The following is a 57,500-nucleotide window of genomic DNA, read 5'->3' as shown; positions in this document are numbered from 1 at the left end:
CGAGCCGCAGGCGGACGCGGCGGCCGTGGCCGGTACGGAGCCGGTGGCCGGTGCGGAGGTCAAGGCCGGAGCCGATGCCGTGGCCGGTACGGAGCCCGCGGCCGGTGCGCGATCTGAGACGGATACGGAACCGAAGGCCGGTACCGAACCGAAGGACGGAACGGGAGCCGTGGCAGTGACTGGACCGGGTACGGGTACGGAGTCGGTCGGCGGGACCGAAGGGGTCACCGTGACCGCGCTGGCGAGTGACGCGGGACCCGGGAGCGTTTCCGGACCCGCGACCGCACCCGGGCCGGAGAGCGAGATTCCGGACAGCGGAGACTCCGGTGCGGCGAAGCAGCGGTCCTTCTGGAAGGAGCTGCCGCTCCTGATCGGGATCGCGCTGCTGCTCGCTCTGCTGATCAAGACTTTCCTGGTGCAGGCGTTCTCGATCCCGTCCGATTCGATGCAGGACACCCTGCAGCGGGGCGACCGGGTGCTGGTGGACAAGCTCACACCCTGGTTCGGCTCCGAGCCGGAGCGCGGCGAGGTCGTGGTCTTCCACGACCCGGGCGGCTGGCTTGAGGACGCCGAGACACCTGATCCGAATGTGGCGCAGAAGTTCCTCAGCTTTATCGGTCTGATGCCGTCCGCCGAGGAGAAGGACCTGATCAAGCGGGTCATCGCGGTCGGCGGCGACACGGTGGAGTGCAAGAAGGGCGGCAAGGTCCAGGTCAATGGACATCCGCTGAACGAGTCCGGGCACATCTATCCCGGGAACACTCCCTGTGACGACGAGCCGTTCGGGCCGATCCATGTTCCTCAGGGCCGGATCTGGGTGATGGGTGATCACCGGCAGAACTCGCTCGACTCCCGCTACCACCAGGAGCTGCCCGGACGCGGCACGGTCTCCACGGACGAGGTCGTCGGGCGCGCCTTCGTCGTCGCCTGGCCGCTCAACCGCTGGTCCCTGCTTCCGGTGCCGGACACCTTCGACCAGCCCGGGCTGAGCACCGCGGCCTCGGTGGCCTCCGCCGCGGCGCCCGGTGCGATCGGCCTCGCCGGCGCGGTGCCGCTCGTACTGTGGCGCCGGAGGAGGCTGACCGGCGGCTCTACCGCCGGGTAGGGTGCCGTCCCAGATCGTCGACCTCCGGCGGTCATTCTCCGGATCGGGAGAGTGCTGGGATGAGCGGAACCGGACGTACGAACGGCGGCCCCGGCCGGCTCGGCAATGTGCTGTCGGGGCTGGCCGTGGCCGTCGGCTGTGTGCTCTTCCTCGGAGGCTTCGTCTGGGGAGCCGTCGAGTACCGGCCGTACACCGTGCCGACCAACTCCATGGATCCCACCGTGAAGGCCGGGGACCGGATTCTGGCGCAACGGATATCCGGCGGTGCGGCACGGCGCGGGGACGTGGTGGTCTTCACCGACTCGCAGTGGGGCAACATGCCGATGGTGAAGAGAGTGGTCGGGGTCGGCGGCGACAAGATCGCCTGCTGTGACACGGACGGCCGGCTCACCGTGAACGGTGAGGCGGTCGAGGAACCATATGTGCGCGGGGCCATCGGCGGGCGCGCCTCCATGAACGACTTCTCCGCGACGGTGCCTGAGGACCAGCTCTTCCTGCTCGGTGACGAGCGCGGCGCCTCGCTCGACTCCCGCCTGCATCTCCAGGATCCCGGTCAGGGCTCGGTGCCGCGCTCGGCCGTGGACGCGCGCGTCGACGCCGTCGCCTGGCCGCTGGGCGGCCTGGTCGACCGGCCGAAGGGCTTCGCGGCACTGCCGGGCGGAGTGTCCGGACCGGGGCCGCTGAAACTGCTCGCCGGCTCCGTGGTGGCCGGGGCGCTGCTGATTCTGGGCGGTGCGGCCTACGGGCCGGTCGCGGGGCTGGTGTCGAAGCGGCGCCGGGCCGCGCGGCCCGGTGAAAGGGTGTCCGCCGGTGTCCGCTGAGAGCGCGCCGTCCGCGCCTGGTGAGGATGGGCCGCGAGCCGGCGCCGCATCCACCGCGGACGCGCCGCGAAAGGTGGCGCGCGTGGTGCTGCTCGACGCCGACGACCGCATCCTTCTGCTGCACGGACACGAGCCCGGCGCCCCGGAGGACGACTGGTGGTTCACACCGGGTGGCGGCCTGGAGGGCGACGAGAGCAGACAAGAGGCCGCGCTGCGCGAACTGGCGGAGGAGACCGGGATCACACAGGTGGAACTGGGGCCCGTGCTGTGGCGCCGGATCTGCTCCTTTCCGTTCGACGGACGGCGCTGGCACCAGGACGAGTGGTACTTCCTGGCACGTACGACACAGACCGAAGCCTCTCCCGGCGGGCTGACCGAGCTGGAGCTGCGCAGTGTCGCGGGGCTGAGGTGGTGGACCTCCGCCGAACTGTCGGCGGCGCGTGAGACGGTGTATCCGACCAGGCTCGCCGAGCTGCTGCGCACGCTGCTCGACGAGGGTCCTCCGGATGCGCCGGTGGTCCTCGCTCCCGAAATCGTCTAGGGGTGCGAGGGGCCGGAGCACAATAGGGGGACGTACGGCTGAAGGGGAACATGCCATGAGTGCCGAGGACCTCGAGAAGTACGAGACCGAGATGGAGCTGAAGCTCTACCGGGAGTACCGCGATGTCGTCGGTTTGTTCAAATACGTGATCGAGACCGAGCGTCGCTTCTATCTCACCAACGATTACGAGATGCAGGTGCATTCGGTACAGGGCGAGGTCTTTTTCGAGGTCACGATGGCGGACGCGTGGGTCTGGGACATGTACAGGCCGGCCAGGTTCGTCAAGCAAGTGCGGGTGCTCACGTTCAAGGACGTGAATATCGAGGAGCTGAACAAGAGCGATCTCGAACTCCCGGGGGGCTGAAGAGCATGACGGCGCGGGTGGTGCGGCCGGTCCCGGCCGCACCGCGCCGCTGTCCGGGGCCTTACTCGGGAGGGTGACCGAGTTATCCACAACCGCCGAGTTGTCCACCAAGATCCACTAGCTGCGGGCGGTCGCGTCAGAGTCGGTACCGGAGGTGGTGCCGAGATGAACGCGACGGGTGCGCTGGGACGGTACGGCGAGGAGCTGGCGGCGCGGGAGCTGACCGCGGCCGGGATGACGGTGCTGGCCCGGAACTGGCGGTGCGGCAGGACCGGCGAGATCGACATCGTGGCCCGGGACAGTGACGTCCGGGGCGCGGACGTGCTCGTGGTGTGCGAGGTGAAGACCCGCAGGACCGGGGCGTTCGAGCATCCGATGGCGGCGGTCACACCGGCGAAGGCGGACCGGCTGAGGCGGCTCGCCGCCTGCTGGCTGGAGCGGCATGGCGGACCGCCTCCCGGAGGGGTGCGCATCGACCTGGTCGGGGTGGTGCTGCCGGCTCGCGGCGGACCCGTGGTCGAGCACGCGCGAGGAGTGGCCTGATGGGCTTCGCGCGCGCGTGTTCGGTGGCGCTGGTCGGTGTCGAGGGCGTGGTGGTCGAGGTCCAGGCGGACCTGGAACCAGGCGTCGCCGCCTTCACCCTGGTGGGGCTGCCGGACAAGAGTCTGGTGGAGAGCCGGGACCGGGTCAGGGCGGCGGTGGTCAATTCCGGCGCGGAGTGGCCGCAGAAGAAACTCACGGTGGGGCTGAGCCCCGCCTCCGTACCGAAGAGCGGCAGCGGATTCGATCTCGCCGTGGCCAGTGCCGTGCTCGGAGCGGCGGAGCGTATTGACCCGTCGGCGATCGCCGATCTGGTGCTGATCGGTGAGCTGGGTCTGGACGGGCGCGTCCGGCCGGTGCGCGGAGTGCTGCCGGCGGTGCTCGCCGCGGCCGAGGCCGGCTACCGGCAGGTTGTCGTCCCGGAGCAGACGGCCGGCGAGGCGTCCCTGGTGCCCGGAGTGTCGGTCCTCGGCGTGCGGAGCCTGCGGCAGCTCATCGCCGTACTGGCCGGTGAGCCGGTGCCCGAGGAGCCGCGGGAGCTCGGACAGGGACGTCCCGACGCGACGCTGGCCGGTCTGATGGTGCCGGGCGCGGGAGTGAGCACGGGCCTTGCCGGTGGCGGCCGGGACGGCGGCGGACACCGGCCCGACCTGGCCGACGTGGCGGGCCAGGCGGCGGCGCGCACGGCCCTGGAGGTGGCCGCCGCCGGCGGACATCATCTGCTGCTGCAAGGGCCGCCGGGGGCGGGCAAGACGATGCTGGCGGAAAGGCTGCCGGCGGTTCTGCCGCCCCTGACCAGACAGGAATCCCTGGAGGTCACCGCGGTGCACTCGGTGGCGGGCACACTGCCGCCCGGTGAGCCGCTCGTCCGCGCCGCGCCGTACTGCGCACCGCACCACTCGGCGACCATGCAGTCACTGGTCGGCGGCGGGAACGGCCTGCCGAGACCGGGCGCGGTGTCGCTGGCCCACCACGGCGTGCTCTTTCTGGATGAGGCTCCTGAGTTCTCCGGACGGGCCCTGGACGCGCTGCGGCAGCCGCTGGAGTCGGGCCATGTGGTGGTGGCGCGCAGCGCGGGAGTGGTGCGGCTGCCGGCCCGCTTCCTGATGATCCTGGCGGCCAATCCCTGCCCGTGCGGACGGCACACGCTGCAGGGCGCGGGGTGTGAGTGTCCGCCGTCAGTGATCCGCCGCTATCAGTCGCGGCTGTCCGGGCCGCTGCTCGACCGGGTCGATCTACGGGTCGAGGTGCGGCCCGTCCACCGCACCGATCTGATGGGACAGGGCGGCGGAAGCGAGTCCACGGCGACCGTCGCCGCGCGCGTGCGGGAGGCCAGAGCGCGCTCGGCGGCCCGGCTGGAGGGGACACCGTGGTCGGTGAACAGCGAGGTGCCCGGCCATGAGCTGCGTACCCGCTGGCTCGCCGCACCCGGTGCGCTCGCCGCCGCGGAACACGATCTGGAACGAGGCATGCTCACCGCCCGCGGCCTGGACCGGGTGCTGCGAGTGGCCTGGACGGCCGCGGATCTCGCCGGGCGCGACCGGCCGGAGGCACGCGACGTCGATCTGGCGCTGGAGTTGCGGACCGGCATCTCCCGGGGCGCGACGGCCGCCGCCGGAGGCGTGTCATGACGTCCGGCGTCGGCGAGCGGGAGCGACTGGCGCGCGCCGCGCTCACCCGGGTGTTCGAGCCGGGAGACGAGCGCGGCGGGCGGTGGCTGCGGGAGTTCGGCGCGGTCGGACTACTGGCTCGCCTCACCTCGCGGGACGACGAGCGGGATCAGCTCACAGGAGCCGGTGAGCAGCGGCTCGGCGGCTATCGGCTTCGCGCCGCGGCCGCCGTCCCCGAGCGTGATCTCTCGGTGGTGGCCGCGCTCGGCGGCCGGTTCGTCTGCCCCGGAGACGCGGAGTGGCCCAGCCAGCTCGACGACCTGGGGTCGGCCGGACCCGTCGGACTCTGGGTGCGGGGCCGGCCGGACCTGCGGATCTGGTCGCTGCGCTCCGTCGCCGTCGTCGGCGCCCGGGCGTGTACCCCGTACGGGGCACATATGGCGGCGAGTCTCGGCGCGGGCCTCGCCGAACGCGGCTGGGTGGTGACGTCCGGCGCCGCGTTCGGGGTCGACGGCTCGGCGCACCGGGGCGCGCTGGCGGCGGGCGGCGCCACCGTCGCCGTGCTCGCCTGCGGCGTCGACGTCGCCTATCCCCGTGGTCACGCCGAGTTGATCGGACGCATCGCCGAACAGGGACTGGTCATCGGTGAGCTGCCGCCGGGTGATCATCCCACCCGTGGCAGGTTCGTCCTGCGCAACCGAGTGATCGCCGCACTCACCAGAGGCACCGTCGTCGTGGAGGCGCAGTACCGCAGCGGATCACTGGCCACGGCGCGCGGCGCCCAGCGGCTCGGCCGCTTCACCATGGGTGTGCCAGGACCGGCCACCAGCGGGCTCTCGGCAGGCGTGCACGAACTGCTGCGCGGTGAGGGAGTGCTGGTCACGGATGCCGACGAAGTGGTCGAACTGGTCGGCGACATCGGTGACCTCGCTCCTCTCCGCCGCGGACCCGTACTGCCCAGGGATCTGCTCGATCCCGTCAGCGCGCGGGTGCTGGACGCGCTGCCGGCCCGGGGCGCCGCCGACGGGAAGGCGATCGCGCGGGAGGCCGGCCTGACCGCCGACGAGACGCTTGGCAGGCTGTACGAGCTTCACTCGCTGGGGTTTGTCGCACGGCACGGCGACGTGTGGCGGCCGGTCCCTCGGGCGACACCGTAGGCCGCGGCGCGGCGAGGCGGTACTTGACCTGGAGCATTCGGGTGAAAAGGTGTGGGCGATGGTCCACGCATTCCTACCGGCGACACCCGGGGGGCCGACGTCATTGGCGTCGGCCCCGGACCGAAGGTGTGCCCGGCGGTGCCCACTCCGGCAGGCACGGGCGCCTGTTCTGCGGGTACCGCGACTCCGCAGTCACGCTACGCTCACGTGGATTCCGGCCCACACAGACATCCCCCGCACTTCACGGCAGAACGGCTCAAGGCAACGCATGCCCCAGCACACCTCCGGGTCTGACCGCGCGGCTGCGCCCCCCGCTGCCCGGGGCGCCATGCGGCCCCCCGCGCCCTCGACACTCGACGAGTTGTGGCGGTCGTACAAGACCACGGGCGACGAGCGGCTGCGAGAGCAGTTGATCCTGCACTACTCACCACTGGTGAAGTACGTCGCCGGCCGGGTGAGTGTGGGACTGCCGTCCAATGTCGAGCAGGCGGACTTCGTCTCCTCCGGGGTCTTCGGACTGATCGACGCGATCGAGAAGTTCGACATCGAGCGGTCGATCAAGTTCGAGACATACGCGATCACCCGTATCCGCGGCGCGATGATCGACGAACTCAGGGCCCTGGACTGGATCCCGCGCTCCGTACGGCAGAAGGCGCGGGCCGTGGAGCGTGCCTACGCCACGCTGGAGGCGCAGCTCAGGCGCACGCCCTCCGAGACGGAGGTCGCCGCCGAGATGGGGATCGCGCTGGAGGAACTGCACGCGGTTTTCAGCCAGTTGTCCCTGGCGAACGTCGTGGCGCTGGAGGAGCTGCTGCATGTCGGCGGCGAGGGCGGCGACCGGCTCAGCCTGATGGACACGCTGGAGGACACCGCCGCCGACGATCCGGTGGAGGTGGCCGAGGACCGGGAGCTGCGGCGGCTGCTGGCGCGCGCGATCAACACGCTTCCCGACCGCGAGAAGACCGTCGTCACGCTGTACTACTACGAGGGCCTCACCCTCGCGGAGATCGGCCATGTTCTCGGGGTGACCGAAAGCCGGGTCAGCCAGATCCACACGAAGTCCGTCCTGCAACTGCGGGCCAAGCTGGCCGACGTCGGACGGTGACGCCGTGTCGCCTCCACCGCATCCGTAGAGTGGAGCCGTGCCCAGGATTCGAGCGGCCTCCGTGGCCGAGCACCGGACCATGCAGCGCGGCGCCCTGCTGGACGCCGCACGCTCCCTCCTGTCCGAAGGCGGTACGGAAGCGCTGACCTTCCCCGCTCTCGCCGAGCGGACGGGCCTCGCCAGATCCTCGGTCTATGAATACTTCCGCTCGCGCGCCGCGGTCGTCGAGGAACTGTGCGCCGTCGACTTCCCGGTCTGGGCGGCGGAGGTGGAGGCCGCCATGGCCGGTGCCGATACGCCGGAGGCCCGGATCGAGGCGTATGTACGGCAGCAGCTCGCGCTGGTCGGAGACCGGCGGCACCGCGCGGTCGTCGCCATCTCCGCGAGTGAACTGGACGGCGGCGCCCGCGAGAAGATCCGCGCCGCGCACGGCGGACTGATCGCCATGATCGTGGACGCCCTCGCCGAACTGGGCCACCAGCGGCCGAGGCTGGCCGCGATGCTCCTTCAGGGCGTCGTCGACGCGGCGGTCCGCCGTATCGAACTGGGCGCGGCCGAGGATCCGGCGGAGATCGCCGAGGCCGCCGTGTCCATGGCGCTGCGCGGCGTACGGGGCTGAGCCCCGCAAGTCCGCCCAAGCCGCCGGACTCCGACTCCGTACCTCGCCTGACGAGGCGCCGACGCGGGAACCACCGAGGATCGTCGGGGATCCTTCGGCGCCTCGTCCGGCGGGCCCAGACCGCCATCGCCAGCAGGGCCGCCGTGTGCAGGGCGCCTGTCAGCGCGGGCAACGCCGCCGTTGACGCGCCGGCCGGTGGCACCGGCCGGACCACCGGCGCCGGAGCGGCCGTGCCCGGTTCCGGTACACCGAAGACCGGCAGCAGCCGGGACGGGCCCCGGCGGAGCAGCTCCGCGGGCAGCAGCGACAGCGGGTTCAGATAGACGTCGCCGCGCAGCAGCCCCCAGTGCAGACAGCCCACCGGGCAGTGGGACGCGGCAGCGGACGGGCCGGCCGCCAGCGTGGCCACCACTTGCCCGGCGGCCACCTCCGCGCCCGCGTCGACCAGCGGTTCCACCGGTTCGTATGTCGTTCGCAGCGGCGGAGTGTCCGTGCCTGGCAGCGTGATCGACAGCACCCCTTTGCTACCCACCCGGCCCGCGAAGGACACCCGGCCGGCGGCGGCCGCCCGCACCGGCGCGCCCGGCGCAGCGGCGAGGTCCACACCGCGGTGACCGGGGCCGTACGGCGTGGCCGGCGGATCCCAGCCCCGCACCACCGAGGGACGCGAGCCGACCGGCCAGGCCCGGCCGCCCGCGTCGGCCGGCGCTCCGGCGGCCCGGGAGGCGGACACGACGACACACAGCACGGCCACGGCAACGGTCGCGGCCATGGCGGGTACGACGACATACGTTCCGGTGCGCCGGAACAGCGAACGGACAGTGATCATGACGCCACCGTCTCCCAGCGGGACTCAACCGCGCTGATCATGCTCTGGTTCTGTGGAGTACTGACCGGTTGTGGACAGCGCCGTCACCCGGGGGTGCGAAGGTCCCGTACACTTCTTGTGGCGATCCGGGTCACCGGGTCGACTTCGCACGCCCCGTCATCGGCCTCTTCGTGCCGGTGTCAGCGCTTCTCGGTCCTTCGTGGCACAGCGCGGTCGGGGCGTCAGGCGCGACCGCCGTCCGGCGGACGCGACAACCGAGTACACCGAGGAGCACGGCCATGGCCGTCGTCACGATGCGGGAGCTGCTGGAGAGCGGCGTCCACTTCGGTCACCAGACCCGTCGTTGGAACCCGAAGATGAAGCGCTTCATCTTCACGGAGCGCAACGGCATCTACATCATCGACCTGCTCCAGTCGCTGTCGTACATCGACCGCGCCTACGAGTTCGTCAAGGAGACCGTCGCCCACGGCGGCTCCATCATGTTCGTCGGTACGAAGAAGCAGGCCCAGGAGGCCATCGCCGAGCAGGCGACGCGCGTGGGCATGCCCTACGTCAACCAGCGCTGGCTGGGCGGCATGCTCACCAACTTCTCCACCGTCTACAAGCGCCTTCAGCGTCTGAAGGAGCTTGAGCAGATCGACTTCGAGGACGTGGCCGCCTCCGGCCTCACCAAGAAGGAGCTCCTGGTCCTCTCCCGCGAGAAGGCCAAGCTGGAGAAGACCCTCGGTGGTATCCGCGAGATGCAGAAGGTGCCCAGCGCCGTCTGGATCGTCGACACCAAGAAGGAGCACATCGCCGTCGGTGAGGCGCGCAAGCTCCACATCCCGGTCGTCGCGATCCTCGACACCAACTGCGACCCCGACGAGGTCGACTACAAGATTCCGGGCAACGACGACGCGATCCGCTCCGTCACCCTGCTCACCCGTGTGATCGCCGACGCCGTCGCCGAGGGCCTCATCGCCCGTTCCGGTGTCGCCACCGGTGACTCGAAGCCGGGCGAGAAGGCCGCCGGCGAGCCGCTCGCCGAGTGGGAGCGCGACCTGCTCGAAGGCGAGAAGAAGGACGACGCCGAGAAGCCCGCCGAGGCCGTCGCCGCCGAGGCCGACGTGCAGACCTCCGCCGAGACGGAGAAGGTCGCCGACGCGGAGCAGGTCGACGAGGCCGCCGCGCCGGCCGAGACCGCTGCCCCGGCCGCGGACGCCGAGCAGGCCTGACCTCACAGGTTCGGATGATGACGGCGGGGGCTCCGGTCCCCGCCGTCCACCCGTAGATCTTCGACTTCCGAGAGAGACTCACAGACATGGCGAACTACACCGCCGCTGACGTCAAGAAGCTCCGCGAGCTCACCGGCGCCGGCATGATGGACTGCAAGAAGGCCCTGGACGAGGCCGACGGCAATGTCGACAAGGCCGTCGAGCTGCTCCGCGTCAAGGGCCAGAAGGGTGTCGCCAAGCGTGAGGGCCGCAACGCCGAGAACGGCGCCGTGGTCTCCCTCATCGCCGACGACCACACCTCCGGTGTGCTGCTGGAGCTGAAGTGCGAGACGGACTTCGTCGCCAAGGGTGACAAGTTCCAGGCCGTCGCCACCGCGCTCGCCGGCCATGTCGCCGCGACCGCCCCGGCCGACCTGGACGCCCTGCTCGCGTCCGAGATCGAGGCCGGCAAGACCGTCCAGGCGTACGTCGACGAGGCCAACGCCAACCTCGGCGAGAAGATCGTCCTGGACCGCTTCGCGCAGTTCCCCGCGGACGGCGGCTTCGTGGCCGCCTATATGCACCGCACCATGCCCGACCTTCCGCCGCAGGTCGGCGTGCTGGTCGAGCTGGACAAGGAGAACGCCGAGGTCGCCAAGGACATCGCGCAGCACATCGCCGCTTTCGCGCCGGCGTACCTCAGCCGTGAGGACGTCCCGGCCGACATCGTCGAGAACGAGCGCCGTGTCGCCGAGGCCACCTCGCGCGAGGAGGGCAAGCCCGAGGCCGCCCTGCCGAAGATCGTCGAGGGTCGCGTCAACGGCTTCTTCAAGGAGGTCACCCTCCTCGACCAGCCGTTCGCCAAGGACAACAAGAAGACCGTCAAGAAGATTCTGGACGAGGCCGGTGTCACGCTGAAGCGCTTCGCGCGCATCCGCGTCGGCGCCTGACCGTCAGCGCAGTCGTACACGCACGACGGCGGACCCCGCTAGGGTCGGGGACAGTCGCCGGACGAGTACGCGCCGGACGACCGCAGATCTGACGAGGAGGCCATTGCCGCTAGGGATACACACACCCACCGGCAATGGCCTTCTTCGTATGTGCACGAGGAGATCCCCATGAACAAGGGCGCGGACGCCATCCAGTCCCCCGATGACAAGGACGACAAGAGCGACCCCGGCAAAAAGGCCGGACGCTTCATGCTGAAACTGTCCGGTGAGGCGTTCGCCGGCCGGGGAGCGCTCGGCGTCGATCCCGACGTCGTACACGCGGTCGCCCGCGAGATCGCCGCCGTCGTCAGGGACGGTGCCCAGATCGCGGTCGTCATCGGCGGTGGCAACTTCTTCCGCGGCGCCGAACTCCAGCAGCGCGGCATGGACCGGGCCCGCTCCGACTACATGGGCATGCTCGGTACGGTCATGAACTGTCTGGCGCTCCAGGACTTCCTGGAGAAGGAGGGGATCGACTCCCGCGTCCAGACCGCCATCACCATGGGGCAGGTCGCGGAGCCGTATATCCCGCTGCGCGCCGTGCGCCACCTGGAGAAGGGCCGCGTCGTCATCTTCGGCGCCGGTATGGGCATGCCGTACTTCTCCACCGACACCACCGCCGCCCAGCGCGCCCTGGAGATCGACGCCGAGGCCCTGCTGATGGGGAAGAACGGTGTGGACGGGGTGTACGACTCCGATCCCAAGACCAACCCGGCCGCGGTCAAGTTCGACGCACTGGAGTACAGCGAGGTCATCGCCGGCGATCTGCGCGTCGCGGACATGACCGCCATCACGCTGTGCCAGGACAACAAGCTGCCGATCCTCGTCTTCGAATTGCTCACCGAGGGCAATATCGCGCGCGCGGTCAAGGGTGAGAAGATCGGCACGCTCGTGAGCGACCAGGGCACCCGGACCTGATCCGGGTCGGCCCCGCACGGGGATGGACAAAGCCCTGCCGGTCGGACACCGTGCAGGACAAGACGCGACGCAGGTTCCGCCGGACCGGCAGCAGGCCGGGCCCACTCAAGACACGCAGGAGCAAGTGGTGATCGAAGAGACCCTCCTCGAGGCCGAGGAGAAGATGGAGAAGGCCGTCCTGGTCGCCAAAGACGACTTCGCCGCGATCCGCACCGGCCGGGCCCACCCGGCGATGTTCAACAAGATCGCGGCGGACTACTACGGCGCGATGACCCCGATCAACCAGCTGGCGTCGTTCGCCGTGCCCGAGGCGCGGATGGCGGTGGTGACCCCGTTCGACAAGAGCGCGCTGCGCAATATCGAGCAGGCGATCCGTGACTCCGACCTCGGTGTCAACCCGAGCAACGACGGCAATATCATCCGGGTGGTGTTCCCCGAGCTGACGCAGGACCGCCGCAAGGAGTTCATCAAGGTCGCCAAGACCAAGGCGGAGGACTCCAAGATCTCGATCCGCGCCGTCCGCCGCAAGGCCAAGGAGACCATCGACAAGCTGGTCAAGGACGGCGAGGTGGGCGAGGACGAGGGACGCCGCGCCGAGAAGGAGCTCGACGACACCACCGCGAAGTATGTCGCGCAGGTCGACGAGCTGCTCAAGCACAAGGAAGCCGAGCTGCTCGAAGTCTGATGAACGACTCTTCCTGGCGGGCCCCGGCGACAGCCGGTTACTGGCCGCCCGAGCAGGGGGCTGCCCCGGCGGGTCCCGCATACGATGAGCACCCCGCACAGCAGACTCGGCCCATGCCCATCGTGCCCGACGGACCCGCGAACGGCGGGGACCAGGATGACGAACGGGGGGCTGCTCGGCCGGAGGGCCCCCAGTTCCGCGACAAGATTCCGCAGGAGCCCATGGCCGCACCTCCACCGCCGCCGCAGAAGAAGCGGGCCGGCCGTGATCTGCGTGCGGCCATAGGAGTGGGTCTCGGGCTCGGCGCCGTCGTCGTGGCGTCGCTCTTCATCGTCAAGGCCGTGTTCATCGGCGTCATAGCGGTGGCCGTGGTCGTCGGGCTGTGGGAGCTGACGTCCAGGCTCGACGAGAAGAAGGGCATCAAGGCGCCGCTCGTGCCGCTGGCCGTCGGCGGTGCCGCGATGGTCGTCGCCGGCTATGTGCGCGGCGCCGAGGGCGCGTGGGTCGCGATGGCCCTGACCGCGCTCGCGGTGCTGGTCTGGCGGATGACCGAACCTCCCGAGGGCTATCTCAGGGATGTCACCGCGGGCGTCTTCGCCGCGTTCTACGTGCCGTTCCTGGCCACCTTCGTCGCGATGATGCTCACGGCGGACGACGGCCCGCGACGGGTGCTGATGTTCCTGGTGCTGACCGTCGTCAGCGACACGGGCGCGTACGCGGTGGGCTGGCGCTTCGGCACCCACAAGCTCGCGCCGCGCATCAGCCCCGGCAAGACGCGGGAGGGCCTGCTCGGTGCCGTGGTCTTCGCCATGGCGGCCGGCGCGCTGTGTATGCAGTTCATCATCGACGACGGGATCTGGTGGCAGGGCCTGGTGCTCGGTCTGGCCGTCGCGGCCAGCGCCACCCTCGGTGATCTCGGCGAGTCCATGATCAAGCGGGATCTCGGCATCAAGGACATGGGCACGCTGCTGCCGGGCCACGGCGGCATCATGGACCGGCTCGACTCCCTGCTGCCCACCGCACCGGTGGTCTGGCTACTGCTGGTGATCTTCGTCGGTACGGGCTGAACGGCACGGGTACTCTGGAAGGGCTCGCCGCCCACCGGTGGCGAGCCCCTTCACTCCCGCGACTGCGGGGCTGATCCCGTGAGGTCTCCCGGCACCGGCATTGTCGTGTCGTTCTCTCCGCGCCAGCGGGGATGGCCCGGCCTCGCCGTACCGAGGAGATTTCACACATGGCCCCGCCGACTCCGGGAGAACTCACCTTTGCCGCGCCGCGTGGTGCCAAGAAGCCGCCGCGGCACCTCGCCGACATGACGCCGGCCGAGCGCCGCGAAGCGGTCACCGCGATCGGCGAGAAGGGGTTCCGCGCCAAGCAGTTGTCGCAGCACTACTTCGCGCGCTACATACACGACCCCGAGCAGTGGACCGACATCCCGGCCGCCTCCCGCCAGAAGCTCGCGACGGAGCTGCTGCCCGATCTGATGTCGGTGGTCCGGCACATCTCCTGCGACGACGACACCACGCGTAAGACGCTCTGGCGGCTGCACGACGGCACCCTCGTCGAGTCCGTGCTGATGCGCTATCCGGACCGCGTCACCATGTGCGTCTCGTCACAGGCGGGCTGCGGGATGAACTGCCCGTTCTGCGCGACCGGACAGGCCGGCCTGGACCGCAATCTGTCCACCGCCGAGATCGTGCACCAGATCGTCGACGGCATGCGCGCCCTGCGCGACGGCGAGGTCCCCGGCGGTCCTTCGCGGCTCTCCAACATCGTCTTCATGGGCATGGGCGAGCCGCTCGCCAACTACAACCGCGTGGTCGGAGCGATCCGCCGGCTGACCGACCCCGAGCCGGACGGCCTCGGAATCTCGCAGCGCGGCATCACCGTCTCGACGGTCGGCCTGGTGCCGGCGATGCTGCGCTTCGCCGACGAGGGCTTCAAGTGCCGGCTCGCCGTGTCCCTGCACGCACCGGACGACGAGCTGCGCGACACCCTTGTCCCCGTCAACACCCGCTGGAAGGTCCGCGAGGTGCTGGACGCCGCCTGGGAGTACGCGGAGAAGTCCGGCCGCCGTGTCTCCATCGAGTACGCGCTGATCCGGGACATCAACGACCAGGCCTGGCGCGGCGACCGCCTCGGCAGGCTCCTCAAGGGCAAGCGGGTGCACGTCAATCTGATCCCGCTCAACCCGACTCCGGGATCGAAGTGGACGGCGTCGCGCCCCGAGGACGAGAAGGCGTTCGTGGAGGCGATCGCGGCCCACGGAGTGCCGGTGACCGTACGGGACACCCGTGGCCAGGAGATCGACGGAGCGTGCGGACAGCTCGCGGCGTCGGAGCGGTAGCGGCGCGAGCAGCGCGCGGGAAGGCACCCGGGAGGTGAACCGGGTGTCCGAAAAGCCGCCCTGTACGCTGAGCTCGAAAACATCACATATTCCGACAGGGGAGCGCCACAGCGCTGAGAGTGCGGCACATGTCCGGTGTCAACGGGCAGCGGCCGCAGACCCTCTGGACCTTGCCCAGGTCATTCTGGGTAGGAAGTTCGGACATCACTCAAGCTGTTGCGCCCTGCCCGGGGTCCGGCCCGTCCGGACTCCGGGCAGGGCCGCGTCTTCTCCTGGACACCCCAGGAGGAAATCCAGTGACCACCATCAGGAAGACCGCGGTCGCGGCGCTCGCCGCCGCGCTCGGCGTCGCGGCGCTCGGTGCCTGCGGCGGCTCCGAGCCGTCCGACAGCGGCGGCAGCGGCGGCTCGGCGTCCAAGACCGTCACGCTCGTCAGCCATGACTCGTTCACCGCCTCGCCCGACGTGCTGAAGGCGTTCACGCAGGAGACCGGCTACACGGTCAAGGTGCTGAAGAGCGGAGACGCCGGCGAGGCCCTCAACAAGGAGATCCTGACGAAGGGTTCGCCGCAGGGTGATGTCTTCTTCGGCGTGGACAACACCCTGCTCTCGCGCGCTCTCGACAACGGTCTGTTCACGCCGTACGAGGCGAAGGGCCTGGACCGGGTCGACGCGGGCACACGGCTCGACCAGGGAAAGAACCGCGTCACTCCGATCGACACCGGCGACCTCTGCGTCAACTACGACAAGAAGTACTTCGCCGACAAGAAGCTCGCACCGCCGACGTCCTTCGACGATCTGGTCAAGCCCGCGTACAAGGACCTGCTCGTCACCGAGAACGCCGCGACGTCCTCACCCGGTCTCGGCTTCCTCCTCGGCTCCGTCGCTCGGTACGGCGACGACGGCTGGCAGGACTACTGGAAGAAGCTCAAGGCCAACGGCGTCCGGGTCGTCGACAGCTGGGAGCAGGCCTACAACGAGGAGTTCTCCGGCTCCGCCGGCGGCAAGAAGGCCAAGGCGGACCGGCCGCTCGTCGTCTCGTACGCCTCCAGCCCGCCGGCCGAGGTGCTGTACGCCGAGCCGCAGCCCAAGGAGGCACCGACCGGCGTCTCCACCGAAACCTGCTTCCGGCAGATCGAGTTCGCGGGACTGCTCGACGGCGCGAAGAACGAGGCCGGCGGCAAGGCTCTGCTGGACTTCCTGATCAGTGACCGGTTCCAGGCGGACATGCCGCTGAACATGTTCGTGAACCCGGTGGTGAAGAGCGTCGGACTGCCGAAGCTGTTCACCGAGTTCGGCGCGACCGTCGCCAAGCCGGAGACCGTGGCTCCCGACCGGATCGCCGCCAACCGTGAGCAGTGGATCCAGTCGTGGTCCTCACTCGTAGTGAAGTAACGGCGGGACGGCGGACCGCCGGGCGTGGGAACGCGGTGCGGCTCGGCCTGATGGCCGTGCCCGTCGCGTTCTTCGCCGTCTTCTTCGCCTATCCGGTGGCCGCGATCGTCGGTCGCGGTCTGCGGGCGGACGGAGCCTGGCGGTTCGGCCGGATCGGCGAGGTGCTGAGCCGGCCGGACATCCTCGACGTCCTGTGGTTCACCACCTGGCAGGCGTTCGCCTCCACCGCGCTCACCCTGCTGATCGCGCTGCCCGGCGCCTTTGTCTTCGCGCGTTTCGAGTTCCCGGGCAAGCAGGTGCTGCGCGCGGTGGTCACCGTGCCGTTCGTCCTGCCGACCGTGGTCGCCGGCACGGCCTTCCTGGCGCTCCTCGGACGCGGCGGACTGCTCGACCGGCTGTGGAGCGTGCGGCTCGACACCACGGTCTGGGCGATCCTCCTCGCGCATGTCTTCTTCAACTACGCGGTGGTCGTACGGACGGTGGGCGGTCTGTGGGCGCAGCTCGATCCGCGCCAGGAGGAGGCCGCGCGGGTCCTGGGCGCGGGACGGCTCGCGGCCTGGTGGCGGGTGACGCTGCCCGCGCTCGCTCCCGCCGTCGCGGCCGCCGCGCTGATGGTCTTCCTCTTCACCTTCACCTCCTTCGGAGTCGTACAGATCCTGGGCGGCCCCGCCTACTCCACTCTGGAGGTGGAGATCTACCGGCAGACGGCGCAGTTGCTCGACCTGCCGACGGCGGCGGTGCTGACGCTGGTGCAGTTCGCCGCGGTCGGCGCGATCCTGGCGGTGCACGCGTGGACCGTGCGCAGACGCGAGACCGCGCTGAAGCTGGTCGATCCGGCGGGGACCGCGAGCCGGCCGCGCGGCGCCGGACAGTGGACGCTGCTCGGCGGCGTCCTCGCCACCGTGCTGGTGCTGATCCTGCTGCCTCTCGCGGTGCTGGTGGAGCGGTCCCTGGACGGTCCCGGAGGGTACGGCTTCGCCTTCTACCGGGCGCTCGGGTCGGTGGAGGCGAGCGGCGGCACATTTCTCGTACCTCCGCTGGAAGCGGTGTGGAACTCCCTGCGGTACGCGCTGGTCGCGACGGCCGTCGCGCTGCTGGTCGGCGGACTCGCCGCCGGCGCGCTGACCCGCCGGGCCGGGCGGCTGGTGCGCGGTTTCGACGCGCTGCTGATGCTTCCGCTCGGTGTGTCCGCCGTGACCGTCGGCTTCGGCTTCCTGATCACACTCGACAAGCCTCCGCTGGATCTGCGGGCCTCCTGGATCCTGGTGCCGCTCGCCCAGGCGCTGGTCGGGGTCCCTTTTGTCGTACGGACCATGCTGCCGGTGCTGCGCGCGGTGGACGGACGGCTGCGTGAGGCGGCCGCGGTCCTCGGCGCGTCACCGCTGCGCGCCTGGCGGGAGGTCGATCTGCCGCTGGTGCGGCGGGCGTCGCTGGTGGCCGCCGGTTTCGCCTTCGCCGTGTCCCTGGGCGAATTCGGAGCGACGGTCTTCATCGCGCGACCGGACCGGCCGACCCTCCCGGTCGCCGTGGCACGGCTGCTGGGACGGCCCGGTGAGCTCAACTACGGCCAGGCGATGGCACTGAGCACCGTGCTGATGGTGGTGTGCGCGGTGTCGCTGCTGGCGCTCGAACGTATCCGTACCGACCGTTCCGGGGAGTTCTGATGGCCTTGCTGACCTTGGCGGACGTGACCGTACGGTTCGGTGACCGGAGGGCCCTCGACGCGGTGGACCTCACGATCGCCGAGCACGAGATCGTCTGTGTGCTGGGGCCCAGCGGCAGCGGCAAGTCGACGCTGCTGCGAGTGGTCGCCGGGCTGCGGCCGCCGGACGGCGGACGCGTACTGCTCGACGGCGCCGACCAGGCGGGTGTGCCGGCGCACCGGCGCGGGGTCGGGCTGATGTTCCAGGACCATCAGCTCTTCCCGCAGCGTGACGTGGCCGGCAATGTCGCGTTCGGACTGCGGATGCGCGGCGTGTCGCGCGACGAACTGCGCGGCCGTACCGAGGAGTTGCTCGAACTCGTCGGACTGCCCGGCGCCGGACGGCGGGCCGTGGCCGCGCTGTCCGGCGGCGAGCAGCAGCGCGTCGCTCTGGCACGGGCGCTCGCGCCCAGGCCCCGGCTGCTGATGCTGGACGAGCCGCTCGGCCAGCTCGACCGGAGTCTGCGTGAGCGGCTCGTCGTCGAACTGCGGGCACTTTTCGGACGGCTCGGTACGACCGTGCTCGCCGTCACCCATGACCAGGGCGAGGCTTTCGCGCTCGCCGACCGGGTCGTGGTGATGCGGGACGGGCGGATCGAGCAGACAGGCACGCCGCTGGAGGTGTGGCAGCGGCCGGCCTCCGCGTTCGTGGCGAGGTTCCTCGGCTTCGACAACGTGGTGGAGGCCACAGTGAGCGGCGAGAGCGCCGACACGGCGTGGGGCAAGATTCCCGTGCCTCCGGACTCCGCGCAGGGCGGGCACACGGTGCTGGTGCGGCCGGACGGGGTGCGCCTCGTCGACCCGGCGGAAGGGCTGCGCTGCACCGTTGAGGCCCGGACCTTCCGGGGCAGCCGGGTCGCCGTGCTGCTCAGGCCCGACGGCGGACCGGGGCTGGAGGCGGAGTGCGGTCTCCGGGACGCGCCGGAGGTCGGCGCGACGGTCGGGGCCGTCTTCGCCGCGGAGGATGTGGTGGTGCTGCCCGGCCGGGACGCGTGACGCACGCGCCGGACACGGTGCGCGGCTCAGGCCGCCGTCAGCCGGGCGAGCGCCGCCGGCGCCTCGTCCACCGTGTCGACCAGCGCGATCCGGCTCTCCATCGAGCGGCCCCGCGCCAGCGACCGGAGCAGCGGCCAGGTGGGCAGTGTCTCCGTCCAGTGGACGCGGTCGACCAGGACCATCGGGGTCGGCTCGCCGCGTGACTCGTAGTAGTTCGGCGTCGCGTTGTCGAAGATCTCCTGCACCGTGCCCGCCGCGCCCGGCAGGAAGATCACGCCCGCGTCGCAGCGCGCCAGCAGGCCGTCCTCGCGGGTGGCGTTGGCGAAGTACTTGGCGATGTGGGCCGCGAAGGCGTTGGGCGGCTCGTGGCCGTAGAACCAGGTCGGGATGCCGATGGAGTCGCTGCCCTCCGGCCAGCGGGACCGGATCTCGAAGGCGGCCCGCGCCCAGTCGGAGACGGAAGGGACGAACGACGGTGCCTTGGCGAGGAGTTCCAGCGCCTCGTCCAGCATCGCGTCGTGATGGGGCGCGGAGTACGCGCCGAGGTTCGCGGCCTCCATGGCGCCGGGCCCGCCGCCGGTGGCGACGGTCAGTCCGGTACGGGTGAGGGAGCGGCCGAGCCGCGCGGCGCCCGCGTAGGCGTCCGTGCCGCGCGCCATCGCGTGTCCGCCCATGACGCCCACGACACGTGTGCCGGTGAGGAGTTCGTCCAGCGCGTCGGAGATCGCGTCGTCGTGGATCGAGCGCAGCATGGACGCGAATATGTCGCCGTCGGCCTTGGTCCGCTGGAACCACGCGTACGCGCGGGCGTCGGGAGTGGCCTCGTAACCGCCGTCCGCGAGCCCCTCGAAGAGCTGGCCGGGCGTGTAGAGAAGCCCGCGGTACGGGTTGAAGGGAAGGCCCGGCACGGGCGGGAACACCAGGGCGCCGTCGGCACGCACCTTGGCCGTGGCGGCGGGTTCCATGGGACAGCCGAGGAATACGGCGCCGCCGGTGTCGACGCGCAGGAGGACGGACGTACGGGCCGTCAGATCGACGGACTGCAACCGGTAGCCGCCGAGCGTGCCGCCGCGGGCGGTGCGGTCGAACTCGTCGAGGGACTCTATCTCCCGGTCCTGACCGTGCGCGCCGGGCTGCTCGCCATTTACCATGCGGTCACGATAGGCCCTGGTCCGCCGGGTGTTGCCGGCCGGCCCCGCTCCGCGCGGAACCTTGGGACGCGCGGGGCGCGGGGACGGGGCGGCGCTTTGGGTCCCGTCCGCCGGCCCCGGGGCCGGCGGACGGCCGGTGCTGTCTCCGGGTCGGTGTTTCTCAGGTGGCCAGCGGAATCGCGGCCAGGGCCGACACCGCCCAGGTCAGCGGGGCGAAGGCGGCCAGCAGCGCCGCCGCCCGCACCGCCGCCGCCGTGCGCAGGAGGGCCGGCGCGGCGCCGGAGTGCTGCAGGGACACCGTGGTGAGCGCGCGGACCTGCCTCGCTTCCAGGGCCGCGTTCAGGAGTGTGGCCGCGGCGCAGCCGACGATCAGCCCCGCGCCGAGATCGGTGAGCGGGCCGAAGGGACGTTCGTCACCGGGGCCGTAGAGGGACGCCGCGGCGAACGCGCCGGAGACCACGGCGCAGAGCACGCCGAGCGGCCGGCCGATACGGCGGGCCTCGTCCATCAGGGCCCGGCCCGCCAGCAGGCGGATCGCGCCGGGACGCATCATCTGCAGGAGCCGGCCGCACAGATAGGTGATGCCGGGCCCGGCCAGCGCCAGGCCGACCGCGGTCAGCGACCAGCCGGCCAGGACACCGGCCAGGCTTCCGTCGAGCAGTCCCGTCTTGTTGCCGCGCCGGCTTGTCGCGTATGTCTCGATCGCGAGGCCCGCGGCGGTGAGGGCGACGCCCCACGGCAGTCCGGCCGGCGCGGGCGCGGGGACGGGAGTGGCCGAGGAGTCGGCCTCGGCCGGGCTCGTACCGGGACGCGGGCGCAGCGCGATCGCTGTCGCCAGCGCCGCCAGGAACGGCGCCAGCGACAGCAGCGTCAGCGCCGCGCCGAGCGGCAGCGGCCGGCCCGCCGCGAGCAGAGCCGCCGCCTCGCCCTTGAACGGCTTTCCGTTCAGATCGCCCCGGAGATGAAGGAAGAGCAGCAGTGCCATCGCGCTCCCCAGTGCGCAGGTCACCGCGGTGGAGGCGGCGGCCAGCGCCGTCAGCCGCGCCGGGCCGAGACCGATCGCCGACAGTCCGGTACGCGGCCGGGTGCTGCCGTCCGTACGCGCCACCGCGACCGCGAACTGCACCGTGGCGGCCAGCGGGATCAGACACCAGAGCAGCCGCGGCCAGGATCCGGCGGGGTGGCCCATCGCCCAGCCCAGCGTGCACAGCAGCAGAAAACCGACCCCGGCGGAGGCGGCCGCGACCAGCAGCCGGCGCAGCAGGACCAGGGGATGGGCGCCGCGGCCTAGACGGAGAGCGAGCACGCCGCCCGGCCTTCCGCCTCGGTCGGCCCCGACGAGTCGACGCGCCGGCCGTCCACGAGCGAGACCACCCGGTCGGCGAGCGTCGCGATCTCCGTGTCCAGGGTGGCCAGGACGACGGTGATGCTGTGCGACCGGGCCGCGGTGGTCAGCGTGCGCAGCACTTGCGCACCGTCCGTCTGGTGCAGCGGAGCGGTCGGCTCGTCGGCGAAGATCACCGACGGTGTGGTGACCAGAGCCCGCGCGACGGCGACCCGCTGCCGCTGGGCCTGGAGCAGGGCGTGGGGCCGCTTACGGGCGCAGACGCCGATGTCGAGCCGCTCCAGCCACTCCATCGCCGCGGTCTTGGCGGCGCGGTGGGACGAACCGCGCATCAGCAGCGGCAGGGCCGCGTTCTCCCAGGCGCTGAGTTCGGGCACGAGGGACGGCTCGGGAGCGATCCAGCTGAAGCGGTCGCGGCGCAGCCGCTCGCGCTGCAGCGCGTTCATGGTGTGGACCGGCGAGCCGTTGAACCACACCTCGCCCTCCTGTGGGACCAACTGCCCCGACAGGCAGCGCAGCAGAGTCGTCTTGCCGCTGCCGCGCGGTCCGTTCACGGCGAGGATCTCGCCCTCGCGCACGCCGAGCGAGACGCCGTCGAGAGCGGGCGAGCCGTCGTGTGAGTAGTTCAGGGAACGCGCCCAGAGCACGTCGTTGTCCGGCGGGGCCACCATGGCGTACACCTCGGTTCTGGATCAGACTTACCGTTCCCCGTCCGGGGGAACGAAGGCGGCGACGATGGGTCACTGGGCACCGTAGGTATTCGGGACCGGGTGTGCGGACAGCACACGGCCCGGGCGCGCCCCTTCTCACTCGAATGGGGTGCACCCGGGCCGTCATGCGGGTGGTCCGCGTACGGGACCGCGGTCCGCGTACGGGAACCGCTCGGTGGATCAGAGCTTGGTCCAGGCCTCCGTCAGCACCGCCCGCAGGATTCCCTCGATCTCGTCGAACGTCGACTGGTCGGAGATCAGCGGCGGCGCGAGCTGCACCACCGGATCGCCCCGGTCGTCGGCGCGGCAGTACAGTCCGCTGTCGTACAGCGCCTTGGAGAGGAATCCGTACAGGACGCGCTCGGTCTCCTCGTCGGTGAACGTCTCCTTGGTGGCCTTGTCCTTCACCAGCTCGATGCCGTAGAAGAAGCCGTTGCCGCGGACGTCGCCGACGATCGGCAGGTCGTGCAGCTTCTTCAGCGTGTCGAAGAAGGCGCCCTCGTTGTCGAGGACATGCTGGTTGAGGCCCTCGCGCTCAAAGATGTCGAGGTTGGCGAGCCCGACCGCCGCGGAGACCGGGTGGCCGCCGAAGGTGTAGCCGTGCAGGAAGGTGTTGTCGCCCTCGTAGAACGGCTGGGCGAGCCGGTCCGAGACGATGCAGGCGCCGATCGGGGAGTAGCCCGATGTCATGCCCTTGGCGCAGGTGATCATGTCCGGTACGTAGCCGAACTTGTCGCACGCGAACATCGTGCCGAGCCGGCCGAAGGCGCAGATGACCTCGTCGGAGACGAGCAGCACGTCGTACTGGTCGCAGATCTCCCGGACCCGCTGGAAGTATCCGGGCGGCGGCGGGAAGCAGCCGCCGGCGTTCTGCACCGGCTCCAGGAAGACCGCCGCGACCGTCTCGGGGCCCTCGAAGAGGATCTCCTGCTCGATCTGGTCGGCGGCCCAGCGGCCGAACGCCTCGGGGTCGTCGCCGAATATCGGCGCGCGGTAGATGTTGGTGTTCGGGACCTTGTGCGCGCCCGGCACCAGCGGCTCGAACGGCGCCTTCAGCGCCGGCAGACCGGTGATGGACAGCGCTCCCTGCGGCGTGCCGTGGTAGGCGACGGCGCGTGAGATGACCTTGTACTTGGTGGGCTTGCCGGTCAGCTTGAAGTACTGCTTGGCGAGCTTCCAGGCGGTCTCGACCGCCTCGCCGCCGCCGGTGGTGAAGAAGACCTTGTTGAGGTCGCCGGGCGCGTAGTGGGCCAGCCGCTCCGCCAGCTCGACCGCCTTCGGGTGGGCGTACGACCACACCGGGAAGAAGGCCAGCTCCTGGCCCTGCTTGTAGGCGGTCTCGGCCAGCTCGTGGCGGCCGTGGCCGGCGTTGACCACGAACAGACCGGAGAGGCCGTCCAGGTAGCGCTTGCCCTTGTCGTCGTAGATGTAGGTGCCCTCGCCACGCACGATGGTGGGCACGGGTGCGTTCTCGTACGACGACATGCGCGTGAAGTGCATCCACAGATGGTCGTACGCGGTCTTGGAGAGGTCCTTGCTCACGGCTATCGGGTTCCCCACATATAGGTCTGCTTCTTCAGCTTCAGATAGACGAAGCTCTCGGTGGAGCGCACGCCGGGGAGCGCGCGGATCCGTTTGTTGATCACTTCCAGCAGGTGGTCGTCGTCCTCGCAGACGATCTCCACCATCAGGTCGAACGAGCCCGCGGTGATCACCACGTACTCGCACTCGTCCATGGCGGACAGCGCCTCCGCGACCGTGTCCATGTCGCCCTCGACCTTGATGCCGACCATCGCCTGCCGCCGGAATCCGACGGTGAGCGGATCGGTCACGGCGACGATCTGCATAACGCCCTGGTCGAGCAGTTTCTGGACGCGCTGGCGCACGGCCGCCTCGGAAAGGCCGACGGCCTTGCCGATCGCGGCGTACGGGCGCCGTCCGTCCTCCTGGAGCTGCTCGATGATGGCGAGGGATACGGCATCGATCGCCGATGATGATCCGTTCCCGGTCCTGGAGTCCGCGCTACGACTTGCCACGCGGTTCACTGTGCACTGCGACTCTTCCGTCCCGCAACCCTTTAGCGATGAAATTCGTTGTTGAAGGGCCCATATTTCACCGAATCCGAAGATCGGGAGCGTCGGGCCTGTCGAAAGCGTCGAGCGAACGATTAGGGTGGGATGTCTCACCCATCGGACATCTGACAGGAGGGGTGGCTGTGACCACCGAGCTGCGCCGTCTGCGTAACTACATCAACGGGGAGTTCCGGGACGCCGTCGACGGACGGACCATCGAGGTGATCAACCCGGCCACCGGCGAGGTCTACGCGACGTCCCCGCTCTCCGGACCGGCGGACATCGACGCCGCCATGGAGGCAGCCGCGGCCGCCTTTCCGGCCTGGCGCGACGCCACCCCGGCCGAGCGCCAGCGGGTCCTGCTCAAGATCGCGGACGCCGTCGAGGAGCGCGCGGAGGACCTGATCGCCGCCGAGTCGGAGAACACCGGCAAGCCGCTGGAGCTGACCCGCACCGAAGAGATCCCGCCGATCGTGGACCAGATCCGCTTCTTCGCGGGCGCCGCCAGGATGCTGGAAGGCCGTGCGGCCGGCGAGTACATGGACGGCTTCACCTCCATCGTCCGGCGCGAGCCGGTCGGAGTCTGCGCGCAGGTCGCGCCGTGGAACTACCCGATGATGATGGCCGTGTGGAAGTTCGCGCCGGCCCTCGCTGCGGGCAACACCGTGGTGCTGAAGCCGTCGGACACCACTCCGGCCTCGACCGTGCTGCTGGCCGAGATCATCGGCGCGATCGTGCCCAAGGGCGTCTTCAACGTCATCTGCGGCGACCGCGACAGCGGCCGCGCGATGGTGGAGCACCCGACGCCCGCCATGGCCTCCATCACCGGTTCCGTACGGGCCGGCATCCAGGTCGCCGAGTCCGCGGCCAAGGACGTCAAGCGGGTCCATCTCGAACTGGGCGGCAAGGCGCCCGTCGTCGTCTTCGAGGATGTCGACATCCTCAAGGCCGTCGAGGACATCGCGGTGGCGGGCTATTTCAACGCGGGCCAGGACTGTACGGCCGCCGCGCGCGTCCTGGTGCACGAATCGATCCACGACGAGTTCGTGACGGCGCTCGCGAAGGCCGCCGCGGAGACCAGGACCGGCGCCCCGGACGACGAGGACGTGCTGTACGGCCCGCTCAACAACGCCAACCAGCTCAAGCAGGTCTCCGGCTTCATCGAGCGGCTGCCGGCGCACGCCAAGGTGGAGGCGGGCGGCCACCAGGTCGGTGACAAGGGATACTTCTACGCTCCGACCGTCGTCTCCGGCCTCAAGCAGGACGACGAGATCATCCAGAAAGAGGTCTTCGGCCCCGTCATCACCGTCCAGTCCTTCACGGACGAGGACCAGGCCCTGGAGTACGCGAACGGCGTCGAGTTCGCCCTCGCCTCCTCGGTATGGACCAAGGACCACGCCCGCGCGATGCGGATGTCGAAGTCGCTGGACTTCGGCTGCGTGTGGATCAACACGCATATCCCGCTGGTCGCGGAGATGCCGCACGGCGGCTTCAAGAAGTCGGGCTACGGCAAGGACCTCTCGGCGTACGGCTTCGACGACTACACGCGCATCAAGCACGTAATGACCTCGCTCGACGGCTGACGGTACACCTCAGGTACGCACCGGAGCGGGCGCGGGACCTCGCGCCGGGCGCCCGCTCCGGTGCGTGGTCCCGTGTCCTGGGGAGGACGTCGGCTCGTCACGCCGCGCGGGGCGGCCTCATCGGTGGTGACGAACGGGGCCCGGTGCCGGTGTCGGCTGCCGTCGCACTCTCCCGGCCGCCCGTGAGACCGTTCAAGTGCGTCTGGTGGCAGCGGACTTCCTGGCCAGAACCGCCAGCACGTCGATCCGGTTGGTGGTGATCGAGTCGACGCCCCGCGCGATCAGCCGGCGCATGGCGAGGCCGGTGTCCGCGGTCCAGGCGGAGACCAGCAGTCCGGCGCGGTGGTCCCGGTCGGCCAGCTCCCGGGTGACCAGTGCGAAGCGGTAGTTGAGCCAGCGCGGTCGTACCGCCGCGAGCAGGGCCGGCCGTGGCGCCGCGACCGTGGTCCAGGTCATCGCGATCTCGGCGGACGCGTCGGCGGCGCGCACGGCGAGCATCGTGCCCGGAGCGCCGCAGTAGTACACCCGCTCGCCGGCCCCGCACGCCCGCACCGTCCCGACGACCGTACGCACCGACTCCGCCGTGGCGCCCGGGAGATCGATCATGAGCCGGGCCGGACCGGCCGCGCGCAGCGCCTCGCGCAGCGTCGGGACTCCGCCGCCGGTCAGGTGGCGCAGCTTCTCGTGGGTCAGCTCCGCGAGGCGGCGTTCATGACCCCAGAGCCGCTCCAGCGACGCGTCGTGCAGCAGGACGGGCACACCGTCCCGGGTCAGCCGGACATCGACCTCGACGGCGTCCGCTCCGCGTGCCAGCGCGGAGCGGACCGACGCGAGAGTGTTCTCACGGAACCGGTAGGGATCGCCGCGGTGGCCCACGGCAAGCGCAGTACGCATGAGGCCAGTGTGGCCGGTGACCTCCGCTACGGCGCCAGCCACTTGGTGGTGTACGTGTCGATCTCCTCGGCGAGCCGCTGCTTGCCGGCCGGGTCGAGGAAGGACGCCTCCACGGCGTTCTTCGCGAGATCGGCGAGGCCCCGCTCGTCCAGGCCGAGCAGCCGGCCCGCCACCGCGTACTCCTGGTTCAGGTCGGTGCCGAACATCGGCGGATCGTCGCTGTTCACCGTCACCAGCACACCGGCCGCCACCATCGCCTTGATCGGGTGCTCGTCGAGATCGGCGACCGCGCGGGTGGCGATGTTGGAGGTGGGACACACCTCCAGCGGGATACGGTGCCGGGCCAGATGCGCCAGCAGCTCAGGATCCTGGACCGAACTGGTGCCGTGTCCGATGCGCTCCGCGCCCAGTTCGTTCAGCGCGTCCCAGACGGTCCCCGGCCCGGTCGTCTCACCGGCGTGCGGCACGGAGCGCAGGCCCGCGGCGATCGCCCGGTCGAAGTACGGCTTGAACTGGGGCCTGGGCACGCCGATCTCGGGGCCGCCGAGACCGAAGGAGACCAGGCCCTCGGGGCGCAGATCGACCGCGAGCCGCGTGGTCTCCTCGGCCGCCTCCAGACCGGCCTCGCCGGGGATGTCGAAGCACCACCGCAGCACGACACCGAGCTCGGTCTCCGCGGACTTCCTGGCGTCCTCGATCGCCTCCATGAAGCCCTGCTCGGGAATGCCGCGCCTGGTCGAGCTGAACGGTGTGCACGTCAGCTCGGCATAACGGATGTTCTGCCGGGCCATGTCGCGGGCGACCTCGAAGGTCAGCAGCCGGACGTCCTCGGGAGTGCGGATCAGATCGACGACGGAGAGATAGACCTCGATGAAGTGCGCGAAGTCGGTGAAGCTGAAGTAGTCGACGAGTGCCTCGGGGTCGGTGGGCACCTTGGAGTCCGGGTGCCGGGCCGCCAGTTCGGAGACGATGCGGGGCGAGGCGGAGCCGACATGATGGACATGCAGCTCGGCCTTGGGAAGCCCCGAGATGAAGGGGTGCAGATCGGTCATCGGGATTCTCCGGGTGCGGGGTCGGGTGCCAGAGGTGTGGCGTCGGCAGGGCAGGACGTCCGCCCCCGCCCCGGGCGCTCAGGTCATGGGTCATCGTAGGCCGGGCCCGTTCCGGGCGCGGCGGAGGCCGTAGCATGACGGCATCACGATGGGGGAGGCCCATGTCAGACCAGAGCGAGCAGCCGTCGGGCGGCTACGAGCCAAGTGATCCGTGGGCTCCGCCCGAGCGGAAGGTGCCGCTGGACAAGCCGGGGTCACCGCCGCAGCCGGGGACCGGCCCCGTCCATGACCAGCCGACCGTCGCCGGGATACCGGGAACTGGGTCCGGTGCTCTGCCGCCGCCGCCGATCGCTCCCGGTGGTCCCGCCCAGCCCGCGCCGGGCCCTTACGGCTATCCGGCCGCCCAGCCCGGACCCAGTGACCAGCAGTCGGCTTCTCCGTACGGCACCGGCACCGGTTACGGCTATCCGACCGCCGGCTACCAGGGCTCCGGCTACCCGGCTCCGGACCTCCAGAGTCCCGGCTATCCCACCGCCGGGTATCCGGGATACGGCCAGACCGGCTGGCAGGAGACCCCGTCGAACGGCATGGGCATCGCGGCCATGGTGCTCGGCATCATCGCCGTCGCGGTCTTCTGCATCTGGGGACTCGGCGTCATCCTCGGTGTGCTCGCGCTGATCTTCGGCATCATCGGCCGCCGTCGCGCCCGGCGGGGCCAGGCCACAAACGGCGGGATGGCGCTGGCCGGCATCATCCTCGGCGCGATCGGGGCCGTGATCAGCGGCGCGTTCGTCGCCTTCCTGATCTGGGTGGTCGCCAACGGCGAAGAGCTGGGCACGACGGACGGCGATCCCTTCGCCACCTCACTGGTGGTCGGCGCCGACCGCACGGCGCACATGTCCCAGGGCCTGTTTTAGAAGTCCCGTCTAACTCACGGTGTCTGGTGCGCGCGGTCGCCGCGTGTCGAAGTCGTCCACGTACGTCTCGTACGAGAACGTCCTCCGCCTTGCGATCGCACGCACCAGACACCGTGAGCCCCGCCCCGTGGGCGGACGACGCTACTTCTCACACACGCCCTGACCCCGCTCCGGGGCCGCGTCGGCTCCGGAGGCCGGGTACTTCGCCCGGAGCCGCTCACGCGCCTCCATCAGCGCGAAGCCCAGCAGATTCAGCCCGCGCCAGCGCGCGGGATCCTCTGCGCGCTCGTCGGCCGCGGCCAGTCCGATGCCCCAGATCCGGTCCATCGGGCTGGCCTCGACGAGTATCCGCCCGCCCGTGGCCAGCAGAAATCCACGCAGCCCGGCGTCCTGCCCGAACTTGTGGACGCTGCCCGCCAGCACGATGCCGTACCGCTCGCGCTTCCATACGGCCTCGTCGAAATCGCGCACCAGCCGTCCCGCCTTCTTCGCGAGCGCCGGATTCGCCGCGCCGACCGCGAGACGCTCGGCCTCCGCGTCGCCGAAGAGCCGCGCCTTGGCCGCCATCATCCAGTGCTCGGCCGTCGCGTACTCCACGTCCTCGACCGTGAACGGCGCCGGCCACCACTGGCTGAGACAGGACGGCCCGAGCGTGCCGTCCTGACGCGGTGCGTGTCCCCAGAAGCGCAGATATCTGAGCCGCTCGCCGCGCTCGGCCCGTCCGACCAGCTCAGCCACGGTCCGGACGGCGTTCCCCGTGCTCCCTGTGTGGGTTCCCATGCACGCGAGTCTGGCAGTCACCACTGACATTCCGTACGCCGATCAGGACATCCACACGACACATGGTCGACCGAATCCGTCGCGTAACCAAAAGGCAACAACGGAATCCCTTGTTGAGGTGGAGGTGCTCTGTCAGGATCGGCACTCAATTGAAACCGGAGCCACGGCCGGAACTCCAGCCGACGCGGCGACCGGGACCCCAGCCGGAACAACGGAGAGCGTCATGGGCAACCGCTTCCAGGTGCGCGACCGCTTCGCGGACGGTGCGCAGTTCATCGGCGGCCGGTCTCGGCCCGGAACGTCCGGACGTACACACGCCGTTGTGAATCCAGCCACCGGCGAAGAGATCTACACCTGTGAACTGGCCGGCCGGGCCGATGTCGACGCGGCCGTCGCCGCGGCGCGCGCGGCCTTTCCGGGCTGGGCGGGCGCCACTCCCGGTGAGCGTTCCGACGCCCTGCACCGTCTCGCGGCCGTCCTCACCGAGGAGGCCGACGACTTCGCGTACGCCGAATCGCTTCAGTGCGGCAAACCGCTCAAGCTGTCCACCGAGTTCGATGTGCCGGGCACGATCGACAACACCGCCTTCTTCGCGGGCGCCGCCCGGCGTCTGGAAGGTGTCTCCGCCGGCGAGTACAGCGGCGACCACACCTCGTACACACGCCGGGAGCCGATCGGAGTCGTCGGCTCCGTCGCACCCTGGAACTACCCGCTCCAGATGGCCGCCTGGAAGATTCTCCCGGCCATCGCCGCGGGCAACACGATCGTGCTGAAGCCCGCCGAGATCACGCCCTTCACCTCGCTGATGTTCGCCCGCGCCGCCCAGCGGGCCGGACTGCCCGACGGCGTCATCAACATCGTCACCGGCGCGGGCCCCGACGCGGGCGAACACCTCGTCGGCCATCCCGATGTGGTGATGACCTCCTTCACCGGTTCCACCGCCGTCGGCAGGCGTGTCGCCGAGATCGCCACCGCCACCGTGAAGCGCATCCATCTCGAACTCGGCGGCAAGGCCCCGTTCCTGGTCTTCGACGACGCCGATCTGGAGGCCGCCGTCCATGGCGCGGTCGCGGCGTCACTCATCAACGGCGGCCAGGACTGCACGGCAGCCACCCGCGCCTATGTCCAACGGCCGCTCTACGACGCCTTTGTGAGCGGAGTCGCCGATCTGATGGAGACCGTGCGTCTCGGCGACCCCTTCGACCCTGACACCGATCTCGGACCGCTGATCTCGCACGCCCACCGGGACCGGGTCGCCGGCTTCGTCGACCGGGCCCGCGACAGCGCCCGCGTCGTCACCGGCGGCGTCGCACCGGGCGCCGCGGACGGCGAACGCGGTCTGAAGAACGGCGCCTACTACCGGCCCACGCTTGTCGCGGACGCCGCCCAGAACAGCGAGATCGTCCAGTCCGAGATCTTCGGCCCGGTGCTGGCCGTGCTGCCCTTCGACTCCGACGACGAGGGCATCCGGCTCGCCAACGACACTCCGTACGGACTCGCCGCCTCCGCCTGGAGCCGGGACGTCTACCGCACCGGCCGCGCGACCCGTGAGATCAAGGCCGGCTGTGTCTGGATCAACGACCACATCCCGATCATCAGCGAGATGCCGCACGGCGGCTACAAGGCCAGCGGGTTCGGAAAGGACATGTCGGCGTACTCCTTCGAGGAGTACACGCAGGTCAAGCACGTGATGTACGACAACACGGCGGTCGCCAGAAAGGACTGGCACCGCACGGTCTTCGGGGACCGTCCGTAGACCGCTCCCTGTCCGCCGGCCGGTCCTCACCATCCATCCGAAGGGGCACAGCGCATGGAGCAGTACGAGCCCGACCGTCTGTCCGGGGCCCAGCGGGCCGCGATGCGGCGCAGCACGACCAGCGGCCGGGGCGCCCTCACCCGCCGCTCGATGCTGCGCGCCACCGGCGTCGGTGCGCTCGCGATCGGTGGCCTCGCGGGTCTGAGCGGCTGCGGGATCCCGCCCGCGAAGCGCGACGACAACGGCCCGGCGTCCACCGACCACTCGGCCCGGGAGAAGCGCGTCGTCTTCTCCAACTGGACCGAATACATGGACACCAGCGAGGACGAGAAGCACTATCCGACCCTGGAGGCGTTCACCGCGCGCACCGGGATCACCGTCAAGTACACGGCGGACATCAACGACAACGTCGAGTTCTTCGGCAAGGTCCAGCCGCAGCTCGCGGCCGGCCAGGACACCGGCCGCGACCTGATATGCGTGACCGACTGGCTCGCCGCCCGCATGATCAGGCTCGGTTACGCGCAGCGGCTCGACCCCTCCAACCTCCCGCACGCGTTCGCGAATCTCTCCCAGCAGTTCCGCTCGCCCGACTGGGACCCGGGCCGCGCCTATTCCTATCCCTGGACCGGCATCCCGACCGTCATCGCGTACAACACCAAGGCGACCAAGGGACGCGAGGTCGAGTCCGTCAGCCAGCTTCTGGACGATCCGGCGCTCAAGGGCCGGGTCGCTTTCCTCTCCGAGATGCGCGACTCCATCGGGATGACGCTGCTCGATCTCGGCAAGGACCCCGGGAAGTTCACCGACGACGACTTCGACGCGGCGGTCGCCCGGCTCCAGAAAGGCGTCGACAAACAGCAGATCCGGCGCTTCACCGGCAACGACTACACCGCGGACCTCGACAAGGGCGATATCGCGGCGTGTGTCGCCTGGGCCGGCGACATCGTCCAGTTGCAGGCCGACAACCCGGACATCCGGTACACCATCCCGGAAACCGGCTACATCATCTCCAGCGACAATCTGCTGGTCCCGGCCAAGGCGCGGCACAAGACCAACGCCGAGAAGCTCATCGATCACTACTACCAGCCGCCGGTCGCCGCCCAGCTCGCCGCGTACATCAACTACGTCTGTCCGGTCGACGGCGTACGCGAAGAACTCACGAAGATCGACAAATCGATGGCCGACAACACGCTGATCCTCCCGGACGCGGCGATGGCCGCCTCCTCACACGCCTTCCGTTCCCTCAGCAGCGAGGAAGAGACGGCGTACGAGGAGAAGTTCGCCAAGCTCATCGGCGCCTGAGCACGCCGCACGCCCGCCCAACTCCCTCCAGCCCCCGGGACCGTTACCCATGACAGAGACCGCATCCACCAACCGGGGCGGCGACGACGTCCGCCTCACCGGGATCAGCAAGACCTATGGCTCCTTCCAGGCGGTCCAGCCGCTCGATCTCACCGTGCCGCAGGGCTCCTTCTTCGCTCTCCTCGGTGCGTCGGGCTGCGGCAAGACCACCACACTGCGGATGATCGCCGGCCTGGAGGACCCGACCACCGGGACGGTCTTCCTGGGCGACAAGGACGTCACCGGTCTGCCTCCCTACAAGCGCCCGGTCAACACGGTCTTCCAGAGCTACGCGCTCTTTCCGCATCTCGACATCTACGAGAACGTCGCCTTCGGACTGCGCCGACGCGGCGTCAAGTCCGTACGCGAGCAGGTCGCCGGGATGCTCGACCTGGTACAGCTCGGTGACTTCGCCAAGCGCAAGCCGCATCAGCTCTCCGGCGGTCAGCAGCAGCGGGTCGCCGTGGCCCGCGCGCTGATCAACCACCCGAAGGTGCTGCTGCTCGACGAACCTCTCGGCGCCCTGGACCTCAAGCTGCGCCGTCAGATGCAGCTTGAGCTCAAGCGCATCCAGACCGAGGTCGGCATCACCTTCATCCATGTCACGCACGACCAGGAGGAGGCCATGACGATGGCCGACACCGTCGCGGTGATGAACGCGGGCCGGGTCGAGCAGCTCGGCAGTCCCGCCGATCTCTACGAGAACCCGAAGACCACCTTTGTCGCCAACTTCCTCGGCACCTCCAACCTCATCGAGGCCGAGGTCGCCGCGACCGACGGCGACGACCTGGTGGTCACGGCCGGCGGCGCCAAGCTGCTGCTGCCGTCGGGCCGGTGTTCCGCGCCGACCACGCGCGGCGGCAAACTGCTGGTCGGCGTACGGCCCGAGAAGATCTCACTGGCGCACGCGGACGACGCGGGCCCGATCCCCGGAGGACGCAACCGGATCACCGGCCGGATAGCCGACTCCAGCTTCATCGGCGTCTCGACGCAGTACGTGATCGACAGCCCGGTCTGCCCCGGCCTTGAGGTGTACGCGCAGAACATCGAGCGCGACAGCCGCCTCGTCCCGGGCGCCGAGGTCGTCCTGCACTGGAATCCGGCGCACACCTTCGGACTCGACGCCGCGCAGTCCGCGCTCGCCGGGACAGTGGGTTCCGCCGGTGTCGAGACGGCCCGCGAGGAGGCCGCGTGACCGCCACGCAAGCTCCGCCCGCCGCTCCCACGCCGTCCGCCGCCGAACAGCCCGGCCCAACGGTGCGCAAGACGTCCGCGCGCAGGCGTCTCGTCCCGTACTGGCTGCTGCTGCCCGGCATCCTCTGGCTGCTGATCTTCTTCGCGCTGCCGATGATCTACCAGGCGTCGACCTCCGTACAGACCGGGTCGCTGGAAGAGGGCTTCCAGGTCACCTGGCACTTCGCGACCTACTGGGACGCGCTCCGGGAGTACTACCCGCAGTTTGTGCGCTCCCTGCTGTACGCCGGCACCGCCACGGTGCTGTGTCTGCTGCTGGGCTATCCGCTCGCCTATCTGATCGCCTTCAAGGCCGGCCGCCGGCGCAATCTGCTGCTGGTCCTGGTCATCGCGCCGTTCTTCACCAGCTTCCTGATCCGCACGCTGGCCTGGAAGACGATCCTCGCCGACGGCGGTCCGGTCGTCGGCGTACTGAACACCCTGCATGTCCTCGATGTGACGAGCTGGCTCGGCTGGACCGAGGGCAGCCGTGTGCTGGCCACTCCGCTGGCGGTGGTCTGCGGTCTGACCTACAACTTCCTGCCTTTTATGATCCTGCCGCTCTACACCTCGCTGGAACGCATCGACGGCCGGCTCCACGAGGCCGCGGGCGATCTCTACGCCAGGCCCCTGACCACCTTCCGCAAGGTGACCTTCCCGCTCTCCATGCCGGGCGTCGTCTCCGGCACCCTGCTCACCTTCATCCCGGCGAGCGGCGACTACGTCAACGCCGAACTGCTGGGCTCCACCGACACCAAGATGGTCGGCAGCGTCATCCAGACACAGTTCCTGCGGGTCCTCGACTATCCGACGGCCGCCGCGCTCTCCTTCATCCTCATGGCGGTCGTCCTGCTGATGGTCACCGTCTATATCCGCCGAGCAGGGACGGAGGACCTGGTCTGATGAGTGTGACGCGTTGGATACGGCGCAATCTGGTGGTCATCGCGGGCGTACTGACGCTCGGATACATGATCGTGCCCAACCTCGTCGTGATGGTCTTCTCCTTCAACAAGCCGCAGGGCCGCTTCAACTACTCCTGGCAACGCTTCTCCCTGGACGCATGGCGGGATCCCTGCGGAGTCGCCGATCTGTGCGGCTCGCTGAGCCTCTCGCTCCAGATCGCCGCCTGGGCGACGCTCGGCGCCACCGTCCTCGGCACGATGATCGCCTTCGCGCTGGTCCGCTATCGCTTCCGGGCGCGCGGCTCCATCAACTCACTGATCTTCCTGCCGATGGCGATGCCCGAGGTCGTGATGGCCGCCTCGCTGCTCACGCTCTTCCTCAACCTGGGCGCGCGGCTGGGCTTCTGGACCATCCTCATCGCCCACATCATGTTCTGTCTGAGCTTTGTGGTGACGGCCGTCAAGGCGCGGGTCATGTCCATGGACCCGCGGCTGGAGGAGGCGGCGCGCGATCTCTACGCCGGGCCCGTGCAGACCTTCGTACGGGTCACCCTGCCGATCGCCGCGCCCGGTATCGCGGCGGGCGCGCTCCTCGCCTTCGCGCTCTCCTTCGACGACTTCATCATCACCAACTTCAACGCCGGCTCGACCGTGACCTTCCCGATGTTCGTCTGGGGCTCCGCACAGCGCGGCACGCCGGTGCAGATCAATGTCATCGGGACGGCGATGTTCGTCGTCGCCGTACTGATCGTGATCGCCGGCCAGTTGGCCGGTGACCGGCGGAGGAAGACCGCCACATCCTGACCGCCACATCCTGACCGCCACATCCTGACCGCGACATCCTGACCGCCACATCCACACCGCCACATCCTGACCGCGACATCCACACCGCCACATCCTCACCGCCCGGCCCGAGCAGGTCCCGAAGGAGTTGGAAGACATGGCCCCAGGTGCCATGCGTACCGCCACCGCGTCGCTCGCCGACGTCCAGCCGGTCCCGTACTGGCTGGACGATCCCGGCAGGCCCGGCGCGCTCCCAGCGCTCACCGGCGACGAACACGCGGACCTGCTGGTCGTCGGCGGCGGCTACAGCGGTCTGTGGACCGCGCTGCTCGCCAAGGAGCGTGATCCGCGGCGGGATGTCGTCCTGATCGAGGGCCGTGAGGCGGGCTGGGCCGCCTCGGGCCGCAACGGCGGCTTCTGCGCCGCCTCCCTCACCCACGGCTTCAGCAACGGCCTCGCCCGCTTCCCCGGTGAGCTGCGGACACTGGAGCGGCTCGGTGAGCGCAATCTCGACGCCATCGAGACGGCGGTCGCCCGCTACTCCATCGACTGCGCCTTCGAGCGCACCGGCGAGATCGATGTCGCCACCGAGCCCTACCAGCTCGACGGCCTGCGCGAGATGTACGAGGAGGCGACCGCGCTCGGCTTCACCGGCCTGGAGCTGCTGGACCGCGACGCGGTGCGTGCCGAGGTCGACTCGCCCACGTTCCTGGGCGGGCTGTGGGACCGGCGCGGGGTCGCCATGCTCCATCCGGCCAAGCTGGTCTGGGGCCTCAAACGGGCCTGTCTGGACCTCGGCGTACGCGTCTACGAGAACACCCGCGGCCTGGCCCTCGCCAGGTCCGGCGCGGGAATGGCGGTCCGCACCCCGCACGGCAGGGTCTTCGCGCGGCGGGTGGCCCTCGGCACCAATGTGTTTCCCTCGCTGGTCAGGCGGGTCCGTCCGTACACCGTCCCGGTCTACGACTACGCGCTGACGACCGAGCCGCTGACGGCGGATCAGCTCGGCGCGATCGGCTGGAAGAACCGTCAGGGCCTCGGCGACAGCGCCAACCAGTTTCACTACTTCCGGATCACCTCCGACCACCGCGTCCTGTGGGGCGGCTACGACGCGGTCTATCCGTACGGCGGCCGGCTCAGCGCCGGTCTGGAACACCGGCCGGAGACCTATCTCAAGCTCGCCACGCACTTCTTCCGCTGCTTCCCGCAGTTGGAGGGCGTGCGCTTCAGCCATGCCTGGGGCGGCGCGATCGACACCTGTTCGCGCTTCTCGGCCTTCTTCGGCACGGCGCACGACGGCCGGGTGGCGTACGCCGCCGGATACACCGGTCTCGGTGTCGGAGCGACCCGCTTCGGCGCGGACGTGATGCTCGACCTGCTGGCGGGTGAGCGGACCGAGCGGACGGAGCTGGAGATGGTCCGCCGCAAGCCGCTGCCGTTCCCGCCGGAACCGGCGGCCTGGGCCGGGATCGGTCTCACCAAGTGGTCGCTCGCCCGCGCCGACGCCAGGGCCGGCCGGCGGAACCTGTGGCTGCGGACCATGGACCGGCTGGGGCTCGGCTTCGACAGCTGAGGGCAGTCTCCTCATCCCCGGTGCGCGCGACGACCGGTGATCCGGATGATCGGTAATGGGTGGCCGAACCCGCGTCATGACCCCGCGTCACCCGTGTCTCCCTGTGTGGACGGACTGTCCGACAACGCGGAGGGAGGCCGGGCACATGACCGGATCGAAGGCGGAGAGCGCGGTGGAGTGGCTGGCGTCGGTGGCACCGGATCCGGGCGCCTGCCGGCGGGAATGGGAGAGCGACCCGCGCGCCGTGGCTCTCCTTCCGGCCGGCCTGCGCTGGGATGTGCTGATCCTGCCCGGCCAGCTCGGTTGGCCGACGTTCGACATACTGACCAGGCTGGTCGACCGGCCGGGACCGGTCCTCGCCGACTTCGGCGACTCCCGGACGGGCTTCTTCGTCCCGCCGGGCACCGTCGCGGGCTGGCTCGGTACGGGCGTACGGGGCGCCGGACTCGGCACCTGGATCGTCGTCCCGTACCCGGGCCGGGCGCACGGCGGTATGCGCTGGCTGGTCCCGCCGGACGGCTCGGGAACGCTCAACGACCCTTCCCGGCTGGAGCTGGCGATGCACGAGGCCGCCGCCGGTATGGCGACCACGGAAGGCGGCGCGGATCCGGCGGATCCCGGTGGGACGGACCGGGAGAGCGGCGAGGACGGCGGGACCTGACCGCGAGGCCGTGCCACCACAGGTCTTGACCACACCAATTGGTCTGGACCATGCTGTGCGCGCCCCGCCACACCAATTCCCCCATGCCCGGAGGCAGTTGTGGAACGCATCAGACGTCCTGCTCTGTACCCAAGACTGGTGGCCGTCCTCGCGGCCGCCGTACTCACCGCCGGCGGTCTTCTCGCCTCCGCGCAGACGGCGCGGGCCGCCGACGCGGACATCGCACGCAACGGCAACTTCGAGTCCGGCCTGAGCGGCTGGAGCTGTACGGCCGGCAGCGGCAGCGTCGTCAGCACGCCGGTGCACGGCGGCAGCGGCGCGCTCAAGGGCACTCCGGCGGGCAGCGACAACGCCAAGTGCTCCCAGACCGTCACGGTCAAGCCGGACTCCGCGTACACACTGAGCGCCTGGGTCCGGGGCAGCTATGTCTATCTCGGCGCGTCCGGGACCGGCACCACCGATGTCTCGACCTGGACGCCGTCCGCGCCGGACTGGCAGAAGCTGACGACCAGCTTCCGTACCGGCCCGAGCACCACCTCGGTGACCGTCTACACCAACGGCTGGTACGGCACTCCCACCTACTACGCCGACGATCTGACCCTGGTCGGTCCCGGCGGCGCGCCCGTACAGCCTCCGGCCGTGCCCGCCGGCCTCCGGGCCGGAGGGATCACGTCCTCCTCCGTCGCCCTCTCCTGGTCACCCGTCACGGGCGCCACCGGCTACACCGTCTACCGGGGCGGCACCAAGGCCCTCGACGTCAGCGGCACCTCGGCGACCGTCTCCGGCCTCAGCCCCGCCACCGCGTACAGCTTCCAGGTAGCCGCGACCAACGCCGCCGGAGCCTCCGCGCTCTCGCCCGCCGTCAGCGCCACCACCTCACCCGCCGGCGGCGGCGACGGCGGCAGCGGCGCGGACCTTCCCGCGCACGCCCTCGTCGGCTATCTGCACTCCAGCTTCGCCAACGGCTCCGGCTACACCCGCATGTCCGACGTGCCCGCCTCCTGGGACGTCATCAACCTGGCCTTCGGCGAGCCCACGTCGGTGACCTCCGGCGACATCCGCTTCAGCCTCTGCCCGGCCACCGAATGCCCGAACGTCGAATCCGCCGCCGAGTTCAAGGCCGCCATCAAGGCCAAGCAGGCCGCGGGCAAGAAGGTCCTCATCTCCATCGGCGGCGCGAACGGCCAGGTCCAGCTCTCCACCACCGCCGCCCGTGACACCTTTGTCTCCTCGGTCTCCAGGATCATCGACGAGTACGGTCTGGACGGCCTGGACATCGACTTCGAGGGCCACTCGCTCTCGCTCAACACCGGCGACACCGACTTCCGCAGCCCCACCACGCCGGTCATCGTCAATCTGATCTCCGCGATCAAGACCCTCAAGGCCAAGTACGGCTCGGACTTCGTCCTCACCATGGCCCCGGAGACCTTCTTCGTACAGCTCGGCTACCAGTACTACGGTTCCGGCCCCTGGGGCGGCCAGGACCCGCGCGCCGGGGCGTACCTCCCGGTCATCCACGCGCTGCGCGACGACCTCACGCTGCTGCATGTCCAGGACTACAACTCCGGCTCGATCATGGGGCTGGACAACCAGTACCACTCGATGGGCGGCGCCGACTTCCATATCGCCATGACCGACATGCTGCTCACCGGCTTCCCGGTCGCCGGTGACACCACGAAGGTCTTCCCGGCGCTGCGCGCGGACCAGGTGGCGATCGGCCTGCCCGCCTCGACGCAGGCGGGCAACGGCTACACCACGCCCGCCGAGGTCAACAAGGCGCTGAACTGCCTGACCAGGAAGACCGACTGCGGCTCGTACCAGACCCATGGCACCTGGCCCGCGCTGCGCGGACTGATGACCTGGTCGATCAACTGGGACCGCTTCAACCAGGGAGAGTTCAGCCGGAACTTCGACGCCTACTTCGGCTGAGCCCGGCCCGGGAGGCCGGAGTCCGAGGCGTCCGGTCCGGCCGCGTCCTGGTCCGGTTCGGACGAACCGGATCCGGACGAGCCGAGCCGCGTCAGGGTCCGCGCGAGGACAAGGAGCAGCATCCCGCACAGGGCCAGGCTGCCGAGGACGTCCAGCGGCCAGTGGTAGCCGCGCAGCAGAAGACCGGTGCCCGTCGCCAGCGTGAGCAGGACGGCGACGGGCACCGTCCGCTTCCGGCCCGCGTACGGAGCGAGCAGCAGGGCCGCTCCGCCGTACGCGACCATCGCCGTCGCCGTATGACCGGACGGGTAGTAGCCGGTGGCCTCGGTGAGCGGGCCGGGCCGGTCGGTCCAGATCTTCAGAGGCACCACCAGAGCGGGCACGGCGGCCATCGCGACCGCCGCCGCCAGGGCCCGCGCGCGCTGCCCGTGCCGGAGCGTCCAGGCGAGGGCCGCCGCCAGTACGGGCAGCGCGACCGGCAGGCCGCCGAGGTCGGCGAGGAATTCCGTCAGGGCTCTGGGGCCGTGCCCGGCGAGGGCGAGACCGGCGCGTTCGTCCGCCACCCGCAGTGGCCCGCCGGCGGCGGCCTGCCAGGTGATGAGCGCGAAGAGGACCGCGCACAGCCCGAGGAGCAGTGCGAAGCGCGGGAAGGAGAGAGAGGCCGGCCGTCCGAGAACAGGGGGGGGAGTTCCGGGACGGCCGGCCGGACCGGTGTGCCGCACGCCCCGGGGGGTTTGGGGCGGGCGGCCGTCCGATCGGTGAGGAGTTCTGGAGCCTGAAGCTCCAGTGGTGTGCGCGAAGGCACGGCCGAGGCGGCGCTGGGGATGCCCCGCTTCGGCGTCGCTCGCAGTCTCCTGCGAGCGGGGTGTTTCTCTCATCTGCGGAAACCGTACGTCAGGGCGGCGAGGACCGACAGCCGGAATCCGATCCCGCCATCGCCCTCGCACACCTTCTTCACAGGCCCTGACCGAAGGCCCGGTGCCCCGGCTGACGGGAGGGGCCGGCGGCCGGAGACGGTGCGGCCCAAGAGGCCACTCAGATGGCGGCGAACGCCTGCTCCAGGATGTCCAGGCCCTCGTTCAGCAGGTCCTCGCCGATCACCAGCGGCGGCAGGAAGCGCAGCACATTGCCGTAGGTGCCACAGGTCAGGACCAGCAGACCCTCCGCGTGGCAGGCCTTGGCGAGCGCGGCGGTGGCCTCCGGGGCCGGCTCCTTGGTGTCCCGGTCCTTCACCAGCTCGATCGCGATCATCGCGCCACGGCCGCGGACGTCGCCGACGATGTCGTACTTCTCCCGCATCGCGGCGAGCCGGCCCTTCATGACCTCCTCGATGCGCCTGGCCTTCGAGACGAGATCCAGCTCCCGCATCGTCTCGATGGCGCCGAGCGCGGCGGCGCAGGCCACCGGGTTGCCGCCGTACGTACCGCCGAGTCCGCCCGAGTGCGCGGCGTCCATGATCTCGGCGCGGCCGGTGACGGCGGCCAGCGGCAGCCCGCCCGCGATGCCCTTCGCCGTGGTGATCAGATCCGGGACGACACCCTCGTCCTCGCAGGCGAACCACTGGCCGGTGCGGCAGAAGCCGGACTGGATCTCGTCGGCGACGAACACGATCCCGTTGTCCTTGGCGAACTTCGCGAGCGCCGGCAGGAAGCCCTTGGCCGGCTCGATGAAGCCGCCCTCGCCGAGGACCGGCTCGATGATGATCGCGGCGACGTTCTCGGCACCGATCTGCTTGCTGATCTGGTCGATGACCTGGGCGGACGCCTCGGGGCCACAGTTCTCGGGGCCGGTCGGCCAGCGGTAGCCGTAGGCGACCGGCACTCGGTAGATCTCCGGTGCGAACGGTCCGAAGCCGTTCTTGTACGGCATGTTCTTCGAGGTCAGGGCCATGGTGAGGTTCGTACGGCCGTGGTAGCCGTGATCGAACACCACGACCGCCTGGCGCTTGGTGTAGGAACGCGCGATCTTCACGGCGTTCTCGACGGCCTCGGCGCCCGAGTTGAACAGCGCGGACTTCTTGGCGTGGTCGCCGGGCGTCAGCTCGGCGAGCCGCTCACAGACCTCGACGTACCCCTCGTACGGCGTGACCATGAAACAGGTGTGAGTGAAGTCGGCGAGCTGGGCGGAGGCGCGGCGTACGACGGCCTCGGCGCTCGAACCGACCGAGGTCACGGCGATTCCGGAACCGAAGTCGATCAGCCGGTTGCCGTCCACGTCCTCCACGACGCCGCCGCCGGCGCGGGCGGCGAAGACAGGCATCACGGACCCCACACCACCGGCGACCGCGGCGCTGCGGCGGGCCTGCAACTCCTGCGACTTGGGGCCGGGGATGGCGGTGACGATGCGGCGCTCCTGCGGGATAGCGGTCATGAGGGGCTCCTGGGGGTGTTTCCGGGTCTTTCTCCGCAGGCTAGGGGTGGTGACGGGGAGCGGGCATGCGCCGTTCGGTAGTGATGAGGGCGTGTCGTTGTCCGCGGCGGACATAGTGGGCCGTCCGGCCCTGTCGGCGGGCGGCGTCCGGCCCGCGCGGCGCCGAAGCGCGGCGTGTCGCGCGGTCCGGGCCGCCCGGCGCCGCTTTCCCGACACGTCCTGGCCGTCAAAGCCGGTGCCCTGGCACTACATTGACGTGAGCACAGAGCGGCTGCACAGGGCGGACCTGGATGGTCAGGGGGCAGGGGTTCATGGACACCGACGGCACGCACGACTCACGGGGCACGCGCGCCAATCCCGTACCGCGTCCGGCGGGACCGCCACCACCGATGCCGTCCGCGGCGCCGTTCGAGGCTCCGTCGCACGCCTCCGCCGCGTCCCGGGAGTGGCCCGCCGGAGCGGGCGGACTGCCGCCCGCTCCCGAGCACGCGCCGTCCACCGGTCCGACCCTGCGCGACTGGCTGCGTGTGCCCAGGGTCGCGGACGCGCCGGGGACCTGGGCGTACGGGCACCGGCCGAGGCCGCCGGAAGAGCCGGAGCGCACGCCGACGCGGCAGCTCGTCAGCGGAGCGCTGATCTCGCTCCTCGCGGGCCTGCTCCTCTGGTCACTGGTGTGGAACGGCTACCTCGGCGGCTTCTGGCTCTGGCCGCTCTTCGTGTTCACTCCGGATTCCTGGCGCGGGACGATGGCCTCCGTCGTCGCGGCGTATGTGTACTACGCGCTGGTCGTCGCCGGATTCCTGGTCGTCTTCGGGCGGCTGGGCCGCTGGGCCGAGCTGGCCCGGCGCGCGCTGGGCCGCGCGACCGGCGCGGCGAAGGAGACCGCTGCGCCGCCTCCGGGGCCCGAGGACGATCTCGCCGAATGGCCCGAGCTGAGAGCGGCGGGACACGGCGAGATCGCGGCGCGGCTCGCGTCCGAGGTACGGGCCGAGCGGATGAACGACGTCGACTACGCCCGGATCCGTCGCGCCTGGCACTCCGTACGGGCCGATCCCTCCCGGCTGACGGCGTTCACCGAGGCGGTACGCGCCGGAGGCGCGGCGGCCTGCGTGCATCCCTCGGGCAAGCGCGACCTGCCCGTCCGCGCGGCCCGGCACGACCTGCTCGGACGCCAGGTCCGGCTCGGCACGGTGCAGGACGGAGAGCGCAATCCGTATCCCAGGCGCGGGACCGGTCTCGCGCTCGATCCGGTGCTGCTGGGAACCTCACTGCTGGCCGTGGGACCGCCGGGCGCCGGCAAGACCCACGCCCTCGTACGGCCGGTCGTCGAGTCGCTCTCGCTCCAGGCGCTCGCCGGACAGGCCGCTGTGATCGCCGTCTGCGCCGGCGGCACCCAGCTCGGCCCCGACGACGCCTATGACGTCGTGATCAGAATCGGCGACCCGGGCTCCGTGTACGACCTCGATCTGTACGGAGGCACGAACGACCCCGACGAGGCCGCCGCCGTACTCGCCGAGGGCCTCGTCGGCGATCTCACCGACACCGACAGCAGGCGGGCCACCACGGCGCTGGCCCAGCTCCTCGGGCCGTTCCGCGCCGCGCACGGGCGGCTGCCCGGCGTGCCGGAGCTGCGCGAGCTGCTGGACGGCGAGCCCGCCGCGCTGGCCGCGCTGAGGGAGGCGCTCGATTCCGCCGGGCACCACGCCATGCGGCGTGAACTCGACGCACGGGAGCGGCAGTCCGGCGCTTCCGGCGATCCGGGCCGCGCGCTCGCCGACCGGGTCGCGCTGCTGGACCGGCCGGCCTTCGCGAGCTTCTTCGACACCAGCGGCAGGACCCGGCCGTTCTCGCTGCGCACTCTGGAGCACCCGCTGCGGGTCCGGATCGACCTGCCAGAACGCGGCCACGGCGAGGCCTCGCGGATGCTGGCACGGCTCGTCCTCGCCCAGTTCACGGCGAACGCCTCGGCGCGGTCCGACCGCTCGCTCTTCGCCTGTCTCGTCCTGGACGACGCGACCCGCACCCTGACCGCCGAGACGCTGCGCGGCGTGCAGCGGCTGCGGTCGGCGAACGCGGGCGCGGTGCTCACCCTCCGTACGCTCGACGATGTGCCGGAGGCGCTGCACACCGCGCTGCTCGGCGCCGTCGGCTGCCGGATGGCCTTCTCCGGGATCACCACTTGGGACGGCAAGCGCTTCGCGGAGGCATGGGGCACGGAGTGGGTCGAGACCCGGGACGTCACCCAGCGCACGGTCTTCGCCGACCAGCCGCTGACCCGGGCCATCCACGCGTTCCGGAAGCTCGTCACCGGCAAGGCCGTGACGACGGACGCGGTGACCGTACGCAAGGTCGAGCGGGAGCGCTGGTCGGCCTCGGAGCTGGCGCATTCGGTGCCTGCGGGGCACGCAGTGCTGTCCCTGCGGACGGTGCGTGGCGAGTACGCGCCACCGCTGCTGGTGGATCTGCGCAACTGACGGCGCCGCGCGGCGGCGCGCGGCCGGGCTCACCTGTTCGGCCGGTCGTACAAGCTGGCAGAATCGGGGTACGCCGTTCATACGGGACGGCGTAGTCGTCCGCGACGGCGTCCATGGTGCCGGTGGTGTGTGCGGCGCCGTGTCCGCTCCGCCACATCTTCCGCGCTGTCCTGCCCGCCCTCTGCCGAAGGACCTACGGTCCACCATGCCGCCCACTCTCGCCTCGCTCATCCAGCACTCGGCACTGAATCTCACCGTTCGGGCGGGCGAGGACCGGCTCGGGACGCCGGTGCGCTGGGCACACGCCAGCGAGCTCGCCGACCCCGTCCCGTACATGGAAGGCGGCGAGCTGCTCCTGGTCACCGCCACGACCCTGGACGCCGAGAGTCCGGAGGCGATGCGGCGCTATGTACGGCGACTGGTGGACGCCGGGGTCGCCGGGCTCGGCTTCGCCGTCGGAGTGCACTACGAGGACATTCCCGAGGCGCTGGTCGAGGCGGCGCGGACGGCGGGGCTGCCGCTGCTGGAAGTGCCTCGGCGCACGCCGTTCCTCGCCATCAGCAAGGCCGTGTCGGCGGCGATCGCGGCCGATCAGTACCGCGCGGTGACCGCCGGGTTCGAGGCCCAGCGTGAGCTGACCAGGGCCGCGCTCGCCGAGGGACCCACGGCGCTGCTGGCCCGGCTCGCCGGATATGTCGACGGCTGGGCGGCGCTCTACGACACCACCGGCGCCGTCGTCGCCGCCGCGCCCGAGTGGGCCGCGCGGCGGGCGGCCCGGCTGACCGCCGACGTGGAGCGGCTGCGTGAGCGGCCCGCGCCCGCCAGCGCGGTGGTCGGAGACGCGGACGACCGGGTGGAGCTCCAGTCCCTCGGCACCGGACGCCGGGTGCGCGGCGCGCTGGCGGTGGGCACGGAAGCCGCGCTGGGCACGGCGGAGCGCTACGCGGTCCACTCGGCGATCGCGCTGCTGACGCTGACGACGGAGCGCTCACGTGCGCTGCAGACGGCGGAGCAGCGACTGGGCGCGGCGGTGCTGCGGATGCTGCTGTCCGGTCAGCCGGACCACGCGCGGTCGGTCGCCGGTGAGCTGTACGGGAGCCTGCTGGACGCTCCGTTCCGGCTGCTGATCGCCGAGTCGGCGGAGTCGGCGTCCGGGTCGTCCACGGCTGGGAATTCCGCGGTCGGAGCGTCCTCGGGAGCGTCCGCGCCGGGCTCCGCGTCCGCCCGGGGCGGGACGGACGCCGCGGCGAACCGTCCGTTGCGGATGCTGGCCGAGGCGGTGGAGTCGGCGGCGGCGCGGGCGGGCGAGGCGGTGCTGGTGGTCCCGGACGGCGAGGAGCGCCTCGCGGTGCTGGCGGCGGACGGCGGAGCGGTCGTCAGGGCCGGCGCAGGCTACGCGGCGCGGGAGGCGGAGGAGGCGGGCGTGGTCATCGGCCTCTCCGCGCCGAGCGGCCCGATCGCGGCGGCCGGCGCGTACAAACAGGCCGAACAGGCGCTGTCGGTGGCGCGGCGGCGGGGCCGGGCGCTGGTCGAGCACGAGGAACTGGCGGCGGGCTCGATCCTTCCGCTGCTCGCGGACGACGCGGTACGGGCGTTCGCGGACGGCATGCTGCGGGCGCTGTACGAACACGACGCGAAGGGCCGTGGAGATCTGGTGGCCTCGCTGCGGGCATGGCTCTCCCGGCACGGCCAGTGGGACGCGGCGGCGGCGGACCTCGGCGTCCACCGCCACACCTTGCGCTACCGCATGCGGCGGGTGGAGGAGATCCTGGGCCGCTCGCTGGACGATCCGGATGTCCGTATGGAGCTGTGGCTGGCCCTGAAGACCACCACGCCGCCGACGCCGCCGGGCGGGCTGGGTCCGACGGCGTCGCGGTAGCCCGGTCGCGCCGGCCGGGCCGCTCCCGGCACCTCTCGGTGCGGGGTCCGGGAAGCGCGCATCCGACAAAGCGTCGCGTCCTTGCCGCCTCATCACTCCATCCCGGACAAACGACCCGCCGCCTCCGGGCCCCTACCGTGGACGCAGACACCACGACTACTCGGAAGGGCCGGGACTCGTTATGACTTCCACCCACGCCTTCTGGCTCGCCGGCCGCCGGGCGACCGGCGAGGACACCTTCGATGTCACCTCACCCTGGGACGGCCGGCTCGTCGGCACCGTCGCCGTGCCGACCGAGGAACAGGTCGAGGAGGCCGTCGCGGCCGCGCACGCCGTGCTGGACGAGTTCGCCGCGACGCCCGCGCATGTGCGCGCCGCCGCTCTCGACCACGTGTCGCGCAGGCTGGTGGAGCGCACCGAGGAGATCGCCCGGCTGATCTCCGCCGAGAACGGCAAGCCTCTCAAGTGGGCCCGCGGCGAAGTCGGCCGCGCTGTCTCCGTCTTCCGCTTCGCCGCGGAGGAGGCGCGCGGTTTCAACGGCGGCGAGGCGCAGCGCCTCGACACCGACGCAGGCGGCGCCGGCCGCCTCGCGCTGACCCGTCGCTTCCCTCGTGGCGTCGTCCTCGGTATCGCGCCCTTCAACTTCCCGCTCAACCTCTGTGCCCACAAGATCGCTCCGGCCATCGCGGCCGGCGCTCCGATCATCCTCAAGCCCGCGCCCGCGACCCCGCTCTCCGGCCTGCTCATCGGTGAGCTGCTCGCCGAGACCGAGCTGCCGGCCGGCGCGTGGTCCGTCCTGCCCGTGCCGAACGACCGGATGCCCGCGCTCGTCCAGGACGAGCGGCTGCCGGTGATCTCCTTCACCGGTTCGGACAAGGTCGGCTTCGCGATCATGGACTCCGTCCCGCGCAAGCGCTGCACGCTCGAACTCGGCGGCAACGGCGCGGCCGTCGTCCTGCCCGACTACGCGAGCGAGCAGGACCTGGACTGGGCGGCGACCCGGATCGCCACGTTCTCGAACTACCAGGGCGGCCAGTCCTGTATCTCCGTCCAGCGGGTGATCGCGGACGCCTCGGTGTACGAACGCCTGGTGCCCAAGATCGTCGCCGCCGTCGAGGCGCAGGTCACCGGCGACCCGGGCGACGACAAGACCGATGTGGGTCCGCTGGTCAGCGAGGACGCGGCCAAGCGGGTGGAGTCCTGGGTGGACGAGGCCGTACGGGCCGGCGCGCGGCTCCTCACCGGCGGCAAGCGGGACGGCGCGACCTACGCGCCCACCGTGCTCGCCGAGGTCCCCGAGGACGCCACGATCTCCTGCGAGGAGGTCTTCGGGCCGGTCCTGACGCTCCGCCGGACGGAGAGCGAGGCCGAGGCGTTCGCCGCGGTCAACGACTCCAAGTACGGCCTCCAGGCGGGTGTGTTCACGCATGACCTGCAGGCCGCGTTCCGTGCCCACCGGGCGCTGGAGGTCGGCGGAGTGATCATCGGTGACGTCCCGTCGTACCGCGCCGACCAGATGCCGTACGGCGGCGTCAAGCAGTCCGGCACCGGCCGCGAGGGCGTGCGCTTCGCCATGGACGACTACACCTACGAACGCGTCATGGTGCTCACCGGCCTCGCCCTGTAGGCCCCGCGTCACCGGGAACGGCCGGAGTCCGCACAGCGGGCTCCGGCCGTTCCCGGTCGTGCGCGAGGCGCGGGCGGCGGTGAAATCGATTGGTCGACCCACCACTGGTGCGAGTGCCGGTAATCGGGTAAATACGGACGAGTAGAACCGGCCGGTAAAACCATCATTCGACCCGACTCCCGCGGCGAGGTGAGTTCCTCATGTCCGCCCCATCCGCTCCGTCCGAAGCATCCGCACCGAAGGAACCGCAGGGCAAGCCATCAGAGCCCAAAGTCTCCGAGCGGGAAGCACGGCAGGTCGCCGAGGCCGCCCGTGAGCAGGGCTGGCGCAAGCCGAGCTTTGCCAAGGAGATGTTCCTCGGCCGATTCCGCCTCGACCTCATCCATCCGCACCCGCTGCCCGCGTCCGACGACGTCAAGCGCGGCGAGGCGTTCCTGGCAAAGCTCCGCGCCTTCTGCGAGACGAAGATCGACGGCGCGCTGATCGACCGCGAGGCCCGGATCCCCGACGAGGTGATCAACGGCCTCAAGGAACTGGGCGCGCTCGGTATGAAGATCGACACCAAGTACGGCGGCCTCGGCCTCACCCAGGTGTACTACAACAAGGCCCTGGCGCTGGTCGGCACCGCGAGTCCCGCGGTCGGCGCGCTCCTCTCCGCCCATCAGTCGATCGGCGTACCGCAGCCGCTCAAAATCTTCGGCACCCAGGAGCAGAAGGACACCTTTCTGCCACGCCTGGCCCGTAGCGACATCTCGGCCTTCCTGCTCACCGAGCCGGACGTGGGCTCCGATCCCGCCCGGCTCGCGACGGCGGCCGTCCCCGACGGCGACTCGTACATCCTCGACGGCGTGAAGCTGTGGACGACCAACGGCGTCGTCGCCGATCTGCTGGTGGTGATGGCCCGGGTGCCCGTGTCCGAGGGGCACCCGGGCGGTATCACGGCGTTCGTCGTCGAGGCGGGCTCGCCGGGCATCACGGTCGAGAACCGCAACGCCTTCATGGGCCTGCGCGGCCTGGAGAACGGCGTGACCCGCTTCCACCAGGTCCGGGTCCCCGCGGCGAACCGTATCGGCCCCGAAGGCGCCGGCCTCAAGATCGCCCTCACCACGCTCAACACCGGCCGGCTCTCGCTGCCCGCGATGTGCGTGGGCGCGGGCAAGTGGTGTCTGAAGACCGCCCGCGAGTGGTCGGCCGCCCGCGAGCAGTGGGGCAAGCCCGTCGCCCGGCACGAGGCCGTCGGCGAGAAGATCTCCTTCATCGCCGCGACCACCTTCGCGCTGGAGGCGGTCGTCGACCTGTCCTCCCAGATGGCCGACGAGGACCGCAACGACATCCGTATCGAGGCGGCCCTGGCCAAGCTGTACGGCTCCGAGATGGGCTGGCGGATGGCCGACGAACTGGTCCAGATCCGTGGCGGCCGCGGCTTCGAGACGGCGGATTCCCTGGCCGCCCGCGGTGAACGCGCCGTACCCGCCGAGCAGATGCTCCGCGACATGCGGATCAACCGGATCTTCGAGGGCTCGACGGAGATCATGCATCTGCTGATCGCACGCGAGGCCGTCGACGCCCATCTCTCGGTGGCCGGCGACATCATCGATCCGGACAAGTCGCTGTCCGACAAGGCGAAAGCCGGTGCGCAGGCGGGCAGGTTCTACGCGCGCTGGCTGCCGCAGCTCGTCGCGGGCCCGGGCCAACTGCCGCGCTCGTACGCGGAGTTCCATCCGACAGGCCATCTGGACCTGTCATCGCATCTGCGTTACGTCGAACGGAGCGCGCGCAAGCTGGCCCGCTCCACCTTCTACGCCATGTCGCGCTGGCAGGGCCGGATGGAGACCAAGCAGGGCTTCCTCGGCCGGATCGTCGACATCGGCGCCGAGCTGTTCGCGATGAGCGCGGCCTGCGTACGGGCCGAACTGCTGCGTACGAACGGGGACCACGGGCGCGAGGCGTATCAACTGGCCGACGCCTTCTGCCGGCAGGCCCGCATCCGGGTCGAGGAGCTCTTCACCCGGTTGTGGTCCAACACCGACGACCTGGACCGCAAGGTCGTGCACGGCGTCATGTCCGGCACCTACACCTGGCTGGAGGACGGCATCGTGGACCCGAGCGGCGAAGGCCCCTGGATCGCGGACGCGACACCGGGCCCCTCCGAACGGGACAACGTCCACCGCCCGATCCGCTGACCGTCCGGGAAGGAGGCCGGCGGTGTCCGCACGGACACCGCCGGCCTTCTCACGCCGCCGCGGTCCCGCAGGCCGTCCCCGTGCCGCACAATCGAGCCTCTGGAACAGTCAACTCACTTTGAGGGCAGCGATGTTCGGGTCCGGAAGCAAGCGGGCACGGCGCGGGCCGGCGGGTGTCGCGGTCGGATTCGTCCTTCTCGCCGCCGCGTGCGGCGGTGGCGCGGAGGACACCGACGAGAACGGAAAGGACGGCCGGGACGGAAAGAACGCCGCCACGCCGTCCGGGCCCGCGCCGCTGACCGAGGGCCGGCTCACCGCCGCTTCCTTCACCGACGGCGAGAGGCTCGGCGAGTACACCGCGTCCGAGTACACCCTCGGCGCGCCTCTCGGAGAGGACTACACCGCCGAGCCGGCCGTCTGCCAGCCGCTGGTCAGCCTCACCGGCGGCGCCACCGCGTTCGACCCCGTCGCGGAGGTCCACCGCAAGGCCGATGTGCCCGGCGAGACGCTCGGCGTCACCGTCGCCGTACAGCTCCGTTCGTACGAGGCCCAGGACGCGACCGGTGTCATGGAGGCGCTGGACAAGGCGGGCCGCGAGTGCATGGGCGGATTCACCGAGAACCGCGCGCTGGCACGGGCCAAATACCTCAGAGTGGAGCCCGCCGAGGCGCCGGACCTGGGAGACGAGGCCGCGGCGTACCGCTTTTCCGGCGGGGCCATCGCACTCGTCGTACAGCAGGGTCAGGACGTGAGGTCCAGGACCCGGACCGGCTCACCAACCCACCGGTCCGGTGCCGTCGTCGCGATGATCGCCCCGTCCGGCCGGTCCGGCGTCGGCTGCGCCGCGTACCAGCTGTGGGCGGCCGCCCACGTCTCCTGCCGGGCGACGGCCAACGCCGCGGCGAGGTCCAGCTCCAGGACCGTGATGCCGGGCAGGGAAGCCAGGTGCTCGGCCGTGCCGGCACGGGCCCGGTCCGCTTCGACGAGCGCGCACGCCGGAACGTAGAGGAACCAGCCCGGCTCGGCGTGCGCCCGGTGGATCAGCCGGGACGCGAGGACGTTGCCCTGCCCCGCCGCGGCCATCGCCGTGTCGTCCAGAACAGTTTTGGACTACCTGCGAACCCGGTGGAAGGAGGCCGAACAGAACGACATCCGCCAGCAAGTCGTCAGCCTCAGCACTCAAAGCCTGTTCGCATCCGTCCGCACCGCCGCTGCCGAGGTTCTCACCGGCACTCCGGAACAGATCGAAACCTTCTTCACCACGGGCCAGTACGAAGCCGGACACACCGAGATGCGGGTGGAAGTAGCCCGCCTCACCACGGTGGGCGGCACTTACGTCAAAGAAGCCGCAACAGCAGCTCTCAAAGAAGGCACGCCCAAAGCACTCGCCACATTTCTTCAAGTTGGGCAGTACGGTCAGCAGCTTCTCGACGAACGGATTCTCACCGCCCAACTCGCCACTAACGGAAGCCCGGAGCTCAAAGCAGCTGCCACAATTGCACTGGCCGGCCCCGCAGAGCTTGTACATGAGTTCGTCACCGTCGGCCAATACATGGCGCAACGCAAGGACGACCTAGCCACCACCCACACTCATCATGTTCAAGGCCTGTTGGCCGAAGGATCGATGATTGCGGCGAAGGCCAATGAGGACGCCTGGCGTGCTGCCGAAGCTGCTGCCAAGGCCATCAACGCGGCCGCTGCGGCGGCTGAAGCCGCTGGCAAGGCGCAGACCTCTGCGCAACAGGCGGTAGAGCACGCGTCTGCCGCTGATTCCTCGGCCGACGCAGCAGAAGACAGTGCTGCCCAAGCAGCAGCGTCCGCTGTTACCGCACGAGCCGCAGCCAGTAGGGCTGACGCAGATGCCGAAGCCGCTGAAAACTCTGCGGCCAACGCAGAATTCTCTGCCGCCTACGCCCGCGAATCAGCAAAAAGGGCAGACAGGGAAAAGGATGAAGCCCACACATCTGCTCTTGCCGCAGGAAAAAGTAGCGACGAGGCAGACGCTGACGCCGCCGCCTGGCAGAGGGTGCACGACCTTGCCGAAGCAGAGCTGAAAGAAGCGACCCGACGGGCTGAAGAGGAACGCAAGAAACAAGAAGGGCCCCGAAAGCCTCAGCGTGTTCCAGGACGCTTCTTTCCTGCACCCTGCCAACTTCCCATCTTCCGATGGATCTACGATGCCGCGCAACCTGGTACCACCGCACACGCCGTGGTATGGGAAATATCTGGTCTCGCTGACATTGAAAGATGCATAGAAGAGCCGGCAACCAAGGACTGCGCTTTCGCAGCTCTCAGCCTTATACCGGCGGGGAAACTCAAGCTCCTCACCAAGGTAGACGAGGGAGTCAAGGCCCTCGAATCCTCTCGGGCGGCTAGGCGCACAGTCACCTGCCTTGTCGGTGCAGCCACTTCAAATCTTTCCAGGGGGCTTCCGGAACAAGAATGTCAGAAGTTCCGGGACAAGGTGAAGAGGGTCCTTGATGAACTTCCTGAGCGAACGCCGACGGATAAAAGAACCACTGGAAGATTGCTTGACGAGAACGGTGACCCAATTCCTGAACTTCCGCCAGGGATTGAAGAGATGAAGAGCGGTGAGAAATGGTACGATGGCGAAAATAACTCGTACGATGATCCGCTGTGGGCGGAAGCGCAGAGGCGACTTTTCGGTAAGAAGGGGTTTCCGGCAAGCAAGAACGCCAAATATAAAGCCTCTTCTCACGTGGAGACGAAGTACGCGGTCTGGATGGACCAGAAAGGCATAAAGAATGCCACCGTCGTCATCAACAACAACGCAGGAGTATGCGATAAGGCACAGAACTGCATCGACGCAGTCGCAGTCATACTCCCTGTCGGTTCCACGCTGACTGTATACTTCCCCGGTGGGAAGAAAGTTTTGCGAGGAATGAGGACCTAATGGCTCTTAAGGTTCTGGGGCAAAAGCCGATATATCTGAAAAATGAGAGCGAAGTGTGTGCATATCTCGACGCATTCTTCGCTGTACGTGACAGGCTCGATGCAGTTGCGGATTTTCAGATCGTTGCTGACGTGGCGTTCGACGAATCCCAGAACGTGGCGCCGGACAACGTCTTGTCAATCGGTATTGACGATGCGTCAGGATATGGAGGGTTGATCTGGTATTGCGACGGATCGCTTGCTCGCCAGATATCTGCAGAATTCGGCCATGATCTCGCCTACAGCGCCTGGGTGTCCCTGAGTTCATCTCCGCCGGATTTCGATCCCGAAGTAGTCTCCGAGCCGGGGTGCCCGACCTTCTTTGATCGCACCAGCGTGCTGCCGCTTCCCAGAATTCGTTCGGTGGTAGAAGAATACTTCCGCGAAGGAACCGGTTTCCGGCCGACGCAGGTGCAATGGATGAAAGGTCACTACACCGGCGAAATTTGGACAGAAGATTAGGCAGAACCGCAGGTCGCTCCAACCCACATAAATTCATGCTCCGGGCCAGTGAAACCGCTGCCCCAGACGTGCCTTCGTGTATCAGACGAGAAGGTGCAGTGCGCGGAATTTCGCACTGCACCTTCTCGTCTGTCGGCCCGGACTTTCAACGCGGATGGTGTCATGCTCGTACAGCCCTCCTAAACTTTCGACAGGAATGCGTCTCCGGAAACGTGACCGCTCGGCGTGCAAATCCTCCGCCGGAAGCGACTACCGAGGAGCGAGACTTCTACGGACTTCCAGCCAGCGTTCAGCCCGGCACCGAGCGCTGGAGGCGGTCGGCCGGTGGCTGACAACCACGGATACCAGACGAAGGAGTGGCGAAGTGACGGTCACGGTCGAGGCGGCGGCCGCCGCGCCGAAGAGCGCCCCGGCAACGCTGGAGTCAGGCAGCCGCCGCCCGCCAGGCGCTCGTCGTGCGGTGGGTCGAACGCCACGGCATCGACGCCGCCCGGCGCCTGGCCGAGGCCGAGGACCCGGCCGACGCGGTCGCTGCCGACGTCACCCCGAAGAAACCACCGCACCTACGACAAGTCGTGGCGGGTGTGGGAGCGCTTCTGTGTCACCCAGGGATTCCCTCCGACTGAGGTCCCGCCCCCTCCCCCGCCCAGTGGCTCGACGGGCCAGGACCCACCCGGTACCGCTGGCGCGCCCTCGTCACCGTCCGACGCCAGCACCTGGACGCCTCCCGCTGACGCCCGACTGACGCGCGACGGCCCCGCCGGTTCTACCGAGGACATCGGCGGAGTGCCGGACGAGATAGTCCAGGCACAGTGGCAGAAGTTCCGGTCCGTGGTGAAGACGGCAAACGCGGCAAAGAAGTGAAAGGCCGGAAAGGCGCGTGCCAGGGAATCCGCACAGGCGTCCGCACAGGGGCGCGCTGTCCTCACGGAGCGCGCATGGGGCAAGAATGGGGGGCATGAGCGACAGCCCAGCCCCTCTCGCCGATCCGCACATCGCCTTCGATCCGACCGAAGGCCGCCGGGACATCGTCGTCCTCGGCTCCACCGGATCCATCGGCACCCAGGCCATCGACCTGGTCCTGCGCAACCCCGACCGCTTCCGTGTCACCGCTCTCTCCGCCGCGGGCGGCCGCGTGGCGCTGCTCGCCGAGCAGGCGCGGCGACTGCGGGTCCGTACCGTCGCGGTCGCGCGCGAGGACATCGTCCCCGTGCTGCGGGAGGCGCTGCGGGCGGAGTACGGGACGGACGAGCCGCTGCCCGAGATCCTCGCCGGGCCCGACGCGGCCACCGAGCTGGCGGCCTCCGAGTGCCACACCGTGCTCAACGGCATCACCGGTTCCATCGGACTCGCACCCACCCTCGCCGCGCTCACGGCCGGCCGGACGCTCGCCCTCGCCAACAAGGAATCGCTGATCGTCGGCGGCCCGCTGGTCAAGGCTCTGGCCAGGCCCGGCCAGATCATCCCCGTCGACTCCGAGCACGCCGCGCTCTTCCAGGCGCTCGCCGCCGGTACCCGTACCGATGTGCGCAAGCTGGTGGTGACGGCCTCCGGCGGCCCCTTCCGCGGCCGTACGAGGGCAGAGCTGGCGGACGTCACACCACGGGACGCCCTCGCGCACCCCACCTGGGCCATGGGCCCGGTGATCACGATCAACTCCGCGACCCTCGTCAACAAGGGCCTGGAAGTGATCGAGGCGCACCTGCTGTACGACATCCCCTTCGAGCGCATCGAGGTGGTGGTCCATCCCCAGTCGTACGTCCACTCGATGGTGGAGTTCAGCGACGGCTCGACGCTGGCCCAGGCGACACCGCCGGACATGCGCGGGCCGATCGCCGTCGGTCTCGGCTGGCCGCGGCGGGTGCCGGACGCCGCCCCGGCCTTCGACTGGACCAAGGCGTCGACCTGGGAGTTCTTTCCTCTGGACGGTGACGCCTTCCCGTCCGTGGCGCTCGCCAGACATGTCGGAACACTAGGCGGCACGGCACCGGCGGTGTTCAATGCCGCGAACGAGGAGTGCGTGGACGCGTTTCTGGCGGGACGGCTGCCGTTCAACGGCATCATGGATACGGTCACCGAGGTCGTCGCGGAACACGGCCGGCCTCGTACGGGAACTTCGCTCACGGTGGCGGACGTCCTTGAGGCGGAGACCTGGGCACGCGCCCGGGCCCGCGACATGGCAGAGAAATTCAGCGAAGAACGGCCGGCGGAGGCTCGCGCATGACGATCCTGTTGACGATTCTGGGCATCGTCCTGTTCGCTGTGGGGCTGCTCATCTCCATCGCCTGGCACGAACTGGGCCATCTGTCGACGGCCAAGCTGTTCGGCATCCGTGTGCCTCAGTACATGGTCGGTTTCGGGCCGACCATCTGGTCACGGAAGAAGGGCGAGACGGAGTACGGGATCAAGGCGATCCCGGCCGGTGGCTACATCCGCATGATCGGGATGTTCCCGCCGGGTCCTGACGGCCGGATCGAGGCCCGCTCGACGTCGCCGTGGCGCGGCATGATCGAGGACGCCCGCTCCGCCGCCTTCGAGGAGCTGGAGCCGGGCGACGAAGACCGTCTCTTCTACACGCGCAAGCCGTGGAAGCGCGTGATCGTGATGTTCGCCGGTCCATTCATGAATCTGATCCTCGCCGTTGTGATCTTCATCGGCCTGGCGATGAGCTTCGGCTTCGAGACCCAGACCACCGAGGTCGCGGGTGTCCAGAAGTGCGTCATCGCACAGACCGAGAAGCGGGACACGTGCGAGAAGGGCGACCCGGTCTCGCCCGCCCAGGCAGCCGGACTGCTGAAGGGCGACAAGATCGTCGCCTTCGACGGACAGCGCGTCGAGGACTGGAACACGCTCTCCGGCCTGATCCGTAAGACGATCGGCCCTGCCACCCTCACCGTCGAACGGGACGGCACCGAGCACGTCCTGCACGCCACGCTCGCCACGAACATGGTCGCCGAGAAGGACTCCGACGGACAGACGGTCCCGGGCGAGTTCGTACCGGCCGGTTATCTGGGCTTCGCCGCCGCCACCGAGATCGTCCCGCTCTCCTTCCCGCAGTCCGTGGACCGGATGGGGAGCATGATCGGGGACGGCGTCGAATCGATCATCGCTCTGCCCTCCAAGATCCCCGACCTGTGGAGCGCGGCCTTCGGAGACGGCCCGCGCAAGGACGACTCACCGGTGGGCGTCGTCGGCGCGGCACGCATCGGCGGCGAGGTGATGAATCTCGACGCTCCGGCGCAGAACGTGATCGCGGCGATGCTGTTCCTGGTCGCGGGCTTCAATCTCTCGCTCTTCCTCTTCAACATGCTGCCGCTGCTGCCGCTGGACGGCGGACATATCGCGGGCGCGCTGTGGGAGTCTCTGCGGCGCAAGCTGGCGCGGCTGTTCAAGCGGCCCGACCCGGGCCCGTTCGATGTGGCGAAGCTGATGCCGGTCGCCTATGTGGTGGCGGGGATCTTCATCTGCTTCACCTTGCTCGTCCTGGTCGCCGACGTCGTCAACCCTGTCAAGATCAGCTGAGCGTTGTCCCATGATCCCTGGCGGGCGGGATCACGGGACAACCCGTGGAGCCGCTTCGGGCCCGGACCGGGGTTGACCGCGCTTCGCATCAAGATCGACCGATTCTGTCTGTTTCACGGCGGCCGGGCACGTTTCGTGTCCGGCCGCTTACCTTTGTGTGGACTTTTCGCATGGATGTGCTCCGGCGGTACGCGGTGGCGTAATCTCGTGGCCTGGAGCCCGCCGATCTCGGGACCTTGATCCACACCTTGGGGTTGCACAGCAGATGACTGCAATTTCTCTCGGAATGCCGTCCGTTCCGACGAAGCTCGCCGAACGCAGGGTCAGCCGCCAGATCCAGGTCGGGTCGGTGGCGGTTGGTGGGGATGCGCCGGTGTCGGTGCAGTCGATGACGACGACGCGTACGTCGGACATCGGGGCGACGTTGCAGCAGA

The 57,500-nt window shown here is 69.9% G+C and carries 48 protein-coding genes, 2 pseudogenes and 1 riboswitch; of the genes and pseudogenes, 37 read left to right on the top strand and 13 right to left on the bottom strand.

Features of this window, described 5'->3' with window-relative positions; all coding sequences use genetic code 11:
* Positions 1–43 precede the first annotated feature (43 nt).
* From lepB (PV679_RS27920) to PV679_RS27880, 9 genes are all read left to right on the top strand, one after another.
* A complete protein-coding gene (lepB, locus tag PV679_RS27920; RefSeq protein WP_416069819.1) occupies positions 44–1,105 on the top strand; it encodes a signal peptidase I in 1,062 nt (353 codons plus the stop codon).
* A gap of 59 nt (positions 1,106–1,164) precedes the next feature.
* Positions 1,165–1,926: a signal peptidase I gene (gene lepB / locus PV679_RS27915; protein WP_319683196.1), complete on the top strand. Its 762-nt coding sequence runs from the start codon at positions 1,165–1,167 to the stop codon at positions 1,924–1,926.
* Positions 1,916–2,467: an NUDIX hydrolase gene (locus tag PV679_RS27910; protein ID WP_416069818.1), complete on the top strand. Its 552-nt coding sequence runs from the start codon at positions 1,916–1,918 to the stop codon at positions 2,465–2,467. Before lepB (PV679_RS27915) ends, PV679_RS27910 begins: the two co-directional genes overlap by 11 nt.
* Before the next feature lie 55 nt (positions 2,468–2,522).
* Positions 2,523–2,831 carry a DUF2469 domain-containing protein gene (locus PV679_RS27905; protein ID WP_014675276.1) on the top strand — a complete coding sequence of 103 codons (309 nt, stop codon included), beginning with the start codon at positions 2,523–2,525 and terminating at the stop codon, positions 2,829–2,831.
* A gap of 165 nt (positions 2,832–2,996) precedes the next feature.
* Positions 2,997–3,374 carry a YraN family protein gene (locus PV679_RS27900; RefSeq protein WP_319683195.1) on the top strand — a complete coding sequence of 126 codons (378 nt, stop codon included), beginning with the start codon at positions 2,997–2,999 and terminating at the stop codon, positions 3,372–3,374.
* The gene (locus PV679_RS27895) at positions 3,374–5,002 is read left to right on the top strand and encodes a YifB family Mg chelatase-like AAA ATPase (protein WP_319683194.1); all 1,629 of its coding nucleotides are present in this window, start codon (positions 3,374–3,376) and stop codon (positions 5,000–5,002) included. Before PV679_RS27900 ends, PV679_RS27895 begins: the two co-directional genes overlap by 1 nt.
* Positions 4,999–6,138 carry a DNA-processing protein DprA gene (gene dprA, locus PV679_RS27890; protein ID WP_319683193.1) on the top strand — a complete coding sequence of 380 codons (1,140 nt, stop codon included), beginning with the start codon at positions 4,999–5,001 and terminating at the stop codon, positions 6,136–6,138. The genes PV679_RS27895 and dprA overlap by 4 nt, the downstream gene beginning before the upstream one ends.
* Positions 6,139–6,406: 268 nt before the next feature.
* The gene (whiG, locus tag PV679_RS27885; RefSeq protein ID WP_319683192.1) at positions 6,407–7,243 is read left to right on the top strand and encodes an RNA polymerase sigma factor WhiG; all 837 of its coding nucleotides are present in this window, start codon (positions 6,407–6,409) and stop codon (positions 7,241–7,243) included.
* Between the two features lie 79 nt (positions 7,244–7,322).
* The gene (locus PV679_RS27880) at positions 7,323–7,862 is read left to right on the top strand and encodes a TetR/AcrR family transcriptional regulator (protein WP_319683220.1); all 540 of its coding nucleotides are present in this window, start codon (positions 7,323–7,325) and stop codon (positions 7,860–7,862) included.
* Positions 7,863–8,091: 229 nt separating this feature from the next.
* Here PV679_RS27880 and PV679_RS27875 read toward each other — a convergent pair.
* Positions 8,092–8,634, bottom strand: a pseudogene (locus PV679_RS27875) (murein hydrolase activator EnvC family protein); the annotation flags it as partial.
* 335 nt (positions 8,635–8,969) lie between these two features.
* Between PV679_RS27875 and rpsB the strand changes: the two are divergent.
* The 9 genes from rpsB (at position 8,970) to PV679_RS27830 (ending at position 18,915) form a co-directional block, all read left to right on the top strand.
* On the top strand, positions 8,970–9,905 hold the full coding sequence (gene rpsB, locus PV679_RS27870) for a 30S ribosomal protein S2 (RefSeq protein WP_319683191.1): 936 nt from the start codon (positions 8,970–8,972) through the stop codon (positions 9,903–9,905).
* A gap of 86 nt (positions 9,906–9,991) precedes the next feature.
* On the top strand, positions 9,992–10,834 hold the full coding sequence (tsf, locus tag PV679_RS27865) for a translation elongation factor Ts (RefSeq protein WP_319683190.1): 843 nt from the start codon (positions 9,992–9,994) through the stop codon (positions 10,832–10,834).
* Positions 10,835–11,002: 168 nt separating this feature from the next.
* Positions 11,003–11,791 carry a UMP kinase gene (gene pyrH, locus PV679_RS27860; protein WP_319683189.1) on the top strand — a complete coding sequence of 263 codons (789 nt, stop codon included), beginning with the start codon at positions 11,003–11,005 and terminating at the stop codon, positions 11,789–11,791.
* Positions 11,792–11,918: 127 nt separating this feature from the next.
* Positions 11,919–12,476, top strand: a complete 558-nt coding sequence (gene frr / locus PV679_RS27855; protein WP_319683188.1) for a ribosome recycling factor — start codon at positions 11,919–11,921, stop codon at positions 12,474–12,476.
* Entirely contained in the window at positions 12,476–13,543 is a 1,068-nt protein-coding gene (locus PV679_RS27850; protein ID WP_319683187.1) for a phosphatidate cytidylyltransferase, read from the top strand. Before frr ends, PV679_RS27850 begins: the two co-directional genes overlap by 1 nt.
* Before the next feature lie 167 nt (positions 13,544–13,710).
* The gene (rlmN, locus tag PV679_RS27845; protein ID WP_319683185.1) at positions 13,711–14,823 is read left to right on the top strand and encodes a 23S rRNA (adenine(2503)-C(2))-methyltransferase RlmN; all 1,113 of its coding nucleotides are present in this window, start codon (positions 13,711–13,713) and stop codon (positions 14,821–14,823) included.
* Between the two features lie 86 nt (positions 14,824–14,909).
* Positions 14,910–15,036: riboswitch (TPP riboswitch) on the top strand.
* An 83-nt stretch (positions 15,037–15,119) separates the two neighbouring features.
* Positions 15,120–16,217: a thiamine ABC transporter substrate-binding protein gene (locus PV679_RS27840; protein ID WP_319683183.1), complete on the top strand. Its 1,098-nt coding sequence runs from the start codon at positions 15,120–15,122 to the stop codon at positions 16,215–16,217.
* A gap of 50 nt (positions 16,218–16,267) precedes the next feature.
* Entirely contained in the window at positions 16,268–17,881 is a 1,614-nt protein-coding gene (locus PV679_RS27835; RefSeq protein WP_319683182.1) for an iron ABC transporter permease, read from the top strand.
* Complete coding sequence (locus PV679_RS27830) at positions 17,881–18,915, top strand: ABC transporter ATP-binding protein (protein WP_319683180.1); 1,035 nt, start codon at positions 17,881–17,883, stop codon at positions 18,913–18,915. Before PV679_RS27835 ends, PV679_RS27830 begins: the two co-directional genes overlap by 1 nt.
* A 26-nt stretch (positions 18,916–18,941) precedes the next feature.
* Here the strand turns inward: PV679_RS27830 and PV679_RS27825 are convergent, their stop codons facing one another.
* From PV679_RS27825 to PV679_RS27805, 5 genes and pseudogenes are all read right to left on the bottom strand, one after another.
* Positions 18,942–20,066 carry a Rossmann fold nucleotide-binding protein gene (locus PV679_RS27825; protein ID WP_319683178.1) on the bottom strand — a complete coding sequence of 375 codons (1,125 nt, stop codon included), beginning with the start codon at positions 20,064–20,066 and terminating at the stop codon, positions 18,942–18,944.
* Positions 20,067–20,226: 160 nt separating this feature from the next.
* Complete coding sequence (locus PV679_RS27820) at positions 20,227–21,372, bottom strand: hypothetical protein (RefSeq protein ID WP_319683177.1); 1,146 nt, start codon at positions 21,370–21,372, stop codon at positions 20,227–20,229.
* Positions 21,354–21,998 (bottom strand): annotated as a pseudogene (locus tag PV679_RS27815) (ABC transporter ATP-binding protein); the annotation flags it as partial. The gene PV679_RS27820 and the pseudogene PV679_RS27815, both read right to left, overlap by 19 nt.
* 303 nt (positions 21,999–22,301) lie before the next feature.
* Positions 22,302–23,681, bottom strand: a complete 1,380-nt coding sequence (locus PV679_RS27810) for an aspartate aminotransferase family protein (protein WP_319683175.1) — start codon at positions 23,679–23,681, stop codon at positions 22,302–22,304.
* Complete coding sequence (locus PV679_RS27805) at positions 23,666–24,157, bottom strand: Lrp/AsnC family transcriptional regulator (RefSeq protein WP_319683174.1); 492 nt, start codon at positions 24,155–24,157, stop codon at positions 23,666–23,668. Before PV679_RS27805 ends, PV679_RS27810 begins: the two co-directional genes overlap by 16 nt.
* Positions 24,158–24,336: 179 nt before the next feature.
* Here PV679_RS27805 and PV679_RS27800 point away from each other — a divergent pair, with 179 nt between their 5' ends.
* Entirely contained in the window at positions 24,337–25,776 is a 1,440-nt protein-coding gene (locus PV679_RS27800; RefSeq protein ID WP_319683173.1) for a gamma-aminobutyraldehyde dehydrogenase, read from the top strand.
* A 192-nt stretch (positions 25,777–25,968) separates the two neighbouring features.
* On the opposite strand, the gene PV679_RS27795 is transcribed toward PV679_RS27800, so the two are convergent.
* Together PV679_RS27795 and PV679_RS27790 are read right to left on the bottom strand one after the other, a co-directional pair.
* Positions 25,969–26,670: a glycerophosphodiester phosphodiesterase gene (locus PV679_RS27795; RefSeq protein WP_319683172.1), complete on the bottom strand. Its 702-nt coding sequence runs from the start codon at positions 26,668–26,670 to the stop codon at positions 25,969–25,971.
* A 26-nt stretch (positions 26,671–26,696) separates the two neighbouring features.
* Positions 26,697–27,722, bottom strand: a complete 1,026-nt coding sequence (locus PV679_RS27790; protein ID WP_319683171.1) for an adenosine deaminase — start codon at positions 27,720–27,722, stop codon at positions 26,697–26,699.
* Between the two features lie 161 nt (positions 27,723–27,883).
* On the opposite strand from PV679_RS27790, the gene PV679_RS27785 reads away from it, so the two are divergent.
* Positions 27,884–28,639, top strand: a complete 756-nt coding sequence (locus tag PV679_RS27785; protein WP_319683170.1) for a DUF4190 domain-containing protein — start codon at positions 27,884–27,886, stop codon at positions 28,637–28,639.
* A gap of 141 nt (positions 28,640–28,780) precedes the next feature.
* Here PV679_RS27785 and PV679_RS27780 read toward each other — a convergent pair whose 3' ends face one another.
* Positions 28,781–29,449: an NADAR family protein gene (locus tag PV679_RS27780; RefSeq protein ID WP_319683169.1), complete on the bottom strand. Its 669-nt coding sequence runs from the start codon at positions 29,447–29,449 to the stop codon at positions 28,781–28,783.
* Between the two features lie 193 nt (positions 29,450–29,642).
* Here PV679_RS27780 and PV679_RS27775 point away from each other — a divergent pair, with 193 nt between their 5' ends.
* The 8 genes from PV679_RS27775 (at position 29,643) to PV679_RS27740 (ending at position 39,597) form a co-directional block, all read left to right on the top strand.
* The gene (locus PV679_RS27775; protein WP_319683168.1) at positions 29,643–31,175 is read left to right on the top strand and encodes a gamma-aminobutyraldehyde dehydrogenase; all 1,533 of its coding nucleotides are present in this window, start codon (positions 29,643–29,645) and stop codon (positions 31,173–31,175) included.
* 54 nt (positions 31,176–31,229) lie between these two features.
* Positions 31,230–32,477, top strand: coding sequence for a spermidine/putrescine ABC transporter substrate-binding protein (locus PV679_RS27770; RefSeq protein WP_319683167.1), 1,248 nt, complete (start codon positions 31,230–31,232; stop codon positions 32,475–32,477).
* A gap of 49 nt (positions 32,478–32,526) precedes the next feature.
* Complete coding sequence (locus PV679_RS27765) at positions 32,527–33,711, top strand: ABC transporter ATP-binding protein (protein ID WP_319683166.1); 1,185 nt, start codon at positions 32,527–32,529, stop codon at positions 33,709–33,711.
* Positions 33,708–34,652, top strand: coding sequence for an ABC transporter permease (locus PV679_RS27760; protein ID WP_319683164.1), 945 nt, complete (start codon positions 33,708–33,710; stop codon positions 34,650–34,652). Before PV679_RS27765 ends, PV679_RS27760 begins: the two co-directional genes overlap by 4 nt.
* Positions 34,652–35,455, top strand: a complete 804-nt coding sequence (locus PV679_RS27755; RefSeq protein WP_319683162.1) for an ABC transporter permease — start codon at positions 34,652–34,654, stop codon at positions 35,453–35,455. The genes PV679_RS27760 and PV679_RS27755 overlap by 1 nt, the downstream gene beginning before the upstream one ends.
* 136 nt (positions 35,456–35,591) lie before the next feature.
* Positions 35,592–37,007: an FAD-dependent oxidoreductase gene (locus PV679_RS27750; protein ID WP_319683160.1), complete on the top strand. Its 1,416-nt coding sequence runs from the start codon at positions 35,592–35,594 to the stop codon at positions 37,005–37,007.
* Between the two features lie 145 nt (positions 37,008–37,152).
* Complete coding sequence (locus PV679_RS27745) at positions 37,153–37,668, top strand: hypothetical protein (RefSeq protein WP_319683159.1); 516 nt, start codon at positions 37,153–37,155, stop codon at positions 37,666–37,668.
* 138 nt (positions 37,669–37,806) lie between these two features.
* The gene (locus PV679_RS27740; RefSeq protein WP_416069817.1) at positions 37,807–39,597 is read left to right on the top strand and encodes a chitinase; all 1,791 of its coding nucleotides are present in this window, start codon (positions 37,807–37,809) and stop codon (positions 39,595–39,597) included.
* Here the strand turns inward: PV679_RS27740 and PV679_RS27735 are convergent.
* Both PV679_RS27735 and gabT read right to left on the bottom strand, forming a co-directional pair.
* Positions 39,585–40,475 (bottom strand): phosphatase PAP2 family protein, encoded by an 891-nt coding sequence (locus PV679_RS27735; protein WP_319683156.1) that lies wholly within the window; start codon positions 40,473–40,475, stop codon positions 39,585–39,587. The two genes, PV679_RS27740 and PV679_RS27735, sit on opposite strands and share 13 nt — an antisense overlap.
* 157 nt (positions 40,476–40,632) lie before the next feature.
* Positions 40,633–41,967 carry a 4-aminobutyrate--2-oxoglutarate transaminase gene (gene gabT / locus PV679_RS27730; protein WP_319683154.1) on the bottom strand — a complete coding sequence of 445 codons (1,335 nt, stop codon included), beginning with the start codon at positions 41,965–41,967 and terminating at the stop codon, positions 40,633–40,635.
* A 311-nt stretch (positions 41,968–42,278) separates the two neighbouring features.
* On the opposite strand from gabT, the gene PV679_RS27725 reads away from it, so the two are divergent.
* From PV679_RS27725 to PV679_RS27710, 4 genes are all read left to right on the top strand, one after another.
* Positions 42,279–44,441, top strand: coding sequence for an ATP-binding protein (locus tag PV679_RS27725; protein ID WP_319683153.1), 2,163 nt, complete (start codon positions 42,279–42,281; stop codon positions 44,439–44,441).
* A 205-nt stretch (positions 44,442–44,646) separates the two neighbouring features.
* Positions 44,647–46,320 carry a PucR family transcriptional regulator gene (locus PV679_RS27720; protein WP_319683152.1) on the top strand — a complete coding sequence of 558 codons (1,674 nt, stop codon included), beginning with the start codon at positions 44,647–44,649 and terminating at the stop codon, positions 46,318–46,320.
* A gap of 181 nt (positions 46,321–46,501) precedes the next feature.
* Complete coding sequence (locus PV679_RS27715) at positions 46,502–47,947, top strand: aldehyde dehydrogenase family protein (protein ID WP_319683151.1); 1,446 nt, start codon at positions 46,502–46,504, stop codon at positions 47,945–47,947.
* 200 nt (positions 47,948–48,147) lie between these two features.
* Positions 48,148–50,130 (top strand): acyl-CoA dehydrogenase family protein, encoded by a 1,983-nt coding sequence (locus PV679_RS27710; protein ID WP_319683150.1) that lies wholly within the window; start codon positions 48,148–48,150, stop codon positions 50,128–50,130.
* Between the two features lie 396 nt (positions 50,131–50,526).
* Here PV679_RS27710 and PV679_RS27705 read toward each other — a convergent pair whose 3' ends face one another.
* Together PV679_RS27705 and PV679_RS27700 are read right to left on the bottom strand one after the other, a co-directional pair.
* Positions 50,527–50,850, bottom strand: coding sequence for a hypothetical protein (locus tag PV679_RS27705; protein WP_319683149.1), 324 nt, complete (start codon positions 50,848–50,850; stop codon positions 50,527–50,529).
* Between the two features lie 21 nt (positions 50,851–50,871).
* Positions 50,872–51,213 (bottom strand): hypothetical protein, encoded by a 342-nt coding sequence (locus PV679_RS27700; protein ID WP_319683148.1) that lies wholly within the window; start codon positions 51,211–51,213, stop codon positions 50,872–50,874.
* A gap of 22 nt (positions 51,214–51,235) precedes the next feature.
* Here PV679_RS27700 and PV679_RS27695 point away from each other — a divergent pair, with 22 nt between their 5' ends.
* From PV679_RS27695 to PV679_RS27675, 5 genes are all read left to right on the top strand, one after another.
* Positions 51,236–53,044: a DddA-like double-stranded DNA deaminase toxin gene (locus PV679_RS27695; protein ID WP_319683147.1), complete on the top strand. Its 1,809-nt coding sequence runs from the start codon at positions 51,236–51,238 to the stop codon at positions 53,042–53,044.
* Positions 53,044–53,544 carry an Imm1 family immunity protein gene (locus PV679_RS27690; RefSeq protein ID WP_319683146.1) on the top strand — a complete coding sequence of 167 codons (501 nt, stop codon included), beginning with the start codon at positions 53,044–53,046 and terminating at the stop codon, positions 53,542–53,544. Before PV679_RS27695 ends, PV679_RS27690 begins: the two co-directional genes overlap by 1 nt.
* Before the next feature lie 949 nt (positions 53,545–54,493).
* The gene (gene dxr / locus PV679_RS27685) at positions 54,494–55,768 is read left to right on the top strand and encodes a 1-deoxy-D-xylulose-5-phosphate reductoisomerase (RefSeq protein ID WP_319683145.1); all 1,275 of its coding nucleotides are present in this window, start codon (positions 54,494–54,496) and stop codon (positions 55,766–55,768) included.
* Positions 55,765–57,066: a site-2 protease family protein gene (locus tag PV679_RS27680; protein WP_319683143.1), complete on the top strand. Its 1,302-nt coding sequence runs from the start codon at positions 55,765–55,767 to the stop codon at positions 57,064–57,066. The genes dxr and PV679_RS27680 overlap by 4 nt, the downstream gene beginning before the upstream one ends.
* Before the next feature lie 265 nt (positions 57,067–57,331).
* A partial coding sequence (locus PV679_RS27675; protein WP_319683219.1) for a flavodoxin-dependent (E)-4-hydroxy-3-methylbut-2-enyl-diphosphate synthase occupies positions 57,332–57,500 on the top strand: 169 nt, incomplete at its 3' end.

The sequence above is a fragment of the Streptomyces sp. AK02-01A genome (assembly GCF_033795305.1).
GTDB lineage: Bacteria > Actinomycetota > Actinomycetes > Streptomycetales > Streptomycetaceae > Streptomyces.
Note: the sequence above shows the minus strand (reverse complement) of the source record. Positions and strands in the feature narration are given on the sequence as shown.

What these genes read in the sequence shown, in the direction of transcription:
- lepB (WP_319683196.1), top strand. Translation starts at nt 1,165, where the DNA reads ATGAGCGGAACCGGACGTACGAACGGCGGCCCCGGCCGGCTCGGCAAT.
- PV679_RS27905 (WP_014675276.1), top strand. Translation starts at nt 2,523, where the DNA reads ATGAGTGCCGAGGACCTCGAGAAGTACGAGACCGAGATGGAGCTGAAG.
- PV679_RS27900 (WP_319683195.1), top strand. Translation starts at nt 2,997, where the DNA reads ATGAACGCGACGGGTGCGCTGGGACGGTACGGCGAGGAGCTGGCGGCG.
- PV679_RS27895 (WP_319683194.1), top strand. Translation starts at nt 3,374, where the DNA reads ATGGGCTTCGCGCGCGCGTGTTCGGTGGCGCTGGTCGGTGTCGAGGGC.
- dprA (WP_319683193.1), top strand. Translation starts at nt 4,999, where the DNA reads ATGACGTCCGGCGTCGGCGAGCGGGAGCGACTGGCGCGCGCCGCGCTC.
- whiG (WP_319683192.1), top strand. Translation starts at nt 6,407, where the DNA reads ATGCCCCAGCACACCTCCGGGTCTGACCGCGCGGCTGCGCCCCCCGCT.
- PV679_RS27880 (WP_319683220.1), top strand. Translation starts at nt 7,323, where the DNA reads ATGCAGCGCGGCGCCCTGCTGGACGCCGCACGCTCCCTCCTGTCCGAA.
- rpsB (WP_319683191.1), top strand. Translation starts at nt 8,970, where the DNA reads ATGGCCGTCGTCACGATGCGGGAGCTGCTGGAGAGCGGCGTCCACTTC.
- tsf (WP_319683190.1), top strand. Translation starts at nt 9,992, where the DNA reads ATGGCGAACTACACCGCCGCTGACGTCAAGAAGCTCCGCGAGCTCACC.
- pyrH (WP_319683189.1), top strand. Translation starts at nt 11,003, where the DNA reads ATGAACAAGGGCGCGGACGCCATCCAGTCCCCCGATGACAAGGACGAC.
- PV679_RS27850 (WP_319683187.1), top strand. Translation starts at nt 12,476, where the DNA reads ATGAACGACTCTTCCTGGCGGGCCCCGGCGACAGCCGGTTACTGGCCG.
- rlmN (WP_319683185.1), top strand. Translation starts at nt 13,711, where the DNA reads ATGGCCCCGCCGACTCCGGGAGAACTCACCTTTGCCGCGCCGCGTGGT.
- PV679_RS27835 (WP_319683182.1), top strand. Translation starts at nt 16,268, where the DNA reads ATGGCCGTGCCCGTCGCGTTCTTCGCCGTCTTCTTCGCCTATCCGGTG.
- PV679_RS27830 (WP_319683180.1), top strand. Translation starts at nt 17,881, where the DNA reads ATGGCCTTGCTGACCTTGGCGGACGTGACCGTACGGTTCGGTGACCGG.
- PV679_RS27825 (WP_319683178.1), bottom strand. Translation starts at nt 20,066, where the DNA reads ATGGTAAATGGCGAGCAGCCCGGCGCGCACGGTCAGGACCGGGAGATA.
- PV679_RS27795 (WP_319683172.1), bottom strand. Translation starts at nt 26,670, where the DNA reads ATGCGTACTGCGCTTGCCGTGGGCCACCGCGGCGATCCCTACCGGTTC.
- PV679_RS27790 (WP_319683171.1), bottom strand. Translation starts at nt 27,722, where the DNA reads ATGACCGATCTGCACCCCTTCATCTCGGGGCTTCCCAAGGCCGAGCTG.
- PV679_RS27785 (WP_319683170.1), top strand. Translation starts at nt 27,884, where the DNA reads ATGTCAGACCAGAGCGAGCAGCCGTCGGGCGGCTACGAGCCAAGTGAT.
- PV679_RS27780 (WP_319683169.1), bottom strand. Translation starts at nt 29,449, where the DNA reads ATGTCAGTGGTGACTGCCAGACTCGCGTGCATGGGAACCCACACAGGG.
- PV679_RS27775 (WP_319683168.1), top strand. Translation starts at nt 29,643, where the DNA reads ATGGGCAACCGCTTCCAGGTGCGCGACCGCTTCGCGGACGGTGCGCAG.
- PV679_RS27770 (WP_319683167.1), top strand. Translation starts at nt 31,230, where the DNA reads ATGGAGCAGTACGAGCCCGACCGTCTGTCCGGGGCCCAGCGGGCCGCG.
- PV679_RS27765 (WP_319683166.1), top strand. Translation starts at nt 32,527, where the DNA reads ATGACAGAGACCGCATCCACCAACCGGGGCGGCGACGACGTCCGCCTC.
- PV679_RS27755 (WP_319683162.1), top strand. Translation starts at nt 34,652, where the DNA reads ATGAGTGTGACGCGTTGGATACGGCGCAATCTGGTGGTCATCGCGGGC.
- PV679_RS27750 (WP_319683160.1), top strand. Translation starts at nt 35,592, where the DNA reads ATGGCCCCAGGTGCCATGCGTACCGCCACCGCGTCGCTCGCCGACGTC.
- PV679_RS27745 (WP_319683159.1), top strand. Translation starts at nt 37,153, where the DNA reads ATGACCGGATCGAAGGCGGAGAGCGCGGTGGAGTGGCTGGCGTCGGTG.
- PV679_RS27735 (WP_319683156.1), bottom strand. Translation starts at nt 40,475, where the DNA reads ATGAGAGAAACACCCCGCTCGCAGGAGACTGCGAGCGACGCCGAAGCG.
- gabT (WP_319683154.1), bottom strand. Translation starts at nt 41,967, where the DNA reads ATGACCGCTATCCCGCAGGAGCGCCGCATCGTCACCGCCATCCCCGGC.
- PV679_RS27725 (WP_319683153.1), top strand. Translation starts at nt 42,279, where the DNA reads ATGGACACCGACGGCACGCACGACTCACGGGGCACGCGCGCCAATCCC.
- PV679_RS27720 (WP_319683152.1), top strand. Translation starts at nt 44,647, where the DNA reads ATGCCGCCCACTCTCGCCTCGCTCATCCAGCACTCGGCACTGAATCTC.
- PV679_RS27715 (WP_319683151.1), top strand. Translation starts at nt 46,502, where the DNA reads ATGACTTCCACCCACGCCTTCTGGCTCGCCGGCCGCCGGGCGACCGGC.
- PV679_RS27710 (WP_319683150.1), top strand. Translation starts at nt 48,148, where the DNA reads ATGTCCGCCCCATCCGCTCCGTCCGAAGCATCCGCACCGAAGGAACCG.
- PV679_RS27705 (WP_319683149.1), bottom strand. Translation starts at nt 50,850, where the DNA reads ATGGCCCCGCCGGAAAAGCGGTACGCCGCGGCCTCGTCTCCCAGGTCC.
- PV679_RS27700 (WP_319683148.1), bottom strand. Translation starts at nt 51,213, where the DNA reads ATGGCCGCGGCGGGGCAGGGCAACGTCCTCGCGTCCCGGCTGATCCAC.
- PV679_RS27690 (WP_319683146.1), top strand. Translation starts at nt 53,044, where the DNA reads ATGGCTCTTAAGGTTCTGGGGCAAAAGCCGATATATCTGAAAAATGAG.
- dxr (WP_319683145.1), top strand. Translation starts at nt 54,494, where the DNA reads ATGGGGGGCATGAGCGACAGCCCAGCCCCTCTCGCCGATCCGCACATC.
- PV679_RS27680 (WP_319683143.1), top strand. Translation starts at nt 55,765, where the DNA reads ATGACGATCCTGTTGACGATTCTGGGCATCGTCCTGTTCGCTGTGGGG.